The sequence below is a fragment of the Amycolatopsis sp. NPDC003731 genome, from assembly GCF_053586895.1.
Map to the genome: position 1 here is coordinate 1 of NZ_JBSFNC010000039.1, position 56,615 is coordinate 56,615.

The 56,615-nt window shown below is 71.6% G+C and carries 47 protein-coding genes (1 of these 47 running past the window's edge); 28 read left to right on the plus strand and 19 right to left on the minus strand.

Features of this window, described 5'->3' with window-relative positions; all coding sequences use genetic code 11:
• Positions 1-579, minus strand: a 579-nt coding sequence (locus ACWDN5_RS18515; RefSeq protein ID WP_449677206.1) for an amino acid ABC transporter ATP-binding protein, incomplete at its 3' end; no start/stop codon positions are given.
• Positions 580-857: 278 nt separating this feature from the next.
• Here ACWDN5_RS18515 and ACWDN5_RS18520 point away from each other — a divergent pair.
• On the plus strand, positions 858-1,532 hold the full coding sequence (locus ACWDN5_RS18520; protein WP_310976527.1) for a response regulator transcription factor: 675 nt from the start codon (positions 858-860) through the stop codon (positions 1,530-1,532).
• 6 nt (positions 1,533-1,538) lie between these two features.
• Positions 1,539-2,933 carry a sensor histidine kinase gene (locus tag ACWDN5_RS18525; protein ID WP_310976420.1) on the plus strand — a complete coding sequence of 465 codons (1,395 nt, stop codon included), beginning with the start codon at positions 1,539-1,541 and terminating at the stop codon, positions 2,931-2,933.
• Here ACWDN5_RS18525 and ACWDN5_RS18530 read toward each other — a convergent pair.
• Entirely contained in the window at positions 2,930-3,856 is a 927-nt protein-coding gene (locus tag ACWDN5_RS18530) for a TAXI family TRAP transporter solute-binding subunit (protein WP_310976419.1), read from the minus strand. The genes ACWDN5_RS18525 and ACWDN5_RS18530 overlap by 4 nt on opposite strands.
• Before the next feature lie 125 nt (positions 3,857-3,981).
• On the opposite strand from ACWDN5_RS18530, the gene ACWDN5_RS18535 reads away from it, so the two are divergent.
• Positions 3,982-4,698: a zinc ribbon domain-containing protein gene (locus ACWDN5_RS18535; RefSeq protein ID WP_449677168.1), complete on the plus strand. Its 717-nt coding sequence runs from the start codon at positions 3,982-3,984 to the stop codon at positions 4,696-4,698.
• 10 nt (positions 4,699-4,708) lie between these two features.
• Here the strand turns inward: ACWDN5_RS18535 and ACWDN5_RS18540 are convergent, their stop codons facing one another.
• Positions 4,709-5,044, minus strand: a complete 336-nt coding sequence (locus tag ACWDN5_RS18540) for a hypothetical protein (protein ID WP_449677169.1) — start codon at positions 5,042-5,044, stop codon at positions 4,709-4,711.
• 2 nt (positions 5,045-5,046) lie between these two features.
• Positions 5,047-6,801: a hypothetical protein gene (locus ACWDN5_RS18545; RefSeq protein ID WP_310976416.1), complete on the minus strand. Its 1,755-nt coding sequence runs from the start codon at positions 6,799-6,801 to the stop codon at positions 5,047-5,049.
• Between the two features lie 374 nt (positions 6,802-7,175).
• On the opposite strand from ACWDN5_RS18545, the gene ACWDN5_RS18550 reads away from it, so the two are divergent.
• Complete coding sequence (locus tag ACWDN5_RS18550) at positions 7,176-9,026, plus strand: autotransporter-associated beta strand repeat-containing protein (protein WP_449677170.1); 1,851 nt, start codon at positions 7,176-7,178, stop codon at positions 9,024-9,026.
• On the plus strand, positions 9,023-10,348 hold the full coding sequence (locus ACWDN5_RS18555) for a jacalin-like lectin (protein WP_449677171.1): 1,326 nt from the start codon (positions 9,023-9,025) through the stop codon (positions 10,346-10,348). Before ACWDN5_RS18550 ends, ACWDN5_RS18555 begins: the two co-directional genes overlap by 4 nt.
• Here ACWDN5_RS18555 and ACWDN5_RS18560 read toward each other — a convergent pair.
• Entirely contained in the window at positions 10,333-11,040 is a 708-nt protein-coding gene (locus tag ACWDN5_RS18560; protein ID WP_449677172.1) for a protein kinase domain-containing protein, read from the minus strand. The two genes, ACWDN5_RS18555 and ACWDN5_RS18560, sit on opposite strands and share 16 nt — an antisense overlap.
• Positions 11,041-11,251: 211 nt before the next feature.
• Entirely contained in the window at positions 11,252-15,307 is a 4,056-nt protein-coding gene (locus ACWDN5_RS18565; protein ID WP_449677173.1) for a family 43 glycosylhydrolase, read from the minus strand.
• 273 nt (positions 15,308-15,580) lie between these two features.
• On the opposite strand from ACWDN5_RS18565, the gene ACWDN5_RS18570 reads away from it, so the two are divergent.
• The 3 genes from ACWDN5_RS18570 (at position 15,581) to ACWDN5_RS18580 (ending at position 20,243) form a co-directional block, all read left to right on the plus strand.
• The gene (locus ACWDN5_RS18570; protein ID WP_449677174.1) at positions 15,581-16,954 is read left to right on the plus strand and encodes a glycoside hydrolase family 43 protein; all 1,374 of its coding nucleotides are present in this window, start codon (positions 15,581-15,583) and stop codon (positions 16,952-16,954) included.
• A 21-nt stretch (positions 16,955-16,975) separates the two neighbouring features.
• Entirely contained in the window at positions 16,976-18,412 is a 1,437-nt protein-coding gene (locus tag ACWDN5_RS18575; RefSeq protein ID WP_449677175.1) for an RICIN domain-containing protein, read from the plus strand.
• Between the two features lie 85 nt (positions 18,413-18,497).
• Positions 18,498-20,243, plus strand: coding sequence for a cellulase family glycosylhydrolase (locus ACWDN5_RS18580; protein ID WP_449677176.1), 1,746 nt, complete (start codon positions 18,498-18,500; stop codon positions 20,241-20,243).
• A gap of 12 nt (positions 20,244-20,255) precedes the next feature.
• Here ACWDN5_RS18580 and ACWDN5_RS18585 read toward each other — a convergent pair whose 3' ends face one another.
• On the minus strand, positions 20,256-21,353 hold the full coding sequence (locus ACWDN5_RS18585) for an FAD-dependent oxidoreductase (protein WP_449677177.1): 1,098 nt from the start codon (positions 21,351-21,353) through the stop codon (positions 20,256-20,258).
• A gap of 83 nt (positions 21,354-21,436) precedes the next feature.
• Here ACWDN5_RS18585 and ACWDN5_RS18590 point away from each other — a divergent pair, with 83 nt between their 5' ends.
• Entirely contained in the window at positions 21,437-22,096 is a 660-nt protein-coding gene (locus tag ACWDN5_RS18590) for a TetR/AcrR family transcriptional regulator (RefSeq protein ID WP_449677178.1), read from the plus strand.
• 3 nt (positions 22,097-22,099) lie between these two features.
• Here the strand turns inward: ACWDN5_RS18590 and ACWDN5_RS18595 are convergent, their stop codons facing one another.
• A complete protein-coding gene (locus tag ACWDN5_RS18595) occupies positions 22,100-22,783 on the minus strand; it encodes a TetR/AcrR family transcriptional regulator (RefSeq protein WP_449677179.1) in 684 nt (227 codons plus the stop codon).
• Positions 22,784-22,851: 68 nt separating this feature from the next.
• On the opposite strand from ACWDN5_RS18595, the gene ACWDN5_RS18600 reads away from it, so the two are divergent.
• The 3 genes from ACWDN5_RS18600 (at position 22,852) to ACWDN5_RS18610 (ending at position 26,697) form a co-directional block, all read left to right on the plus strand.
• Positions 22,852-23,964: an FAD-dependent oxidoreductase gene (locus tag ACWDN5_RS18600; RefSeq protein ID WP_449677180.1), complete on the plus strand. Its 1,113-nt coding sequence runs from the start codon at positions 22,852-22,854 to the stop codon at positions 23,962-23,964.
• A 769-nt stretch (positions 23,965-24,733) separates the two neighbouring features.
• Positions 24,734-26,227: a tRNA (N6-isopentenyl adenosine(37)-C2)-methylthiotransferase MiaB gene (gene miaB, locus ACWDN5_RS18605; RefSeq protein ID WP_449677181.1), complete on the plus strand. Its 1,494-nt coding sequence runs from the start codon at positions 24,734-24,736 to the stop codon at positions 26,225-26,227.
• A complete protein-coding gene (locus ACWDN5_RS18610; RefSeq protein WP_310976403.1) occupies positions 26,224-26,697 on the plus strand; it encodes an Rv2732c family membrane protein in 474 nt (157 codons plus the stop codon). The genes miaB and ACWDN5_RS18610 overlap by 4 nt, the downstream gene beginning before the upstream one ends.
• A gap of 19 nt (positions 26,698-26,716) precedes the next feature.
• Here the strand turns inward: ACWDN5_RS18610 and ACWDN5_RS18615 are convergent, their stop codons facing one another.
• Positions 26,717-27,148 (minus strand): hypothetical protein, encoded by a 432-nt coding sequence (locus ACWDN5_RS18615; protein ID WP_310976402.1) that lies wholly within the window; start codon positions 27,146-27,148, stop codon positions 26,717-26,719.
• A 155-nt stretch (positions 27,149-27,303) separates the two neighbouring features.
• Positions 27,304-28,617, minus strand: a complete 1,314-nt coding sequence (locus tag ACWDN5_RS18620) for a DUF349 domain-containing protein (protein WP_310976401.1) — start codon at positions 28,615-28,617, stop codon at positions 27,304-27,306.
• A gap of 217 nt (positions 28,618-28,834) precedes the next feature.
• Between ACWDN5_RS18620 and miaA the strand changes: the two genes are divergently transcribed.
• Both miaA and dapF read left to right on the plus strand, forming a co-directional pair.
• Positions 28,835-29,746 carry a tRNA (adenosine(37)-N6)-dimethylallyltransferase MiaA gene (gene miaA / locus ACWDN5_RS18625; RefSeq protein ID WP_449677182.1) on the plus strand — a complete coding sequence of 304 codons (912 nt, stop codon included), beginning with the start codon at positions 28,835-28,837 and terminating at the stop codon, positions 29,744-29,746.
• Positions 29,747-29,755: 9 nt separating this feature from the next.
• Complete coding sequence (gene dapF / locus ACWDN5_RS18630) at positions 29,756-30,583, plus strand: diaminopimelate epimerase (RefSeq protein WP_310976399.1); 828 nt, start codon at positions 29,756-29,758, stop codon at positions 30,581-30,583.
• A 4-nt stretch (positions 30,584-30,587) separates the two neighbouring features.
• On the opposite strand, the gene ACWDN5_RS18635 is transcribed toward dapF, so the two are convergent.
• The 3 genes from ACWDN5_RS18635 to ACWDN5_RS18645 are packed head-to-tail and all read right to left on the minus strand — an operon-like array spanning position 30,588 to position 35,244.
• Positions 30,588-31,475, minus strand: a complete 888-nt coding sequence (locus tag ACWDN5_RS18635) for an aminoglycoside phosphotransferase family protein (RefSeq protein ID WP_449677184.1) — start codon at positions 31,473-31,475, stop codon at positions 30,588-30,590.
• Positions 31,468-33,981, minus strand: coding sequence for a valine--tRNA ligase (gene valS, locus ACWDN5_RS18640; RefSeq protein WP_449677185.1), 2,514 nt, complete (start codon positions 33,979-33,981; stop codon positions 31,468-31,470). Before valS ends, ACWDN5_RS18635 begins: the two co-directional genes overlap by 8 nt.
• Before the next feature lie 9 nt (positions 33,982-33,990).
• Entirely contained in the window at positions 33,991-35,244 is a 1,254-nt protein-coding gene (locus ACWDN5_RS18645; RefSeq protein WP_449677186.1) for an MFS transporter, read from the minus strand.
• Positions 35,245-35,308: 64 nt separating this feature from the next.
• Here ACWDN5_RS18645 and ACWDN5_RS18650 point away from each other — a divergent pair, with 64 nt between their 5' ends.
• Genes ACWDN5_RS18650 through ACWDN5_RS18660 form a run of 3 tightly spaced genes read left to right on the plus strand, consistent with a single transcriptional unit; the run spans position 35,309 to position 38,357 of the window.
• The gene (locus ACWDN5_RS18650) at positions 35,309-35,812 is read left to right on the plus strand and encodes an ArsR/SmtB family transcription factor (RefSeq protein WP_310976395.1); all 504 of its coding nucleotides are present in this window, start codon (positions 35,309-35,311) and stop codon (positions 35,810-35,812) included.
• A 42-nt stretch (positions 35,813-35,854) separates the two neighbouring features.
• On the plus strand, positions 35,855-37,297 hold the full coding sequence (gene hflX / locus ACWDN5_RS18655; RefSeq protein WP_310976394.1) for a GTPase HflX: 1,443 nt from the start codon (positions 35,855-35,857) through the stop codon (positions 37,295-37,297).
• 52 nt (positions 37,298-37,349) lie between these two features.
• A complete protein-coding gene (locus ACWDN5_RS18660; protein WP_310976393.1) occupies positions 37,350-38,357 on the plus strand; it encodes an esterase-like activity of phytase family protein in 1,008 nt (335 codons plus the stop codon).
• Positions 38,358-38,686: 329 nt separating this feature from the next.
• On the opposite strand, the gene lexA is transcribed toward ACWDN5_RS18660, so the two are convergent.
• Positions 38,687-39,346 carry a transcriptional repressor LexA gene (gene lexA, locus ACWDN5_RS18665; RefSeq protein ID WP_167384977.1) on the minus strand — a complete coding sequence of 220 codons (660 nt, stop codon included), beginning with the start codon at positions 39,344-39,346 and terminating at the stop codon, positions 38,687-38,689.
• Between the two features lie 361 nt (positions 39,347-39,707).
• On the opposite strand from lexA, the gene ACWDN5_RS18670 reads away from it, so the two are divergent.
• The 3 genes from ACWDN5_RS18670 to ACWDN5_RS18680 all read left to right on the plus strand — a co-directional run bounded on the left by ACWDN5_RS18670 (position 39,708) and on the right by ACWDN5_RS18680 (position 44,872).
• The gene (locus ACWDN5_RS18670; RefSeq protein ID WP_310976392.1) at positions 39,708-40,181 is read left to right on the plus strand and encodes a LysM peptidoglycan-binding domain-containing protein; all 474 of its coding nucleotides are present in this window, start codon (positions 39,708-39,710) and stop codon (positions 40,179-40,181) included.
• A 278-nt stretch (positions 40,182-40,459) separates the two neighbouring features.
• On the plus strand, positions 40,460-40,954 hold the full coding sequence (nrdR, locus tag ACWDN5_RS18675; protein WP_033261941.1) for a transcriptional regulator NrdR: 495 nt from the start codon (positions 40,460-40,462) through the stop codon (positions 40,952-40,954).
• A gap of 30 nt (positions 40,955-40,984) precedes the next feature.
• Positions 40,985-44,872 carry a vitamin B12-dependent ribonucleotide reductase gene (locus ACWDN5_RS18680; protein WP_449677187.1) on the plus strand — a complete coding sequence of 1,296 codons (3,888 nt, stop codon included), beginning with the start codon at positions 40,985-40,987 and terminating at the stop codon, positions 44,870-44,872.
• A 49-nt stretch (positions 44,873-44,921) separates the two neighbouring features.
• Here ACWDN5_RS18680 and ACWDN5_RS18685 read toward each other — a convergent pair whose 3' ends face one another.
• Positions 44,922-46,460 (minus strand): FAD-dependent monooxygenase, encoded by a 1,539-nt coding sequence (locus ACWDN5_RS18685; protein WP_449677188.1) that lies wholly within the window; start codon positions 46,458-46,460, stop codon positions 44,922-44,924.
• Positions 46,461-46,554: 94 nt separating this feature from the next.
• On the opposite strand from ACWDN5_RS18685, the gene ACWDN5_RS18690 reads away from it, so the two are divergent.
• Together ACWDN5_RS18690 and ACWDN5_RS18695 are read left to right on the plus strand one after the other, a co-directional pair.
• Positions 46,555-47,250, plus strand: coding sequence for a TetR/AcrR family transcriptional regulator C-terminal domain-containing protein (locus ACWDN5_RS18690; protein WP_449677189.1), 696 nt, complete (start codon positions 46,555-46,557; stop codon positions 47,248-47,250).
• A 61-nt stretch (positions 47,251-47,311) separates the two neighbouring features.
• Positions 47,312-48,058: a ferritin-like domain-containing protein gene (locus ACWDN5_RS18695; RefSeq protein WP_449677190.1), complete on the plus strand. Its 747-nt coding sequence runs from the start codon at positions 47,312-47,314 to the stop codon at positions 48,056-48,058.
• On the opposite strand, the gene ACWDN5_RS18700 is transcribed toward ACWDN5_RS18695, so the two are convergent.
• Positions 48,055-48,600 (minus strand): TetR/AcrR family transcriptional regulator, encoded by a 546-nt coding sequence (locus tag ACWDN5_RS18700; protein ID WP_449677191.1) that lies wholly within the window; start codon positions 48,598-48,600, stop codon positions 48,055-48,057. The two genes, ACWDN5_RS18695 and ACWDN5_RS18700, sit on opposite strands and share 4 nt — an antisense overlap.
• Before the next feature lie 77 nt (positions 48,601-48,677).
• Between ACWDN5_RS18700 and ACWDN5_RS18705 the strand changes: the two genes are divergently transcribed.
• Both ACWDN5_RS18705 and ACWDN5_RS18710 read left to right on the plus strand, forming a co-directional pair.
• Positions 48,678-49,289: an FMN-dependent NADH-azoreductase gene (locus ACWDN5_RS18705; protein ID WP_449677192.1), complete on the plus strand. Its 612-nt coding sequence runs from the start codon at positions 48,678-48,680 to the stop codon at positions 49,287-49,289.
• Positions 49,289-49,603 carry a DMT family transporter gene (locus ACWDN5_RS18710; RefSeq protein ID WP_310976385.1) on the plus strand — a complete coding sequence of 105 codons (315 nt, stop codon included), beginning with the start codon at positions 49,289-49,291 and terminating at the stop codon, positions 49,601-49,603. Before ACWDN5_RS18705 ends, ACWDN5_RS18710 begins: the two co-directional genes overlap by 1 nt.
• Here ACWDN5_RS18710 and ACWDN5_RS18715 read toward each other — a convergent pair.
• Positions 49,593-51,605 carry a prolyl oligopeptidase family serine peptidase gene (locus ACWDN5_RS18715; RefSeq protein ID WP_449677193.1) on the minus strand — a complete coding sequence of 671 codons (2,013 nt, stop codon included), beginning with the start codon at positions 51,603-51,605 and terminating at the stop codon, positions 49,593-49,595. The genes ACWDN5_RS18710 and ACWDN5_RS18715 overlap by 11 nt on opposite strands.
• A gap of 112 nt (positions 51,606-51,717) precedes the next feature.
• Here ACWDN5_RS18715 and ACWDN5_RS18720 point away from each other — a divergent pair, with 112 nt between their 5' ends.
• Positions 51,718-52,695 carry a neutral zinc metallopeptidase gene (locus ACWDN5_RS18720; RefSeq protein ID WP_449677194.1) on the plus strand — a complete coding sequence of 326 codons (978 nt, stop codon included), beginning with the start codon at positions 51,718-51,720 and terminating at the stop codon, positions 52,693-52,695.
• Here ACWDN5_RS18720 and ACWDN5_RS18725 read toward each other — a convergent pair.
• Positions 52,688-53,260 (minus strand): TIGR03086 family metal-binding protein, encoded by a 573-nt coding sequence (locus ACWDN5_RS18725; protein WP_449677195.1) that lies wholly within the window; start codon positions 53,258-53,260, stop codon positions 52,688-52,690. The genes ACWDN5_RS18720 and ACWDN5_RS18725 overlap by 8 nt on opposite strands.
• An 83-nt stretch (positions 53,261-53,343) precedes the next feature.
• Between ACWDN5_RS18725 and pdxR the strand changes: the two genes are divergently transcribed.
• The 3 genes from pdxR to ACWDN5_RS18740 all read left to right on the plus strand — a co-directional run bounded on the left by pdxR (position 53,344) and on the right by ACWDN5_RS18740 (position 55,727).
• Positions 53,344-54,750, plus strand: coding sequence for a MocR-like pyridoxine biosynthesis transcription factor PdxR (gene pdxR / locus ACWDN5_RS18730; RefSeq protein ID WP_449677196.1), 1,407 nt, complete (start codon positions 53,344-53,346; stop codon positions 54,748-54,750).
• A complete protein-coding gene (locus ACWDN5_RS18735) occupies positions 54,747-55,193 on the plus strand; it encodes a hypothetical protein (RefSeq protein ID WP_310976380.1) in 447 nt (148 codons plus the stop codon). The genes pdxR and ACWDN5_RS18735 overlap by 4 nt, the downstream gene beginning before the upstream one ends.
• 102 nt (positions 55,194-55,295) lie before the next feature.
• Complete coding sequence (locus tag ACWDN5_RS18740; RefSeq protein ID WP_310976379.1) at positions 55,296-55,727, plus strand: CBS domain-containing protein; 432 nt, start codon at positions 55,296-55,298, stop codon at positions 55,725-55,727.
• A 144-nt stretch (positions 55,728-55,871) separates the two neighbouring features.
• On the opposite strand, the gene ACWDN5_RS18745 is transcribed toward ACWDN5_RS18740, so the two are convergent.
• A protein-coding gene (locus ACWDN5_RS18745) for a hypothetical protein (RefSeq protein ID WP_449677197.1) crosses the window boundary here: on the minus strand, positions 55,872-56,615 show its 3' portion. It continues 339 nt past the right edge of the window; the window shows 744 of its 1,083 coding nt (coding positions 340-1,083); the start codon falls outside the window, past its right edge — the gene reads right to left on this strand; its stop codon occupies positions 55,872-55,874.

Here is a 56,615-nt window from a genome sequence, read left to right on the forward strand (position 1 = left end):
ATCGCCATCGTCGGCATCGGCTGCCGGTTCCCGGGCGGAGTCCGTTCGCCCGAGGACCTCTGGCGCCATTTCCGGGTCCAGCGCCGAGGTCGGCTCGTCGAACAGCATGACCTTGGGCCGCATGGCCAGCGCCCGCGCGATGGCGACGCGCTGCTGCTGGCCACCCGAAAGCTGCGCCGGGTACTTGTCGGCCTGGTTGGCGATGCCGACGCGCTCCAGCAGCTCCATCGCCGTCTTGCGCGCTTCGGCCTGCGAGGTCTTGCGGACCTTCACCGGCGCGAGCATGACGTTTTCGACGATGGTCTTGTGCGCGAACAGGTTGAACGACTGGAACACCATGCCGACGTCGGCCCGCAGCGCGGCCAGCGCCTTGCCCTCGGCGGGCAGCGGGACGCCGTCGACGGCGATCTCGCCCGAGTTGATCGGCTCGAGCCGGTTGATCGCCCGGCACAGAGTCGACTTGCCCGAGCCCGACGGGCCGAGCACCACGACGACCTGGCCGCGAGGCACCTCGAGCGTGATCTCCCTGAGCACGTGCAGGTCGCCGAAGTACTTGTTCACGGCGGACGCCTTGATCATCGGCGCCGCCACCTCCGCGGTCATCTGGCCTCCCGGGTCGTTCGTGCAAATCGGGCATGGGTCACCACGCGATGGCGAGAACCTACCGTTGCTTCACCGGCTGGCAAGGCCGCTTGAGCAATACTTAGGGTTTCAACTGAGTATCGATGTCCTTTTTGGGGGGTGTCCACCCGGGGTCACGGAGTGTGACCGTCCGGGTGGCCGGTGCGGGAGCCGCCCGGACGTCCTAGAGTTCGCCGTACCGGCCGGTGAAGCAGGTCACCATGGGAGGCGGACGGGTGCGGGTGCTGCTGGTGGAGGACGACGACCGGGTCGCGGGCGCGCTCATCCCGGCGCTGACCCGCCGCGGCCTGGCGATCGCCCGGCTCGCCACCGGCGCCGGCGTGCTCGACCGGGTGCACGAGGTCGACGTCATCCTGCTCGACCTCGGCCTGCCGGACATCGACGGCGTGACGCTGTGCCGCCAGATCCGCGCGGTGAGCGACGTCGCGATCATCGTCGTCTCGGCGCGCGGCGAGGTCGACGACCGGATCCAAGGCCTGCGCGCGGGCGCCGACGACTACCTGGTCAAGCCCTACGACGTCGAGGAGCTGCTCGCCCGGGTCGAGGCCGTGCGCCGCCGCCGCGGGGAGCACCCCGCCGCCGAGCCGGTGGTCATCCGGGTCGGGGACGTCACCGTCGACGTCTCCCGGCACGAGGTGCTGGTCGACGGCAAGGCGGTCGCGCTGTCCCGCAAGGAGTTCCAGGTGCTGGCGCTGGTGGCGGGCGCCCGCGGGGCGGTGTGCTCGCGCGAGCACGTGCTCACCGAGGTGTGGGGCCACCGCGGCGCGGCGGAGAGCCGGTCACTGGACGTCCACGTCGCGACGCTGCGGACGAAGCTGGGCCGCCCGGCGCTGATCGAGACCGTCCGCGGGGTCGGGTACCGGCTCGGCGGCCAGGTCGCCCGGAGCTGAGGCGGCGTGCGCGTCCGGCTGCAGGGCATCGTGCTGACGCTGGTGGCGTTGCTGGTGTTCGGCCTGGGCATCCCGCTGGCCAGGAGCATCGCCGCGGGGGCGCAGCAGGACCTGTTCCTGGACCGGCTGACCGACACGGCCCGGTTCGCGTCGCTGGCGCAGCGGCCGCTGCTGGACAACAAGCCGGGGCTGATCGAACCCGACCTGATCCGCTACACCGACGTCTACGGCGTCCAGGCGCTGGTCGTCAACCAGGACGGCAAGCTGTTCGCCTCCTCGCTCGGGCAGTCCGCGCGGATCGACCTGAAGGACGACCGGGTCAGCGGGCCGGTCCACGAGGCGCTCGCCGGCCGCCGGTCCCAGCCCACCGGGGTGCTGATGCCGTGGGATTCGACGCCGCTGGTGCTCGCCGAACCGGTGCTCGCGGACGGTGAGGTGCACGGCGCGGTGCTCACCGTGTCCGACACCGGCGCCGAGCGGGCGGACGTGCTGTGGTGGTGGCTGCTGCTCGCCGCGGGCGGGATCCTCGCGTTCACGCTCGCGCTGGCCGTGGCGATCCCGGTGGTCCGGTGGATCCTGCGGCCGGTGCACCGGCTGGACGACGCGACCGGCGCGCTGGTGGCGTCGGTGGTCAGCGGCCGGGAAGCCGAGCCGGTCGGGGAGAGCGGCGGGCCGCCGGAGCTGCGGCAGCTGGGCCGCTCGTTCGACCGGATGGCGTCCAGCGTGTCGGGTGCGCTGGCGGCGCAGCGGGCGTTCGTCGCCGACGCGTCCCACCAGCTGCGCAACCCGCTGACGGCGTTGAAGATCCGGCTCGGCAACCTCGAAGGCCACGTCGACGACGAGCCGGCGGCCGCCGACCTGGAAGCGGCGCGGGTGGACGCGGGCCGCCTGCACCAGATCCTGGACGGCCTGCTGTCGATGGCCCGTGCCGAGGCTTCGGGTGGCGAGCTGGACCCGGTGGTGCTGGACGAGGTCGTGGCGGACCGGGTCGCCGACTGGTCGGTGGTGGGCGAGGCCCGCGACGTCCGCTTGGTGGTGGAGACCTCCGGCGACGGCGCGCGCGTGTGCATGCCGCCGAGGGGCGCGGAGACGATCCTGGACGCATTGCTGGACAACGCTTTGAAGTTCACGGCGGCGGGGACGGAGATCCTGGTCGCGGTGGCGCGCTCGGGCGACCGGGTGCGGTTGTCGGTGCGGGATCACGGGCCGGGCCTGCCGCCGGAGGAGCTCGACCGGGCGCTGGACCGGTTCTGGCGGAGCCCGGCGCACCAGAACGTGCCGGGGTCCGGGCTGGGGCTGGCGATCGTGAGTGAGATCGTCGCGCATTCGGACGGGGAGCTGGCGCTGGAGCTGCCCGAGGGGGGCGGGCTCCGGATCTCGATGGTGTTCCCGGTGGCCTAGGTCTTCTGCGACCGGTAGTACCGCAGCGCGCCCGGGTGCAGCGGGATCGGCTGGGTCTCGATGCCCGGGTGGACGTCGATCGACAGGGCCGCCGAGTTGGCGTTCGCCAGCTCGCGGCGGGCGTCGAACAGGCCGCGGACCAGGGCCTCCGCCACGTCGTCCGGCATGGACTCCGGGACCACCAGGAAGTTCGGCACCACCAGCGTCGTCACCGGGAAGGCCTGGTTGTACGTGCTCGCCGGGATCGTCGCGGTGCTGTAGACCTGGCTGCTCGCCTGCACCCTCGGCATGACGTCGGCGAGGTCGAGCAGGTGCAGCTTGCCCCGGTTCTCCGGCTCCAGCAGCTTCGGCGTGGGCAGGCCGCCGGACCAGAAGAACGCGTCGACCTCGTGGTTCAGCAGCGCGGTGACGGACTGGTCGAGGCCGCGGGTGCTGGTGCTGACGGAGTCCCGCAGCCCGATCGTCTTGAGCAGCCAGTTGGCGATGAACTCGACGCCGGACTGCGGTGAGCCGATCGCGATCCGGTGGCCGCTCAGCTGCGACACCGACCGGATGTCGGAGTCGGCCCGGACGACGATGTGCAGGTAGTCGTCGTGGATCCGGGCGAGCGCGGCGAACCTCGGCTTGGCTTGGTACTGGGCCGCGGCGACGTCGGCCGCGACGAAGGCGACGTCGGCCTGGCCGGTGAGGACCTTGTCGACGTTGTCGGGCGAGCCCTGCGTCTCGAGCACCGCGGGCCGGTCGATGCCCAGGCCGCCCTGCCAGGCCGTGGCGAGGGTCTGGGCGAGTTTGTAGTAGACGCCGCTGGAGGTGCCCGCGGCGATCCGCAGCTCGAGCCCGCCGAACCCGGAGGTGCAGGCGGCGAGCACCAGCAAGAGGGCGGCCGCGATCGCGAGTCCGCGCGTGCGCCTGCTGCTGGTCACCGCCTGATCGTGCCAGACGCCGGGCACCGGAGGGAATTCCGGGACCGCCGATTCCGCGGGAATCCGGAAAGATCGGTTTCGGCCCGGTTTGTAACAGGCCGCTTCGCACGACGGACTTCAAGGCCATGAGCTCCTGCACGGTGTGCGAACGAGAACTCGAACCCCAGGCCCGATTCTGCGGAACCTGCGGGACGCCGGTCGACGCTTTTTCCCCGGCGCCGTCCGGGACCGCGGCCGGTTCGTCGTCGCGGAAACTGCTCCCGTTGCTGGCCGCGGGATCGCTGGTGGCGCTGGCCGCCGCCGGAGCGGTGATCTTCGCGGTTTCCCGTTCGCCGGGCCCCGCCGCGCCCGCGGCGCAGCCCGGAACCGGACCGGTGGAGGCGCCCACCCAGCCGTGGGCGCCCGCGACGAGCGCGGACCTGCGCACGACCTGGTCGCCGCCGTCCGTGACCACGTCGAGCACGACGGTCACCGAAACCGACCTGCGCGACCAGGTTTCCCGCGACCACGACGTCGCGGAAAGCCTGGTCGGGCGCTGGCTCCCGCAGTTGTCGTCGAAAGCCGCCGGTCTCGTGGTGAACGGCGTGACCTACGACGACGCCGCCGTGCTGGCCGATTTCCGGCGGTTGCGGGAAAAGTACCCCGACGCTTTCATGGTCGATTCCGGTGATTACCGGAACTTCAGCCGCAGCGGCTTCTGGGTCACCCTGAAAGGGCAGGCTTTCTCCAGCGCCGACGACGCCAACGCGTGGTGCGGGCAGCAGGGATTCGCCCGGCAGGACTGCCACGCGAGCCGGCTCACCCACACGGGTGGGCCGAGTGGCAACTCCAAGCCGCGGTGACGAGGCCTCGTCACCCGAAGAGCTTGAGGACGAGCTCGGTGATCTTCGTGAGCGGTGCGCTCAGGTCGCCGATCAGGGTGGTGACGGTTTCCCAGCGCTTCCGGACCACCTTGCCGCGCGGCTCCTCCTTCTTGAGTTCCTCCTCGATCTTGCCCACTTCCGCCTGCACTTCGGCGCGGTCGGCCGCGGGGGCGGCGGCGATGATGTCGGGCCGCACCCGGGCGAGTGCCTCGAGCAGGTCCTCCACCGGCGCCGCCGGTCCGGACGTGTAGTGGTTCACGCTGGCCCGGTGCCCGACGGCGCTGCCCTCGAAGTGCGCGCCGCGCATGTCGAACCGGTCGCCCATGATCACTTCTCCTTTGCGGGCTTGCCGCCCTTGTTGACGCTGCTGTGCGAGCCGACCGCCGAATCGACGAAGGTGCTGCCGCGCAGGTCGTAGGTGTTGTAGACGGGATCGGCCAGTTTCGTGAACTCGACGACGGAGTAGCCGCGCTCCTGCAGGTAGGCGCCGACCGCGCGGAACAGCGTCGAATCCATGATCCGGACGTACCGCTCCACGTCGACGTCCTGGAAGTAGCTCTGCACCAGCTCGGCCTGCGCCAGTTCGCGCAGGCTCCGGCCGGCCCCGTACTTGGCCGGCTCGATCTTGTCGGGGCGCTGCTGCAACGCCTTGAAGCCGCGGAACACGGTCTTGGCGCGCCGGAGGACCGTCGCCGGCAGCAGGCACCACTCGACGGCCGCGGCCCGCAGCGGCGCGAGCACGGGGGACCGGTGCCGGTCGATGGTCCGGTAGCGCGGATCGATCGGCAGCAGGGCCAGGAACTGCCATTCGAGGAACAGCATCCGCTGGTTCGTCCCGACGTGGAGGTAACACGACGTGGTCAGGTCGCGGTCCCACGACTCGATGCGGTAGCAGCGGTAGTACCGCGCCCACTCCACCGAAGCGTCGGCGAGGTGGCGGGCCGCTTCGGGGTCCAGCTGCGGAGCCGGCCGCCCGGCCAGGCTCGGCAGGACGCCGGGCACCGCCGCCCGGTCGGCCACCAGCCGGTCCGCCGGGATGAGCACCTGCTCGCGCAGCACCAGGTCTTCGAGGCGCCGGCCGGGGCCCAGCGAGGACGTCCCGCGCAGCCGCGCCATCGCCGCGCTGACCTGGTCCTGCAACCCGGTGACGTTGATCGTCTCCGGTTCGGCGTCGTCGTCGGCCGGTTCGAGCGGCAGGGTGATCACCTGCTGGTGCAGCGGGATCCCGGCGCCCACGAACGGGGAGAACCCCCGGTGCACGACCACGTCCACCTTGTCGGGGTGGCGCGCCAGTTCCTGCTCCACCCGGGCCAGATCGCCCAGCGGCCCGGCGAACCGGTCCAGGCCGAGCCCGCGCAGCCACCGCTCCTGCTCGTCCGCGCTCATCTCCCGGTTGGGGACGAAGGTGCCGGTGCGGAACCGGTCGAAGACCAGGAAGTGCACCGCGAACTCGTCGGCGCCGAGGACGACGGCCATCAAGACGATCAGGACGAAGGGAACGACGATGACGCCCACGCCCAGGCCGGCGCCCACGCTCGAAGCCGCCGTGCCCAGCTCGGAGCCCGGTGACTCGGACCCGAGGCCGAACACCGTCCCCAGCGCGTAGCCGATGACGCTGATCCCGGCCAGCGGCAGGACGACGGCGACCATGAGGACCGTCCCGATCGCCGCGCCCCGCTTGGTGGGCGTGAGCTTGCCGGTGACCACGGCCAGGACGGTGGCGACCACCAGCCAGGCGATGAACCACAGGGGGTTGAGGACCAGCATCACCAGCAGCAGCCCCAGCAGCACCCCGTCGCGGATGCGCCGCCGCGCGCGGGCGGCCACCGCCTCGCGCAAGACCGCGGTGGTGTCCACGCCGGGTGTCTGCGGAACGGCGCGGAACGGTTCGACGAGGAATTCCTTGATCGCCTCGTCGGCGAATTTCTCGTCGAGCTGTGCCGCGGCACAGAGGTATCGCGTGGTGATGTCCCGCCGCGCCAGGGAAGCGCCACACTGCTGGCAGTATTTGTCCCCGGCTCGGTTGACCGACCGGCAACGCCGGCATCGTCTGCTCTGTTCGGTTTCGACACCGACAGCCATGGAATTCCCTTTCCGGTCCGATCCCACCCGGGAGTCGTCCGGCCGGCCGTGCGGTGTTACAGACCGGAACCGCGTTCACCGGTTCCGGTCGTCGTGCGACCGGGCGGGTGCGCCGAGTTGCCGGTGTCGCCGGCAACCCGGCCCAGAGCGAGATCCGGGGCGCGGTCGCGGCGATCAGCCCGCTCGGGCGAGTCACCGCGCCCGTCGAAGTCCGGATCGAGTGAATTCGTCGAATTCACAGAGGCTTCGCAAAAGATCAGGTTACTGACGGGCGAATTACTCCGGACGCTGCTTGACCCGGATCTCCCCGGCGCTGATCATTCCCGCAGCGATTCCCAGCGCGCATCTCCCGCGCGCCTTCCCAGGAGAACCCATTGAGCCTCGCGCCCTTGGACCGGCGGGCCTTCCTGCGCCTGTCCGCGCTCGTCCCCACCGTCGCCGTCCTGCCCGCTGTGCTCAGCGTGCCCGCCTGGGCGGAGGCGACGACGGCGTTCGTCGACTCCTACCGCACGAACATCCCGGCCAACCACACCGCGGAGACCAACGCGGCGGTGCGGATCCTGAGCGGGATGCAGCGGGTCTGGCGCACCGGGTCCACTTGGGACAGTGGTGCTGTGCTCGACGCCGCACTGCTGCGCGCGAACGTCCGGCACTGCGTCGCCGTCACCCGCGCCCGGACCGACGCCGAAGCCAAGCGCTCCTTCGTCTACGATCGCCAGCACCAGTCCTACGCCGCCATCGGCGGTCTTGGCCCGCTCGCGGACCTCTACCGCCGTGGCGCCAAGGCGGTCACCAGCATCACGAGTGCCCCGGACGGCACGCCGCCGGCGAAGATCGACGACGCCGTCCCGGCGAACGCCCCGGCGGGCTCGGCGCTCGGCGCCGGTTCGCACGACTCGGAACTGGGCCTGGTGGCCACCCTCGTGGACACCGTCCGCGGCACCTGGGCCTCGGGCAACCCGAGCAAGGCCGCCTACCAGTACCCGCGGCCGTGGCGGATGACCGCCGACAGCCGGGTCGAGGACACCGGCCGGGTCGACGCGCTCGGCTTCCCGGTGTACCGGTCCGACGTGGTCGTCGCGCCGCAGCTGCTGCGCCAGCGCAGCACGACCCCGGCCGAGGACGGCGGCTTCCCCAGCGGTCACACCAACGCGTTCCACCTGGCCTGCCTCGCGCTGGCCTACGCGGTCCCCGAGCGGTTCCAGGAGCTGGTGGCGCGGGCCTACGACCTGGCCGACACGCGGATCGTCGCCGGGATGCACTCGCCGGTGGACGCGATCGGCGGCCGCACCCTGGCCACCGCGCTCACCGCCGCGACCCTCGCGGACCCGGAGAACGCGACGCTCAAGGCGGCGGCGCGGGAACAGGCGCTGAAGTACTTCACCGCGAAGACCGGCACGACCCCCGACACGCTCTTCGCCCGGGCACACACCGGCGCCGACGAGTACGGCGACCGCCGCGCCAACGCCGCGATGGTCACCCGCCGGGCCACCTACGGCCTGCCGGACCGCGGGGCGCGCACCGCGATGCGCGTCCCGAAGGGCGCCGAGGTCCTGCTCGAAACCCGCCTGCCGTACCTGGACGCGGCACAGCGGCGGGAAGTCCTGCGCACGACGGCGTTCCCGGGCGGCAACCCGCTGCTCGACGGCCCGGAGCTGTGGGGGCGGCTGAACCTCTTCGCCGCGGCCGACGGCTTCGGCGCGTTCGACACGAGCGTCCGCGTCACGATGGACGCCACCCGCGGCGGGTTCTCCGCGAACGACAGCTGGCGCAACGACATCGGCGGCGCCGGCGGGCTCGTCAAGGCGGGCACCGGGACGCTGACACTGGCCGGGGCCAACCGCTACCGCGGCGGCACCCGCGTCGAGGCGGGCACGCTGGTCGCGGCGACGCCGGGCGCACTCGGCACCGGCACCGTCGAACTCGCCGGCGGCGTGCTGCGCGCGTCCGGCCTCCGGATCGGCGCCTACCACCAGACCGGCGGCACGCTGTCCGCTGCCACCGGGCCGGCGCTGGTCGTGCGCGGCGAGGCCATCCTCGACCGCGGCAGCGTCCTGGAGCTGCGGATCGACGGCTCCGGCCCGGGGCACGAGCTCGACGTGCTGTGCGCGCGGCGGCTGCGTGGCCGGTTCGCCGCCATCCGAGCCGACCGCCCGGGGTACCGGGTGGTCCCGCGCTACACCTCCACCGGTTTGTCCGTCCGAATCCAGCGGGAGTTCTCGTGAGAAAACGCATCGCCGCGTTGGCACTCGCCGTCACGGTGTCCACAGTGGTCAGTCCGGCGGCCGCGCGGGCCGCCGACGGCGGCAGCTTCTCGGTCCTGGCCTACAACGTCGCCGGCCTGCCCGAGAGCATCTCGAGCGCGCCGACCCCGCGTGACCCCGCCACGACGGCGATCGGGCAGCGGCTCGGCCCCTACGACGTGGTGCACGTCGAGGAGGACTTCAACTACCACGCGAAGCTCTACGCGGCCGACCAGCACCCGTACCGGACGCCGACCAGCGGTGGCGCGGGGATCGGCAGCGGGCTGAACACGCTGTCCTCACTGCCGTACGACGCCGACGACTTCGAGCGCGTCCGCTGGACGTCCTGCCAGCTCGACTCCGGCGACTGCCTGACCCCGAAGGGCTTCACCTTCATGCGGGTGCGGCTGGCCGAAGGCGTGTACGTCGACTTCTACAACGCGCACACCAACGCCGGGACGAACGCCGGCGACGAGGCCTCGCGCGCGTCCAACCTGGCGCAGCTGACCGCGTTCATCCGGTCGCACTCGGCGGGCAACGCGGTGGTCGTCATGGGCGACACCAACACGCGCTACACCCGGGCGGCCGACACGATCGCGCAGTTCGGCGCGGACAACGGCCTCACCGACGCGTGGGTCAAGCTCGTGCGCGGCGGCGTCGCGCCGGCTCCGGGCAGCCCCGACCTCGTGTGCGACAAGCAGGCGCCCGCCAACGACTGTGAGGTCGTCGACAAGGTGCTCTACCGCAGCAGCAAGCTCGTCTCGCTCGACGCGACCTTCTACAACAACGAGCACTCGAAGTTCCTGTACACCGACGGCAACATGCTGTCCGACCACGACCCGATCACCGTGCGCTTCAGCTGGCAGCGCAACCCCGCGCTGCAGCTGTCGGACCAGTTCGGCGGCCCGCACGGCGACTACTTCACCGACGTCCCCGCGGTGCCCGCGAACGCCCGGGTGCGGACCTGGTCGCTGCGCAGCGGCAACCGCGTCGACCAGGTGGGGGTGACCCTGGAGAACGGCACCACGCTGACCCACGGCGGCACCGGCGGGACGGCGGCGTCGCTCACGCTCGGCACCGGCGAGTACGTCACGACGGCGACCCTGTGCCAGGGCAAGTACAGCAACACGACCCGGATCTTCTCGGCCCGGTTCACCACCAACCTCGGCCGCGTCCTCGCCGGCGGCTCGACGACCGGCGACTGCGTCACCCGCACGGCCCCGGACGGCTGGCAGCTCGCCGGCTTCCACGGCCGCACCGGTGCCGAGGTCGACAAGGTGGGCTTCGTCTACACGCAGCGGTAGTCGCCGGCCGGCGCCCGAGGCGCCCCGCGGTCCGGAGCAGGTTCCGGACGGCGGGGCGTCACGCTGTTCAGCAGCTCTTCGGCGACGGCCATGGTGGGCCGGGCCGCGGGGTCCGGGTGCAGCAGCCGCAGCACGGCTTCGGCGAGCGGGTGCCGGACCAGGCCGAGATCGCCGCCCAGCGCGGCGTAGAGGGTGGCGCCCAGGGAGTACACCTCCGCCGGGAAGTCGGGGAAGCCGCCGTCGAGCACCTCGGGGGCGAGGTAGCTGTGCAGGGGGTTCCCGCCGCCCACGATCGCGGCGCGGCCCTGGGCGGAGACGACGACGTGGTCCGGATCGACGGCGGCGTGCAGCACGCCTTCGTCGTGCGCGGCGGCCAGCTGGGCGGCCAGCTGGACCCCGAACCGGGCGACCAGCCCGGCGGCGAGCGGACCGTGCTCGCCGAGCAGCTCGGTCAGCGTCCGCGCCCCGGGGTACTCGAGCACGAGGTAGGTGGTGCTGTCCTCGTCGACGACGTCACAGATGGCCGCCCGCGGCGCGGGGATGGCGGGCACCGCGGGCGGCTCGTCGAACAGCGGTTTGACGGCGACGATCCGGTCGAGCCGTTCGTCCTGGGCGTGCCAGACCACGGTGCCCGCCCCGGCCGGGCCGAGCAGGCGGTACCGGTCACCGATCAGTGTTCCTTCGCTCGCCACGTCGTTGTCCCTCCGCGTCGTCCACCGTCCTACCGGGAGATACGGCCGGAACCCGAATCCGGTTCGCTTGATCGACTCGATTCCCCGTTCGTGACAAAAGAACGGCGGGTCACTGCCGCTTTTTCGACAACTTGTTCACCCCGGCGGGGGAGAACGGCCCGGGCCCGGCCCGGCGGCTTCGCGGCCACCCGGCCGGGCTCGGGCCCGGTGTTCACCTCCACTTGAGCGGCGGCACGCTCCCCAGCGTCGGCACCACCTCGGCGATCGTCCCGTCCGCGCCGAACCGCAGGCGGTCGATCGTCACCTCGCGGTGCGTTCCGTCCCCTCCCGGGATCGCGAACCGGTGGTAGGCGATGTACCACTCGTCCTTGCCCGGCACCTGCACGATGCTGTGGTGCCCGGTGCCCAGGATCCCCAGCGACGGGTCCTTCTCCAGGATCACGCCCCGGTTCACCAGCCCCGCACCCAGCGGGCCGGTCGCCGTCGCGTAGCCGACGCGGTAGTTCTCGCTGCCCGTGTCGTCGATGGACCACGTGAGGTGGTACGTGCCCGCGCGCTTGGTCATGAACAGGCCCTCGCGGAAGCCGTCGAGGCCGGTCAAGCGGGTGATCTTCGCCGGGTCGTACGACGTCAGGTCGGCGTTCAGCGGTACCACGTAGGCGGTGCCATTGCCCCAGTACAGGTACGTCTGCCCGTCGTCGTCGGTGAACACCGCCGGGTCGATCGCCTGGCCGCCCGCCGGGTTCGCCGCGATCAGGGGCTTGCCCAGCGCGTCGGTGAACGGCCCGGTCGGCGACGAAGACACCGCGACGCCGATCTTGGCGTCCGCGCAGAAGTAGAAGTAGTACTTCCCGTTCCTTTCGGTGATCGTCGGCGCCCACGCCCGGCTGTCCGCCCACGACACGTCCGGGCCGAGGTCGAGGATCTTCGGGTGCCGCGTCCAGGTGACGAGGTCCTTGCTCGACCATGCGTCGAACGTCGTCCCCGACCAGCCGGGGTAGCCGTCGGTCGTGGCGTAGACGTAGTACGTGTCGCCGAAGCGGACGATGTTCGGGTCGGCGTTGAAGCCGGGCAGGACCGGGCTGTTCATCACCACCGCGGTGACCGTCCACGTCCGCCGCTGCCGGCCGGCGCCGACGACCGAGTAGCCCACCGGGCCGGTGAAGTCCTGCCGCGAACCGTTGTGGGGGAACACCTGCGTGCCGTCGGCGACCTGCAGCACCGGCGCCAGCCGCCGCACGTCCGTGCCCGGCTTCACCGGCAGGACGATCGTGCCCTTCGCGCTGTCGACGATCGCCGGCACCCGGAGGGAGCCGAGCGTCACCGAGCCGACGGCCGTCTCGTTGCCCGGCGCACCGAGCACCTCCTTGGCCGTCAGGCCGCGGTTCCACACGGTGAACCGCCGCATCTTGCCCTGGAAGTACTTGTCGGCACCGTAAGCGGACCGACCGAGGTAGTTCGACGTCGTGATGCCCGCGCCGAGGTCGCCGGGTTTCGCCGTGACACCGTCCACATGGGCCACTTCGACGCCGTTGTCGTACAGCCGCGCGGTTCCGTTCGCCAGCGTGTACGTCAGCGTGTGCCAGGCGCCGCGGGACAGCGCCCGCTTGCTGTCGGCGTTCTGCTCGGTCGACCAGTTGCCCGCGGCGATCGCGGCCCGGTAGGTGTCCCCGGTCGCGAACAGGTAGCCATCACCTGCGTTGTCCGTGCTGTTGCCCAGGTTCCACAGGAAGTACGGCGTCTGCTGGCCGGGGTCGACCCACACCTGCGCCGACACCGTGATCCCGCTCAGGCCGCTCATCAGGTTGTTCGGCAGAACGACATAACCGTCCTTGCCCCCGAAGGCGAGCCCGTCCGCCGAGCGCGTGACGCCGCCGTGCACCGTGGCGTCCCGCCCGTTCCCGGAGACGTCGGCGACGGTGTCGCCCCGGCCCGCCGCGGTGAGGTCGTAGTCGGCGACGACACCCTTCCTGTCGGCCGTCACCGGCGGCGGCCCCTGCCGGAGCCGGGCCAGCTCGGCCTTGGTCACCGGCAGCACCGTGCCGTGGCGCGGGCTCTTCGGGAGCTGGTATTCCGCCGGGATCGTCCAGTTCGGCTTCGCCAGGGAATCGGTGACGAACGGGACATACCCGCGCCGCGGCGTCTCGTCCATGAACGCGTAGACCTTGGTGCTGTCGTTCGCCTTGAACACCGTCGGGCCTTCCACCCAGTCGGTGCCGAGCTTGGTGCGGATGCAGTCGGAGACCAGCTCCCAGTTGCGCGGCTTGGTCGTCGGCAGGTCCACCGCACGCAGGTTCTTCGACCGCTCGAGCACGATGTCCCGCTCGCAGGACCCGATGACCTTGCCGTCGGTGGTGAGGCGGTAGTAGTAGTCGCCGTCCTTGAGCACGGTGGAGTCGATGACGCCCTCACCGGGGTCGTTCCACACCTGCGGCTTGCTGAACGTCCGGAAGTCCCGCGTCGTCGCGTACATCATCCGCGGGTACGTCGAGCCGGTGTGGTCGACGTCGGTGGGGGCGTAGGGGCTGGTGGCCCAGTAGACGACGTAGGCACCGATCGCCGGGTCGTAGGTGGCCTCGGGCGCCCACGTCATGCCGGCCGTGTCGTCGGAGACCCGGACGTGCCGCTGGTTCGACCAGGTGACCAGGTCGGTCGACTCCCAGATCTCCAGGTACTGGCTGCCGTGGCGCTGCGCCTGGTCCCAGCCGCGGCCGTCGTTGATCTGCAGGTCGGTGGCGACGATGTAGAAGCGGTCGCCTTCGGGGGAGCGGACGATGAACGGGTCGCGGACACCGGTTTCGCCGTAGTTCGAGCGCAGGACGGGCTTGCCGCCGTTGAGCTCGTCCCAGTGCAGCGGGTCGTTGCCGCGGCTGGCCGCGAAGTGGATCTGTTCGGTGTCCTGCGTCGCCTCCCCGGTGAAGTAGGCGAACATGTACCCCTCGAGCGCTTCCTTCTTCGGCAGCGGCAGGACGGTGAGGGTGAAGGAGCGTTCGGCTGTCGCGTGGCCCTTTGTCGCACGGACCGTGAGACGCGTTTTGGCCGGCCGCGCACTGGCCGCGGGCCGGGTCACCTCGCCGGTGGCGGTGACGACGCGGGGGTCCTGGCTGCGCCAGGTCAGCGTGACGTCGCGGGCGCCCTTGACCGGCAGCGTGATGTTGCCGCGGATCGCGTCCTGGTCCGGGATGACGAGGTCCTCGAGCGCGTTGTCGACCTTCTGCCGGTCGGTGATGTCCTGCAGCACGGTGACGGTGAAGGAGCGGCTCGCGCTCTGGCCGGCGTAGGAGACGGCCGCGGTCAAGGTCACCTTCGCGTTGCCGGCGCCGGGCGCGGGCCGCGTCACCACGCCCGCCGGGGACAGCACAGCCGGGTTGCTCGACGTCCAGGCGATCGCCGAGCCGCCGGCGCCGGTCTTGGGCAGCGTCAGGTTGTCCGTGACGGCTGAGGTGTCGCCGAGGTCGAGGGCGGCCGCGTCGGCCGTCGCCCGCCCGGCGGCGGTGCGCTCGCCGAGGGCGCGGGCCTCGTCGGCGGTCACCGCGCGGTCGTAGACGCGGAAGTCGCGGACGTTGCCCTTGAGGTACTTGTCGCCGTCGTAGACCGACCGGCCCAGGTAGTCGGCGGTCGTGGTGCCGCCGCCGATCGAGCCGGGCGTGATCGTGATGCCGGTGTTGCGGGCGACCTCGATCCCGTCCTCGTACAGGACCGCGGTCCCGCCGCCGAGGGCGTAGGTGATCGTGCGCCAGCTGCCGCGGGAGAGGTTGCGGCCCGCGCTCGCGTTCTGCTCGGTGGACCAGTTGCCGGAGGCGATCGAGCCGCGGAAGGCGTCGCCGGTGGTGAACAGGTAGCCGTTCCCGGCGCCACCGCTCGTGTTGCCGAGGCCCCACAGGAAGTACGGCGTACCCTGGTCGGCCGCGATGTTCACCTGAACCGAAACCGTGATGTCCGTGAGACCCCGCATGAGGTTGTCGGGCAGGCGCACGTGTCCGTCGGTGCCACCCAGGCGCAGGCCTTCGTCACCCTGCCACGTGGTGTCACCGCTGACGCTCGCGTTGCGGCCGTGGCCCGAGGCATCGGGCACCGTCGTGCCGGAGCCGCCGGTGAGGTCGTAGCGGACGACCAGGCCGTCGTCCAGGGTCGCCGCGTGGCCGGAAGCGGCCCACACGGTCGTGGACGCCGCGGCGATGGCGAGGGTGGCGAGGATCGCGGTCAGCGGGCGAGGCCGCCGGGAGAACTTCGGCGACGACGGCGTCGCCGAAAGTCGAACGGGCATACCGGCTCTCCAGGAAGTGGGCGCCGACGGCGCGGGAAGAAGGACCTCGCGCGGGGAGGATCCGGAGCCACAACCTGGCTGCCGGGCGCGAAGTGAGCGCTAACATAGCTCCCGATCCACGCCGGGTCAATTGGCTGTTTTGCCTGGTGGCGTCGGATCTCCCGCCGATCGGACCCTTGACACCCGGTGGCGCGGGTCACTTACACTACGACCGCTTGTTAGCGCTAACAATCTTTTTGGTGCCCGGCACTCGACGACGAGGTGGACGAGACCATGATCAGTCGGCGTGGACTGATGGCGGGCACGGCGGGCGCCGTGGTCGCCGGCGTGCTCGGCAGCAGGGCCTCCGCCCAGGCCGCTTCCGGCGCCTACGTCATGGCGTACTTCACCGAGTCGCCGTCCATGACCGGTGCCGACTACGGGCTGCACCTGGCGGTCAGCGCGGACGGCCTCGACTGGATGCCGCTCAACCAGAACAACCCCGTCGTGACGCCGGCCGCCGGCACCGGCGGGCTGCGCGACCCCTTCGTGCTGCGCAAGCAGGACGGCCGGTTCACCGTGCTGGCGACCGACCTCAAGGGCACCGACTGGTCGCTGCAGAACCAGTACGTGCACGTCTGGGATTCCGCCGACCTGCGCGGGTTCACCGGGTACCGCCGGATCAAGCTGCACTCGATGGCCACGCACAGCTGGGCACCCGAGGCGTTCTGGGACCCCTCGCGCAACCAGTACGCGATCATCTACTCGGCGGCCTCCGGTGGCCACGACGTCATCATGGTCAACTACACCACCGACTTCGTGACGGTCGGCGCGCCGCAGGTGTTCTTCGACCCCGGGCACGCGACGATCGACGGGACGATGGCCTCGATCGGCGGCGTCAATTACCTGTACGTCAAGAACAACACGAACAGCACCCTGGTCGGCCAGCGCTCCGGTTCCCTGGCGCCCGGCGGGTTCACCACGTACCGGACCGGGATATCGCCCGGGCGGGGGGTGGAAGCGCCGCAGATCGTCCCGGCGCTGTCAGGGAACCGCTGGTACCTCTGGGGCGACACCTGGAGCCCCAACGGCCGGTTCTTCTGCTGGGAGACCGCCGATGTCGCCGCCGGGACCTGGACGCTGCTGAACGACCGCGCCTACACCCAGCCGCTGAACTCCAAGCACCCCGGCATCACGCCGATCACGGCCGCCGAGCGGTCCGCCCTCGTCGCGCAGTGGGGCGCCCCGGCCTGGCGGCGGCTCAAGTCCTACAACTTCCCCGACCGCTACGTCCGGCACGCGAACTCCGTGGGCCGCATCGACGCCTACCCGTTCGACCCGTATGCCGACCAGCTCTGGAAACTGGTGCCCGGCCTGGCCGACGCGGCCGGCGTGTCGTTCGAATCCGTCAACTACCCCGGCCGGTACCTGCGGCACTACGCCTACGAGCTGCGCCTCGCCGCCGACGACGGTTCCGCGAACTTCAGGGCGGACGCCACCTTCCACCAGACGGCCGGGCTCGCCGACGCGAGCTGGTCGTCCTTCCGCTCGCACAACTACCCGGACCGCTACCTCCGGCACCACGACTACGTGCTGCGGATCGACCCCCTGGGCAGCACGTCCTCCACTGTGGACAAGCAGGACGCGACTTTCCGCGTCGGCTACTGACCCGCTTGCGAAGGAGCCGTCATGCTACGACGACGTGGCCCGGTTTTGTCCTTGCTCGTGCTCGCCGCCCTGCTGCTCGGCGCGCCCGGTGCGCACGCCGCGCCGGTGACGGTGACCAGCGGGAGCCAGTTCACCGACACCTCCGGCGCCCTGGCGCACGCGCACGGCGGCGGGATGCTCAAGGTGGGGGCGTACTACTACTGGTTCGGGGAGAACCGCAACGCCGACGACACTTTCCGGGCCGTCTCGGCCTACCGCTCGACCGACCTGAAGACCTGGGAGTTCCGGGGCGACGTGCTGACGCAGTCGTCGGCGGCGGAGCTGGGCCGGGCCAAGGTCGAGCGGCCGAAGGTGATCTACAACAGCTCGACCGGCCAGTACGTGATGTGGATGCACAAGGAGAACGGCGACGACTACGCCGAAGCACGCGCGGCCGTGGCCACTTCGTCGTCCGTCGACGGTAATTACAGCTACCGCGGCAGCTTCCGGCCGCTCGGCGCTCACATGTCGCGGGATATCACGCTGTTCAAGGACGACGACGGCACCGCGTACATGGCGTCGGCGGCCCGCGAGAACGCCGATCTCAACGTCTACCGGCTCACTGCCGACTACACCGGTGTTTCGGCGCTGGTGCAGACGTTGTGGCCCGGCTCGTACCGCGAGGCGCCGGCGATGTTCAAGCGCAACGGCGTCTACTTCCTGCTCACTTCGGGGGCCACGGGCTGGCAGCCGAACCAGCAGAAATACGCCACGGCCACGAGCGTCACGGGCACCTGGAGCGGGTTGGCGAACGTGGGGGACTCCACCGGTTTCGGCAGCCAGACCGCGTACGTCCTGCCCGTGCAGGGCTCGCAGGCGACCTCGTACCTCTACCTGGGTGACCGCTGGGCGGGCGCCTGGCAGCGTCCGGTCAACGAGTCGCGGTATGTCTGGCTGCCGCTCGGCTTTCCCAGCAGCACGACGATGTCGCTGAGCTGGTACCCGAAGGTGAGCGTCGACGCGGCGACCGGCGTGGTCGCCGGGGCCGGCTCCGGCAGCGCGTACGAGACGATGGTGGCGCGCCACAGCGGGAAGTGCGCCGACATCCCGAGTTCGTCCCGGAACGACGGCGTGGCGCTCACGCAGTACACGTGCAACAACGGCGCGAACCAGCAGTGGAGCGTGCTCGACCTCGGTGACGGGTACGTCAACCTGATCGCCCGGCACAGCGGGAAGTGCCTCGGCATCGCGGGCGGCTCGACGGCGGACGGCGCGGCGGCGGTGCAGGGAACGTGCACCGCGGGCACGAACCAGCAGTGGCAGGCCCAAGCCGTCGGCGGCGGGTACACCCGGTGGGTGGCGCGCCACAGCGAGAAGTGCCTGGACGTCGTTTCCGCGTCCACGGCCGACGGTGCCGCGGTGAAGCAGTACCCGTGCACCGGCGTCACGAACCAGCAATGGCAGCGGAAGGCGGCCTGAACGGCTCCGTTCGGCCCTTGACGACCGGGTGGCGGCTCGCTAACTTTTGCGAAACTCCTTCATGTTTGGGGCCGCCATCATGCGCATGCTCGTGGCTTTACTCACCGCCGTGGCGCTGACCTCCGGCGTCGTCGCTTCCGCTGTCGCCGAAGACGTTCCCGCGCACCGGCTGTCCGTGCGCGGCTCGGCCTTCGTCGACGAGTACGGCCGCGAAGTCGTCTTGCGCGGCTTCAACGTCTCGGGCGAGGTGAAGCTGGCGGAAAACGGTTTCCTGCCGTTCGCCGATGGGGCCGACGCGCGTCGCTCGGCCCAGGCGATGAAAGCGCTCACCGGCGCGAACGCCGTGCGGATCCCGATCGCGTGGGCCGGGACGCAACCGGTGCGCGGGCCGGTGAACACGCAGTACCTGGCGAAGCTGACCGAGCAGGTGAAGGCGTTCCTGGACGAGGGCTTCACCGTCCTGCCCGACTTCCACCAGGACCTGTTCTCCCGCTACCTGTTCAACCGCGGCAGCTGGTACACCGGCGACGGCGCGCCGAAGTGGGTCGTCGACCTCGGCGGCTACCCGGCGGAGAGCTGCGGCATCTGCGCCCACTGGGGCCAGAACATCACCCAGAACGGCGCGGTCCAGGACGCCACGAAGGACTTCTGGCACAACGCCCGCGGCATTCAAGACGAGTTCGTCGGCATGGCCGCCCAGACGATGACCTACCTGCGGACGAACCTGAGTGCCGCGCAGTTCGCGGGCATCGCGGGCATGGACCCGTACAACGAGCCGTTCGCCGGGCGGTACGACTCCGGCCAGGACAGCAAGGCGTGGGAGCAGAACGTCCTGTGGCCGTTCTTCCAGCGGTTCCGCGACGCGATGGATTCCGCCGGCTGGCAGGACAAGCCCGCGTTCGTCGAGCCGAACATGTTCTGGAACGCCAACATCTCCTTCCAGCTCCACCCCGGCGGCTTCCAGGACACCGGCGTGCTGGGCCCGCGGTACGTGTTCAACACGCACTTCTACGACCAGCTCGCCCAGTCGGGCGTGTTCATGCCGGGCAAAGCGGGCGACGGCCAGTACAGCGGTGCCTTCGGCACGGTCCGGGACCGCGCGGCCGCGCTCGGCACGACGGCGATCGTCACCGAGTTCGGCCACCCGATGACCGGGTACACCTCGGACAAGACCCCGACCGTGGACAAGGCGATGTACCAGGCCCTGGACTCGCGGGTGTCCGGCGCGAACTGGTGGCGCAGGCCGGCGGACTCGGGCCCGGTGCTGTCGGCGACGCAGTGGCAGTGGGACATCTACAGCGGCCGCCACCACGAGCTGATGAACGACAACCCGGACAAGGTCAAGACGGACGGCGACGCCTGGAACGGCGAGGACTTCTCCTCGGCCCGCACGGCGGACGACGGAACGGTCCAGCTCCGCCAGGACGCCCGGCTCCTCGACCGCCTCTACCCGGCCGCGGTGGCGGGCCACACGCTGGCGTTCACCTACGAGGACCGCTCGCGGGACGGCAGCCAGACGCTGACGTGGAACCGGATCCCGTCGACGATGCCGGCCACGGCCGCACTGACCGGCGCGGGCCGCTACGGCGTCCTGGTGTGGCAGGGGACCGACGCGGGCGCGCCGACCGAGCTGCACGTCCCGGCGGGGATGACGCCGACGGTGGTCACCGACGTGGCCTCGCCGGTCCGGGTGGGCGACCGCCTGCGCCTGCCGGCGGCACCGGGCCTGCACTACGCCCTGATCGCGGAACCGGCGTCGCCGCCGACCGCGGCCCAGCTGGCGGCGGTGCGGGCGGAGCTGGCGGCCTGGGCGCCGACGGCGGTGCGCTAGCCGCGTCGGCGCCTACCCGGCCAGCATGGCGACCATGCCGTGCGGGGCGTCGTCGCCGAACATGATCGCGTAGACGTCCTCGTCCGCCGCTTCCGCGGCCGCGCGCGCGAACATGGCCTGCTCGTATTCGGCCAGCGCCGTCTCGACGTCGCCGTGGGTGGCGAGGGCCCGGCCGAGTTCGGCGCCGTCCAGCATGGCCAGGTTCGCGCCTTCGCCGTTCGGGGGCATCAGGTGGGCCGCGTCGCCGAGCAGCGTCACGCCCGGCACGCGGTCCCAGCGGTGCCCGGCCGGCAGGGTGTGGAGGCGGCGCAGCACCGGCGGGACATCGCTTTCGGTGATCAGGGCGGTCAGCTCGGGAGCCCAGCCGGCGAACTCCTCGGCCGTGTTTGCCGTCACGGCCTCGGCGTCGGCCCCAGCGAGCCAGTCCCGCGGCTTGAACAGCTGCGCGTAGGTGTGCAGTGTGCCGCCGCCTTCGCGGTGCGCGACGATCCCCTTGCCCGGCGCGAGCGCATAGAGCGCGCCGGCCCCGACGACCTTCGCCGCGGCGGGATGCCGGACGTCGCCGTCGAAGAGGAAGGTCTCGACGACCGACACGCCGACGTACTCCGGGACCGCATCGGAAAGCAGCGGACGGACTTTCGACCACGCGCCGTCCGCCCCGACCAGCAGGCCCGTGGTGAAAGCGCTTCCGTCGGCCAGGCGGACTTCGTGGCGGCCGTCGCCGAGGGCCCGCGCGCCGGCGACCTTGTGTCCCCAGTGGACGGTGCCGGGTGGCAGCGCATCGAGCAGCAGCTGCCGCAGTTCGCCGCGCTGGACTTCGGGCCGTTCGCCGGTGCCGTCGTCGGGCTGGTCGAGCAGCACGGTGCCGTGGCGGTCGACGACGCGGGAGGACTCGCGGCCCGGCAGGACGAGCTCCCGGAAGCCGTCGGCCAGCCCGGCGGCCTCCAGTGCGGGCTGGCCGTTCCAGGGGTGGATGTCGAGCATCCCGCCCTGGCGGCGGGCGGCCGGTGAGGCTTCGGCCTCGTAGACCTCGGCCGGGATGCCGTGCCGGTGCAGGACGCGGGCCAGGACGAGCCCGCCGAGGCCGGCGCCGATGATCGTGACAGTCATGGTCACCTCCGATTGGATTGACGTTCCAATCACTACGCTAGCACGAGTTTGGATCGGCGTTCCAATCATGCGATGATCGGCCCATGGCGAAACGGCGCGCGGACGGGCTGTCCAGGGAAGTGATCGTGCAGGCGGCGGCCGCGATCCTGGACGACGGCGGCGAGGCCGCGCTGACCTTCCGCGCGCTCACCGCCCGCCTCTCGACCGGCTACGGCGCGATCTACCACCACGTCGCCAACAAGAGCGACCTCCTGGCCGCGGCGACCGACGCCGTCATCGCGCGCGTGATGGGCGACGCCGTGGTCGAGGGCGAGCCGCGGGAAGCGCTGCGCACGGTTTCGCTGGGCCTGTTCGACGCGATCGACGCCCACCCGTGGGTCGGCGCCCAGCTGTCCCGCGAGCCGTGGCGGCCCGCGCTCCTGGAGGTCTACGAGCGCATCGGCGGGCTGCTCGTCGCGCTCGAAGTGCCCGAGCGGGCGTTGTTCGACGCCGCGGGCGCGCTCGTCAACTACGTGCTCGGCGTCGCCGGGCAGAACGCGGCCAACGCCCGGCTCCTCGCCGCCGGCCAGGGGGACCGCTCGGCGTTCCTCGCCACCGTGTCGGCGAAATGGGCCTCACTCGACCCGGGCGAGTACCCCTTCGTGCACCGGGCCGCGACCCAGCTGCGCGAGCACGACGACCGCGAGCAGTTCCTCGCGGGTGTCGACCTCTTCCTGGCCGGGATCGCGACCCTGCGCGGGTAGGGCCTACCGGCGGCCGATGCCCGCTTCGATGCCGTCGAGCAGGAAGTCCAGGCCGATCCGGAAGGTCTGGTCGGCATCGAGGTGGGCGGCGTCGCGGACGACCGTCTCCAGCGCGGGGAAGCGGCCGGTGGCGAACATCCGCACCAGGTAGGGGCCGTGGGTGCGCTGCCACTGCCGCTGGTCCAGCCCGCTGGCGCGCTCGGCCCGCCGCTCGGCGATCTCCCGGCGGACCGCGCCGATCACGTAGGCGTCGACGGCGGCGGCCATCGGCATGACGACGTCGACGTCGACCCCGCCCAGCGCGGCCAGCACGGCTTCACCCCGGGCCAGCGCGTTCGGCCCGAGCTGGGGCCGGCCGCCGATCAGGTCGGCGAACCACTCGTGCCGGTGCGCGGCCTGCCGGGTGGCCTCGGCCACCGACGTCAGCACCTCCCGCCAGCCGTCCCCGGCCGGCCGGATCTCGCCGTGGACGGCGTCGACCATCAGGTCGAGCAGCTCGTCCTTGGTGTCGATGTAGCCGTAGAGCCGCATCGGCCCGACGTCCAGCGCGCCGGCGATCTTGCGCAGCGACACGGCTTCGAGGCCGGCTTCGTCGGCCAGCTCGACCGCGGTCCGGACGATCAGGTCCCGGCTCAGCGGAGCCGGCGCCGGCCGGTTCGCCGGCTCCGGCCGTTCCCACACCAACATGGGGGTGACAGTACAGCGCCCGCCGCGATACAGTGTATCGAAGAGTACGGCGTATCAGCGGGGGAGCCATGACCATCGCGATCGTGGGAGCCGGCATGGGCGGCCTGGCGCTCGCCCGCGTGTTGCACGTGCACGGCATCGAGGCCGTCGTGTACGAACGCGACGCGGCGCGCGACGCCCGCCACCAGGGCGGCATGCTCGACATCCATTCCGGCCAGCCGGCGCTGCGCGAGGCCGGCCTGCTCGAGAAGTTCCTGTCCGTGGCCCGCAGCGAGGGCCAGGACATGCGCCTCCTGGAACCGGACGGCACGCTGCTGCTGCAGGAGGACACCCCGGACGACGCGCCACCGGCGCGGCCGGAGATCGACCGCACGGATCTGCGCAACCTCCTGCTCGACTCGCTCCCGCCGGGAGCGGTCCGCTGGGGTCGCGCGTTCGACCACGCCGAAGAGGGTGTCGTGCACTTCGCGGACGGCACCAGCGCGGGCTACGACCTGCTGGTGGGCGCGGACGGAGCGAACTCCCGGGTCCGGGCGTTGCTGACCGACGCCCGCCCGGTGCACCTCGGCCAGAACGCGGTCGAGCTGGCCATCCCGGACATCGACCGCACCCACCCGGACCTGGCGGCGATGGTCGGCCGAGGCAACTACTGGGTCTTCGGCGAGGGAAAGTCGTTGTCGGCCCAACGCAACGGCGACGGCTGCGTCCGCATCGGCGTCAGCTTCTACAACACGGGCGAAGCCTGGTTCGCGGAGAGCGGCATCCGCTTCGACGACCCACCGGCGGTCCGGGCGCGCTTGGTCGAGCTCCTGGCCGGCTGGGACCCCCGCATCACGGCCTTGATCACCGCGGCCTCCGACGACACGGTGGCCCCCCGCCCCCTCGCCACCCTCCCGGTCGGCTTGACGTGGCCATCGAACCCAACCGTGACCCTCGTCGGCGACGCGGCCCACCTGATGCCCCCGGTGGGCGAAGGGGCGAACATGGCCCTCCTGGACGGCGCGGTCCTGGGGCTGGCGCTGGCGGAGCACCGGGACGATTTCGCCACGGCGGTGGCGAAGTACGAGCGGGAGATGTTCGCCCGCACCGCCGCGGCAGCCCGCATGTCGGCGGACATGCAGGAGCTGCTGATGTCCCCGGACGCGAGCCAGAGGTTGCTCGAGTTCTTCCAGCCGGGGTGAGGGGGCGCCCATACCCGCCGAGCCGACCCCGCCCGGGGTTCGGGTTCAGCCGAGCCCAACGCGCACACTTGCCGAACGCAGCCCGGCCCCGCCCAACCGCAGTCCGTGCCGCCCGGCCCAACCGAGCCAACCCGACCTGGCCCGCCCGGTCGAGCCCAACCCGGCCTGGCCCGCCCAGCCGAGCCCAACCCGGCCTGGCCCGCCCGGTCGAGCCCAACCCGGCCTGGCCCGCCCGGTCGAGCCCAACCGGACCCCGCCTGGCCCACCCGCCCGTCCGCCAAACCGAGCCCGGTCCCGCCCAGCTCGAGTCCGCGCTGCCCGGCCCAGCCGAGCTCAAACCGACCCGGCCCGCCCAGCCGAGCCCCACCCCGACCCAACCCGGCCGGGCCTGCCCACACGAGCCGGTCCGGTTCAGCCGAGCCCAACCCAACCCGGCCTGGCCCGGCCGGTCGAGCCCAACCGGACCCGGCCCGGCCCACCCCCGCCCGTCCGCCAAACGCAGCCCGGTCCCGCCCGACCCGAGTCCGCGCCGCCCGGCCCAGCCCAGCCCGCCCAGCCGAGCCGGCCCGCCAGCCGAGCCCGACCCGCCCAACCCAAACCGAGCCCGGGCCGCCAGCCGAGCCCAACCCGGCCCGCCCGCCCCAGTTGGGCCTCGCCGCGAACGGCACGCCGCCGCCCGGTACCTCCGCACACCAGACCCGACCACCCCGTCCACGCGACCCAGGGCACCGCGGAACCGCAGGCGGCGGCCGGTCTACCCTGGAGGCCGATGACCGAGAACCAGGCACCCAGGGCGTACCAGATCCGCACCTTCGGCTGCCAGATGAACGTGCACGACTCCGAGCGCCTCGCCGGGCAGCTCGAGGATGCGGGCTACGTGCCGGCCACCGCCGGGGCCAAGCCTGACCTGATCGTGTTCAACACCTGTGCCGTCCGGGAAAACGCGGACAACAAGCTGTACGGCACCCTCGGGCACCTGCGCCCGGACAAGGTCGCCAACCCCGATCTGCAGATCGCCGTCGGCGGGTGTCTCGCCCAGAAGGACCGCGGGGAGATCGTCAAGCGGGCGCCGTGGGTCGACGTCGTGTTCGGGACGCACAACATCGGGTCGCTGCCCACGCTGCTCGAACGCGCCCGGCACAACGCCGAGGCCGAGGTCGAGATCCTCGAATCGCTCGAGACCTTCCCCTCGACGCTGCCCGCGCGGCGCGAGTCGTCCTACGCGAGCTGGGTGTCCGTTTCGGTCGGCTGCAACAACACCTGCACCTTCTGCATCGTCCCGGCCCTGCGCGGCAAGGAACGCGACCGGCGGCCCGGCGAAATCCTCGCCGAGGTCGAGGCGCTCGTCGCCGAGGGCGTGCTCGAGGTCACCCTGCTCGGCCAGAACGTCAACTCCTACGGCGTCGAATTCGGGGACAGGCTGGCGTTCGGCAAGCTGCTGCGCGCGTGCGGGACCGTCGACGGCCTCGAGCGCGTCCGGTTCACCTCGCCGCACCCGGCGGCGTTCACCTCCGACGTCATCGACGCCATGGCCGCGACCCCGAACGTCTGCCACCAGCTGCACATGCCGCTGCAGTCCGGCTCCGACCGGGTGCTGCGCGAAATGAAGCGCTCCTACCGTTCGGCGCGCTTCCTGAACATCCTCGACGAGGTCCGCGCGGCCATGCCGGACGCCGCGATCACCACCGACATCATCGTCGGCTTCCCCGGCGAGACCGAGGAGGACTTCCAGGCGACCCTGGACGTCGTGGCGCAGGCCCGCTTCTCCAGCGCGTTCACCTTCCAGTACTCGAAGCGCCCCGGCACGCCGGCCGCGACGATGGAGGGCCAGTTGCCCAAGGAGGTCGTGCAGGAGCGCTACGACCGCCTGGTCGAGCTGCAGAACGCGATCTCCTGGGAAGAGAACAAGAAGATCGTCGGCCGCGCGGTCGAGCTGCTGGTCGCCGCGGGGGAGGGCCGCAAGGACGCCGAGACGCAGCGGATGAGCGGCCGCGCCCGCGACGGGCGCCTGGTGCACTTCACGCCGACCGGCGCCCACGTCGACCGCGCGGTCCGCCCGGGTGACGTCGTCGAGACGGTCGTCACCTACGGCGCCCCGCACCACCTGGTGGCCGACGGCGACCTGCTGTCCCACCGGCGGACGCGGGCGGGCGACAACGCGGAGGCCGGCCTGCGGCCGAAGACGAGCGGCGTCACGCTGGGCCTGCCGGGCTTCGGTGCCCCGGCCGCCCGGCCCGAACCGGTGAGTGGGTGTGCGCTGTGACCGAGTCGCGAGGCAACGGCGAGCTGGCCGAGCTGGCGGCCGAGATCGACGAAGCGGGCGCGCGGGCGTCCCGTACGGTGGAGCTGGGCCGCCGCGGGTTCACCATCGCGGTGTTCACCTTCGCGCTCCTGATCTGCCAGATCCTCCCGTGGGTCGGCGACCACGCGGGCTGGCAGGTGCTGGCCGGCGAGGGCGGCGGCATCCCGCAGCTGTTCGCGGCGACGTCGACGGTGGTCGGCATCCTGGCCTCGGCACTGGCCCTGGTGACGCGCCGCTGGTGGCTGTCCTGGGTCTGCGCGGCGGGCGGCTGGTTCGCCTCGGTGGACGGGCTGCTGGCCATCTGGTCCCAGCAGTCGTCCCACGCGCCGGGCTCCGCGGGTGGCGGCCCGGGGATCGGCATGGTGATCGCCTGGATCGCGATGATCTGCCTGGCGGTCTCCTGGATGCGCACGGCGTTTTCGCGCACCTGAGCACCGGTGGGGACCAGGCTCAGCCGACGCGCAGGGTGAGCGTGCCGGCCGAGTAGGCGGCGGCGTAGAGCGTGGTCTCGGGGTGGTAGAGCCGCAGCGAGACGGTGGCGCTCAGGCTGAAGCTGAGGCTGAGCGAGAACCCGCCGTTGGGCCGGCAGGTGGTGTCGGCGATGTTCACCCAGGCCCCGGCCTGCAGCTGCTGCACGACGACGGTCTCGACGCTCCCTTCGGAGCGGGCGGCGTCGAGCACCTTCAGGTTGCCCTTGAGGTCGACCTTCTCGCCGACCTTGACGTGGTCCTTGCCCAGCTTGCCCTCGACCTTCACCTTGCCCTTGCCGGCTTCGGTCGCCGAAGCGAGGGGCGCGGCCCCGGCCGGGGCCGCGAGCGCCGGCCCGGCGAGGGCGAGGGTGACGGCCAGAGCGGTGAGGATCCTGCGCGGTGTCCTGATCATGAGCAGAGTGGAGCACCGGGAGCGGAGCGCGGCGCGCGGTGACCCCCGGTCGGGGAACCGACCGGACCTCTTCGGGTGCTTCCGCTTGCCGACAGCGCCGGGAACGCCACGAAGGCCGCATCCGAGGGACGCCCCGGATGCGGCCTTCGGCGACTTCAGCGGTCGGCGACCGCCGCCTCCGCGGCCTGCAGCCACTCACGCCACTGCGCGGCCTGCTCGTCGGCCTTCTTGGCCCGGCGCTCGTCCCCGGCCGCGCGCGCCTTCGCCGCCTGCGACTCGAACTGCTCGACCCGCTCGCGGAACTGGGCCGCGCGGGCCTGGGCCTCCGGGTCCGTCCGGCGCCACCGCGAGTCCTCCGCCGCCTTGACCGCGTCCTGGACCGCCTTCAGCCGGCCGTCCAGCTCGCGGATGCGCTCGCGGGGGACCTTGCCGATCTCGTCCCACTGCTCCTGGATCCGCCGCAGCGCGCTCTTCGCCGCCTCCAGGTTGGCCGCCGCGTCGATCTTCTCGGCCTCGACCAGCAGCTCTTCCTTGCGGGCGGCGTTCGCGCCGAACTCCGCGTCGCGCTCGGAGAACACCGCGGACCGGCGGGCGAAGAACTTGTCCTGCGCCGCGCGGAACCGCTGCCACAGCGCCTCGTCGCTGTCCTTCGGCGCCCGGCCCGCCGCCTTCCACTCGGTCATCAGGTCCTTGTAGCGGCCCGCCGTCTCGCCCCAGTCCTCGGACTCGCTGATGGCCTCGGCCTCGGCGATGAGCTCTTCCTTGCGCTGCTTGGCGGACGCGCGCTGCTTGTCCAGCTCGGCGAAGTGCGAGCCGCGGCGGCGGTTGAACGCCTCGCGGGCCTTCGAGAACCGCTTCCACAGCTCGTCGTCGGTCTTGCGGTCGACGCCCTTGACCGTCTTCCACTCGTCCAGGATCGCGCGCAGCCGGTCGCCCGCCGCCTTCCACTGGGTGGAGTCGGCCGCGATCTTCTCGGCCTCCTCGGCCAGCGCCTGCTTGCGTGCGACCGCGGCCGCCCGCGCCTCCTCGCGCTCCGCCTTCGCGCTGGCCAGCGCCTTCTCGGCGTGCCCGATGACGTACTCCAGCCGCGCGGCGAGCGCGGCCAGGTCGCCGACCAGGGCCGCCTCGGCCAGGCCGTCGCGGATCTGGGTGGCGCTCGACAGCGCGTGCTTCGGGTCGCCGGCCCCGGAGATCAGCCGGGTCTCCAGCAGCTCGACCTCGGTGCGCACGTCGTCGAACCGGCGTGCGTAGTGCACCAAGCCCTCGTCGGGGCTGCCGGCCTGCCAGACGCCGACGGCGCGCTCGCCCTCGGGGGTGACGACGTAGACGGTGCCCTCGTCGTCGATCCGGCCCCAGGTCGACGGGGTGGGTTCGGCGGGCGGCACGGGCGGGGCGGCGTGCCCGGCGTGCAGCGCGTGCGGCACCGGGTGCGGGGCCGGGGTACCGGTGGAAGTGTTCTCCTGGGCCATCGCAGGCTCCTTATCGCCTGTACGCCCGCGGGTGCGGGCGCCCCGCCGCGAAGCGGGGCCGGGTAATGCGGTCGTCACGGGCCGTGCTCGGATGCTACGGCCCCACGCGGCATTCAAGCAGCTCAGCGCGCACCGTGGTACTGGATGGGCCACCTGAAGCTCGTGATCCTACTTCCGGTGGACGCTCTCGATCGGCCCGCAGGTATCGTCAGCCGCCGTGAACAGCCCCGTCGTCCCGCTCGCGGTGGTCGGGCCGACGGCCACCGGAAAGACCGCGCTGGCCGTGGACCTGGCCCGCGAGCTCGGCGGCGAAGTCGTCAACGCCGACGCGATGCAGCTCTACCGGGGCATGGACATCGGCACCGCCAAAGCCACCGAGGCCGAGCGCCGCGGCGTCCCCCACCACCTGCTCGACGTCCTGGACGTGACCGAGACGGCGTCCGTCGCGGCCTACCAGCGGCACGCGCGGGCCGAGATCGAGCGGCTGCTGGCGGCCGGGAAGGTCCCGGTGCTGGCCGGCGGGTCCGGTCTCTACGTCCAGGCCGTGCTCGACGACCTCCGGTTCCCCGGCACCGACCCGGCCGTCCGGGCCCGGCTCGACGCGGAGGCCGAAGAACTCGGCACCCCCGCGTTGTACACCCGGCTGGGTGAGCGCGACCCGGTCGCCGCCGCCAAGATCCTGCCGACCAACACCCGCCGGATCGTGCGCGCCCTCGAGGTCATCGAGATCACCGGCGAGCCGTTCTCGGCGAACCTGCCGGCGCCGGGGCCCGCCCGCTACGGCACGGTCGTGCTCGGCGTCGACCGCCTGCCCGAGGAGCTCGACGAGCGGGTGAACGAGCGGGTGGTGCGGATGTTCGAGGCCGGGCTGGTCGACGAGGTCCGTGAGCTCGAAAAGCGGGGCCTGCGCGAGGGGAAAACGGCGTCGCGGGCGCTCGGCTACCAGCAGGTGCTCGCCGCACTGGACGGCGACGGCGACTTCGAGGCGGCCGCCGCGGCCACGGCGCAGGCCACCCGGCGCTTCGTCCGCAAGCAACGCTCCTGGTTCCGGCGCGACCAGCGGATCCACTGGTTCGACGGCGCCGATCCGGGGCTGGCCGCGCGCGTCCTGGATACCCTGGGCCGGTAACCTGGCCCCATGGGCGGAATCGAGTTCCTCAAGGGGCACGGCACGCAGAACGACTTCGTGCTGCTCCCCGATCCGGCGGGCCGCCTCGAGCTGACCGAAGCGAGGGTCGCCGCGCTCTGCGACCGCCGGCGCGGCCTCGGGGCGGACGGCGTGCTGCGCGTCGTGCGCGCCGCGGCGATCGGCGAGCCGTCCGCGGGCGAGTGGTTCATGGACTACCGCAACGCCGACGGCTCGATCGCGGAGATGTGCGGCAACGGCGTGCGCGTGTTCGCCCGCCACCTGGTCGACGCCGGCCTGGCGGCCGAAGGCGAGTTCGTCGTCGGCACCCGCGCGGGTGATCGCCCGGTCGTGGTGCACCCGGACCGCTCGGTGACCGTCCAGATGGGCCCGGCGACGATCACCGGCACGTCGGTCACGGTGGTGGCCGGCCGCCCGTTCTCCGGCGTCGCGGTCGACGTCGGCAACCCGCACCTGGTCTCGCTGCTCGACGACGACGTGGCCGCCCTCGACCTGCGCGACCAGCCGGATTTCGACCACGACGTGTTCCCGAACGGCGTGAACCTCGAATTCATCAACCACCTCGGCGAGGGCGCGCTGCGGATGCGCGTGCACGAGCGCGGCGTGGGGGAGACGCGCGCGTGCGGCACCGGCACGGTCGCCGCGGTGGCGGCCGCCTTCCACCTGGCGGGCACCGACACCGGAGCCTCCACAGTGGACGTCCCGGGCGGCCGCGTCGAGGTCACGGTGTCCCGCGGCGCATCGACGCTGTCGGGCCCGGCGGAGATCGTGGCCCGCGGCGAAATCGACGAAGCCTGGTGGGCCGCCGCCGGTTCGTGACGCCCTAGCCGGCCAGGATCTCGCCGAGGACGCGACGTCCTTCCGCGGCCTCCTCGCCGTCCCGGGTGCAGGCGACGAGCGTCTTCCACAGCGCCCAGCCGCGGCCGCGGGTCCAGGTGGCGTCGTCGACCGACAGGAGTTCGCGGAACACCCGCCTGCCGTCGGCCGTCAGCAGTGTCCAGGCGATCGCCAGGTCGCACGCCGGGTCGCCGACCCCGCAGGTCCCAAAGTCGATGACGGCCGCCAGTCCGCCGTCGCGCAGCAGGAGGTTGCCCGGGGCCAGGTCGCCGTGGAACCAGCGGTCCACGCCGTCCCAGGGCGCCGCCAGCGCCGCCTCCCAGAGCTCCCCGGCGGGGCCGGTGCCGTGCAGCTTCGCCAGCGCGCGCCGGGCCTGCCCGTCGTAGGTGCGCAGGGTGGCGCCCCGGAACCAGTTGTGCTTCCCCGGCTGCGGGCCGTCCGTCGCGTCGACGCCCTGAAGCGCCGCCACGAACCCGGCCAGGTCCCGCGCGAAGCGGACGGGGTCGGCCACCCCGTCCGCCGTCGCGGGTTCGCCGTCGAGCCACCGGTACACCGACCAGGCGAACGGGTAGCCCTCCCCGGGACGCCCCGCCGCCAGCGGGACCGGGACCGGCAGCGGCAGCCGCGGCGCGAGCGCCGGCAGCCACCGCTGCTCCTTCTCGACGGCCAGCGCGTACTCGGCGGCGCTGGGCAGCCGCACCACCATCGTGTCGCCGAGGTGGAAGGTGAAGTTGTCCCACCCGCTCGTCCGCACCGGCCGGACCGGGAGCCCGGCCCACCGCGGGAACTGGCCGTCGATCAGCCGCCGCACCTGATCGGTGCCGACGCTGACCCGCCGCGGCAGCGGGCCGAGGTCCCGGGGCGCGTCAGACACTGGCTTCGACCGCGAATTCGCCCTCTCGCGTGGTGATGTCCGCGACGGCGCCGGCGACCCGGATGTCCGACTGGACGTCCGCGAACCGCGCCAGCAGCTCGGCCGGGCCGGTCACGGTCAGCGTCTCGACGGCCGCCCGCATCGACACCTTCGCGTCCGTCTTCGCCCGGCGCACCGCGGCGATCACCTGGCTCGCCAGCGCGAGCAGCTGCGGATCGCCGTCCGACGACGTCACGACCGGCCAGGCGGCCCGGTGCACCGAACCCTCCTGCCACCACGACCAGACCTCCTCGGTCGCGAACGGCAGGAACGGCGCGAACAGCCGCAGCACCGCCGACAACGCCGTCACCAGCGCGACCTGCGCGGACTCCGCTCCCGCAGGACCGCTGTCGCCGTACGCGCGGCCCTTCACCAGCTCGACGTAGTCGTCGCAGAACGTCCAGAAGAACGTCTCGGTCACCTGCAGCGCCCGCGCGTAGTCCAGCGCCTCCAAAGCCGCGGTCGCCTGCTCGACGACGACGGCCAGCGACGCCAGCAGCGCCCGGTCCAGCGGCTCGGTGACCACTGCGGACGCCGAAGGCACGCCGAGGCCGAGGACGAACCGGCTCGCGTTGAGCAGCTTCGTCGCCAGCCGCCGCCCGACCTTCATCTGGCCTTCGTCCACGGCGGTGTCGACGCCGGGCCGCGCACTCGCCGCCCAGTAGCGGACCGCGTCCGAGCCGAAGCGCTCCAGCAGGTCCACCGGCGTCGTCACGTTGCCCTTGGACTTCGACATCTTCTTGCGGTCCGGGTCGAGCACCCAGCCCGCGATCGAGGCCGCCCGCCACGGCAGCACGCCGTGCTCCAGCTCCGCGCGCACCGCCGTCGAGAACAGCCAGGTGCGGATGATCTCGTGCGCCTGCGGCCGCAGGTCCATCGGGAACACCCGCGCGAACAGGTCGTCGTCGAGGCTCCACCGGCCGACGATCTGCGGCGTCAGCGACGATGTAGCCCAGGTGTCCATCACGTCGGGGTCGGCGGCGAACCCGCCCGGGACACCGCGCTGCTCCTCGGTGAACCCCGGTGGCACGTCGCTGCTCGGGTCCACCGGCAGCGTGTCCGGCAGCAGGCGCGCGTCGTAGTCGGGCTCGCCGTGGTCGTCGAGCCGGTACCACAGCGGGATCGGCACGCCGAAGAACCGCTGCCGGCTGATCAGCCAGTCCCCGGCGAGGTTCTCCACCCACGACGAGTACCGGACGCGCATGTGCTTCGGCACCCAGTTCAGCTCTTCGCCGCGGGCGAGCATCTTCTCCCGGAAGGCCGCGTCGTTCCCGCCGTTGCGCAGGTACCACTGCCGGCTGGCAACGATCTCCAGCGGCTTGTCACCCTTCTCGTAGAACTTCACCGAGTGCGTGATCGGCCGCGGTTCCCCGTGCAGGGCCCCGGCTTCGCGCAGCAGGCGGACCAGGATCTCACGTCCCGTGTGGACGGTCTTGCCCACCAGCGGCGCGTACGCCTCCGCGGGCACCCCGGACGGCGCGTCCGGCAGGAACCGGCCGTCGCGGCCGAGCACCACCCGCGTCGCCAGCCGCAGCTCCCGCCACCAGGTGACGTCGGTGGTGTCGCCGAAGGTGCACACCATCGCGATCCCGCGGCCCTTCTCCGGATCCGCGAGGTGGTGCGCCACGACGGGCACCTCGACGCCGAACACCGGCGTCCGCACGGCTCTCCCGAACAGCGGCTTGAAGCGTTCGTCGTCCGGGTGGGCCACCAGCGCGACACAGGCGGGCAGCAGCTCGGGCCGGGTCGTCGCGATCACGACGTCTTCGCCGTCCGGGCCGGTGAACGCGAGGTCGTGGAACGCACCCCGGCGTTCGCGGTCCTCCAGTTCGGCCTGGGCGACGGCGGTGCGGAAGCTGACGTCCCACAGCGTCGGCGCTTCGGCCTGGTAGGCCTCGCCGCGGTCGAGGTTGCGCAGGAACGCGCGCTGCGAGATCAGCCGCGAGTCGTGCCCGATCGTCTGGTAGGTCATCGTCCAGTCGACCGACAGCCCGAGCTGCCGCCACAGCTGCTCGAAGACCTGCTCGTCGGTCTCGGTCAGCGACTCGCACAGCTCGACGAAGTTGCGCCGCGAAATCGAGACCACGTCCTTGCCCGGCTTCTCCGGGGCGCGGAAGCCCGGGTCGTAGGGCAGCGACGGGTCACAGCGCACGCCGAAGTGGTTCTGCACCCGGCGTTCGGTCGGCAGGCCGTTGTCGTCCCACCCCATCGGGTAGAACACCTCGAGCCCGCGCATCCGCTGGAACCGCGCGAGGATGTCGGTTTGGGTGAAGGAGAAGACGTGCCCGATGTGCAGCGACCCGCTGACCGTCGGCGGGGGAGTGTCGATCGAGTAGATCTCGTCCCGGGTCTTGGTGCGGTCGAAGCGGTAGGCGCCGGTGGACTCCCATACGGGTACCCACTTGGCCTCCAGACCGTCGACACCGACCTTGTCCGGGACTCGCGGGCGTTCGTATGGGGTACTCATGAAGCAACTCTAGGGTGCGGCGGAACCGGTTTTCGCCTCGGTCGGCAGGTCGCGCATGTGCCGCAGGGGTGAGCACACCACCCACAGCACCGACGCAGCCTCGCCGGCCACGGCCACCCACAGCGCGCCGCGCAACCCGAGTCCTTCGCCGAGCGCGCCGCCCAGCAGCCCGCCGAGCGGGATCGTGCCCCAGACGATGAACCGCACGCTCGCGTTCATCCGGCCGAGCAGCCGGTCGGGGCAGATCACCTGCCGGTAGGAGACCGAGGCCACGTTGTAGACGATGATCCCGAACCAGCCGAGCGCCGACCCGAACCCGGCGAGGACGAGCCGCCAGCCCGGCGCGGCCAGCGGGAGCAGCAGGTGGCCGGGGAGGGTGCACAGGGGAACCAGCCAGATCGACCGCGCCTGGCCGATCCGCCGGGTGAGCGCGCTCGAGCAGACCGCGCCGAGGATCCCGCCGGCGCCCCCGACCGCCAGCAGCGCGCCGACCGCGGCCGGGGCCAGCCCGACGGTCCGGGTCAGGAACAGCACGTACACCGCGGTGAACGCGCCGCCGAAGAAGTTCGCCGTCGCCGTCGTGCCCACCGTCGCCCGCAGCGGCTTGTCGGAGAACACGAACCGCAGCCCTTCGGCGATCTGCGGCAGCAGCCGGGCCCGGCCGTCGCGCTCCGGCGCCGGTTCGACCGCGCGGATGCGCAGCAGGAACAGGGCCGACGTCAGGTAGCCGAGGCTGGTGACCAGCACGGTGTTCGCCGCGTTGAGGACCTGGACCAGCACGCCGGCCGCGCCCGGTCCGGCGATCTGCGCGGTCGACTGGACGGCCTGCAGCTTCGCGTTGCCCTCCAGCAGGTGCTCCCGCCCCACGAGCGACGGCAGGTAGGACTGGTAGGCGACGTCGAAGAACACCGTCGCGATGCCCACGAACAGCATCACCACCACGAGCTGGACGAGCGTCAGCACTCCGGCCCACCACGCGAGCGGCACGGTGAGCAGCAGCGCGAAGCGGGTGAAGTCGGCGGTGAGCATCACCCGGCGGCGGCTCAGCCGGTCCACCCACACGCCGGCGGGCAGCCCGATCAGCAGGAAAGCGAGCGTTTCGGCCGCGGTCAGCAGCCCCATCTCGAACGGCGTCGCGGCCAGCGTCACGGCCGCGAGCAGCGGAATCGCGGTGTACCCGACGGCGGTGCCGAACTGGCTGGCCGTGTCGCCGGCCCAGAGCCGCCGGAAGTCCGCGTGGCGGAAGAGTGACCCCCTGTGCATGGCTCCCGAGTCTGGCGGGACTGATTGGAAAGTGTCAATCACTGTTCGCTCTAAGCTGTGCGCCGTGCCACCCGAGAAACGACGTCCCGCGACCGAAGCCGAGGCCGCCGCGCTGGCCTCCGGAATACGGCTGCGCATCATCCGGTTGACCTTCTCGGAGGCGCTGACGAACAAGGAGCTGGCGAGGCGGCTGGGCCGGGACCCCGCGACCACGCTGCACCACGTGCGCAGACTCGTCGAGACCGGCTTCCTCGCCGCGCAGCCGCCGCGCCGCGGGGCCCGGGGCGCCCGGGAAATTCCGTATCTTTCGACGGGGCTTTCGTGGACACTCGACTCATGCGGTGACAAGGGCGTGGAACAGGCGGTTCTCGAGGCTTATCTGGCCGAGATCGCCGAAACCGGATTCGAGGGCGTGCACCAGTCGCGCCTGGTCGTCCAGGTGGCCCCCGAGGAGCGGGCAGAGCTGGAAACGCGGCTCAACGCCCTGCTCGAGGAGTTCCGCGCGCGCCCGCGCCGCCCCGGCGCCGAGCGCACCGCGGTCTACCTCGCCACCTATCCCAGCACGTAAAAGTTCGGTTCCCGCGGCGAATCGTGGGAACATGGAGGCACGATGACAGAACTGACACACACCGAAGACCACGACGACGACCTGTACGACCCGTCGACCGGCGAGATGGAGCTCGAAGACCGCGCGTCGCTGCGCCGGGTCGCGGGGCTGTCCACGGAGCTGGACGACGTCACCGAGGTCGAATACCGGCAACTGCGGCTCGAACGCGTCGTGCTGGTCGGCGTGTGGACCGAGGGCACGGCCCTGCAGTCCGAGGCGTCGCTGGCCGAGCTGGCGCGCCTGGCCGAGACGGCGGGCTCGGAGGTCCTCGAAGGCCTCATCCAGCGGCGGACCAAGCCGGACCCGGCCACCTACATCGGCTCGGGCAAGGTGCGGGAGCTGCGGGACATCGTCGGCTCCACCGGCGCCGACACGGTGATCTGCGACGGCGAGCTCTCGCCGGGCCAGCTGCGGCAGCTCGAGGAGAAGGTCAAGGTCAAGGTGATCGACCGGACCGCCCTGATCCTCGACATCTTCGCCCAGCACGCCCGGTCCAAGGAGGGCAAGGCGCAGGTCGAGCTGGCCCAGCTGCAGTACCTGATCCCGCGGCTGCGCGGGTGGGGTGCGTCGCTGTCCCGGCAGGCCGGTGGCCGCGCCGGTGGCGCGAACGGCGGTGTCGGCCTGCGCGGTCCCGGTGAGACCAAGCTCGAGACCGACCGGCGGCGGATCAACAAGCGCGTGGCGAAGCTGCGCCGGGAGATCGCGGCCATGGACACCATCCGCGAGACCAAGCGCGGGCGGCGGCTGGCCAACGAGGTGCCCAGCGTGGCGATCGTCGGCTACACCAACGCCGGCAAGTCGAGCCTGCTCAACGCGCTGACCGGGGCCGGGGTGCTGGTGGAGGACGCGCTGTTCGCCACCCTCGACCCGACCACCCGGCGCGCGCAGACGCCGGACGGCCGCGGCTACACGCTGACCGACACCGTCGGCTTCGTGCGGCACCTGCCGCACCAGCTGGTGGACGCGTTCCGCTCGACGCTGGAGGAGGCCGCGGACGCGGACCTGCTCGTGCACGTGGTGGACGGGTCCGACCCGGCGCCCGAGGAGCAGGTCAGCGCGGTGCGCGAGGTGCTCGGCGAGATCACGCGCAAGCGCAAGGAGCCGCTCCCGCCGGAGCTGCTGGTGATCAACAAGACCGACGCGTCCGACGAGGTCAGCCTGGCCCGCCTGCGGCACGCGCTGGCCGGCTCGGTCCAGGTCTCGGCCCGGACCGGGGCGGGCATCCCGGAGCTCGTCGAGGTGATCGCCGACCGCCTGCCGCGGCCGGAGGTCACGGTCGAGGTCCTCGTGCCGTACTCGCGCGGCGAGCTGGTCGCGCGGGCGCACGCGGACGGCGAGGTCCTCGAAGAGGAGCACGCCGAGGAGGGCACGCGCCTGCTGGTGCGGGTCCGCCCGGACCTCGCGGCGGCTTTGCGCGAGTACGAGACCAACTCGACCAGGGCCTGACACGTCTCCGTAGTGTGCGACCGGAGTGGTCGCACACTACGGAGGTGGCTGGGTGCGCTGGGCTGTCGTTCTGGTCTTCACGGTCGTGCTGGGCGGGGCGGCCCCCGCTTGGGCGGCTCCTGCGCCGGAGCCGTTGTGCACGATGAAGGACTCCCGGATCGGCGAGCTGTCCGGCCTGGTCTCCGACGGGTCCAAGCTGTACGCGATCAACGACGGCGGCAGCAAGGTCCAGGTGTTCGTGCTGGGCCGGGACTGCAAGGTGCAGAAGGTCCTCACGGACAAGACCGACCCGTTCGACGTCGAGGACCTGGCCCGCACGCCGGACGGGACGCTGTGGCTGTCCGACACCGGCGACAACAAGAAGGGCCGGCTGACGGTCGCCCTGCTGGAGATGAACCCGCAGGGCAAGGTGACGCTGCACCGGCTCACCTACCCGGACGGCCAGCACGACACCGAAGCGCTGATCATGGACAAGGCGGGAACGCCGTACCTGATCACCAAGGACATCCTCGGCGAGGCCCGGGTCTACCGGCCATCGGGGCCACTGGCGAGCCCGGGCCCGACCACGCTGGAAAAGGTCGGAACGGTGAAGATCGCCACGACGGACACCCAGGGCGGCCCGGTCGGTTCGATCGGCTCGGTCCTGGTGACGGGCGGTGCCTCGATGGCCGACGGCAGCGCGGTGGCCTTGAGGACGTACACGGACGCGTACGTGTACGCGGCCCCGGACGGCGACGTCCTGGCGGCCCTGCAGCGCAACCCGGTGCGGATCCCGTTGCCGGGGGAGAAGCAGGGCGAGGCGATCGCGTTCGACCCGGACGGGACGCTGATTTCGGGAAGCGAAGGCGTGGGCCAGCCGCTGCGCACGGTGAAGGGGGCGGCGGCGTTGGCGGCTTCGGCAGCGCCGGCGTCGGACGGCACACCGGCATCGAGCACGGGCGGTGGGGGTGGCTCGTCGGACGGCGGCGGAGTGCCGATCCTGCCGGCGGCGGGGATCGCGGTGGCGGTGGCGGGCTTGGGGTGGTTCGGGTTCTCCAGGTTGCGTCGCCGCCGAGGCTGAGCGCGCCGACCGCTGGCCCACCCTGGCCGCCACCGAGGCTTGGTGCGCGAAGCACCGCCGCAGCGGACGGCGTGCCTCGGGTGGCCCCTCCGCGCGGTGCGGGGCGCGGCGGCACTGGCCGCGCAGTCCGTCGCACCGGCGGAGGGAACGACCTTGACCGGCACGAGCGCGTCGTCCGGCTCGGCGGAGGACGGGGCCGGGCTCCCCGTCCTGCCTGCCGCCGGGATCACGGTCGCCATGGTCGGTCTCGGCTGGTTCGGCTCCCCACGGCCGAAGATCATCCGATCCGGTGAATCTCCCGGGCCGTGCGAAAGCCCGGAAGCCAATCCCTAGAGGCGGCGGAGCACCGCCACCACCTTGCCGAGCACCGTGGCGTCGTCGCCGGGGATCGGCTCGTACGCCTCGTTGTGCGGCATCAGCCAGATGTGGCCGCCCTTGCGCTTGAACGTCTTGACCGTGGCCTCGCCGTCGATCATCGCCGCGACGATCTCGCCGTTGTCCGCGTCCGGCTGCTGGCGGACCACGACCCAGTCGCCGTCGGTGATGGCCGCGTCGACCATCGAGTCACCGGTGACCTTCAGCAGGAACAGCTCGCCCTCGCCGACGATCTCCCGCGGCAGCGGGAACACGTCCTCGATGGCCTGCTCGGCCAGCACCGGGCCACCGGCGGCGATCCGGCCGACCAGCGGCACGTACGCCGCCTTCGGCATGACCGGCTGCTGGTCCATCTCGATGCCCATGGGGTTGTCGTCGGTCGCCGCGAGCACACCGACCGCGCGCGGGCGGTTCGCGTCCCGGCGCAGGTAGCCCTTGCGCTGCAGCGCGCGCAGCTGGTGCGAGACCGACGACGTCGACGTCAGCCCGACCGCCTCGCCGATCTCGCGGACGCTCGGCGGGTAGCCGAACCGGCTCACCCAGGTGCGGATCACGTCGAGCACCTGCTGCTGGCGGACGGTGAGGGTCTCGTCCACGTCGTACACCTCGGGCATGGCGTGCACCTTGCCCGAGCCGCCGGGGGACCCGCTGGTCCTGCCCGCCTTGTTCTCCTTCGCCACTGCGTCGCCTCCCAGACGTTCGCTGCACGTATCTGCGCGCCGGCCGCCGCCCGCGGGGTTGCGGGCAGGCTCGCCGGCGGCATCTGCCCGGCAGATGCCCTGGTCACCGACGTTAGCCCCCGGGCACGACGATTTCAAACATCTGTTCGATCGACACGCCGTGTCCGCTCGATTTTGTCGGTGGCAGGTGGTAGACCTTCGCACGGGCGTTCGATAGAACGCCTGTTCGACCTTGATCCACGGGCCGCTCCCGGCCCCGGAAACGGGCGGACACCAGGGTTTCGAGGAGGTTCGGATGTCCATTCTGGCCGAACGCGGACACGTTCGCCCGGCGACCCCGGTCCCGGCGCCCCTCCGTCCCGTGCGCATCCTGCGCGGGCGCCGCGGCGAGGTGCACCGCCCGCCGACGCGCGCGCGGGTCGTGGCGGGCCGGCGCCCGGCCGGGGCACCGTGCGCGGCGCCGCGGCGGGTGCCGGTGCGGTGGCCCTGGCTGGCCGCCCTCGCCGTCGCGAGCTGCCTCATGATCACCGGATTGGGTCTTCTGGGGAGCGGGGCGTCCGGCGCCCCGGTGCCGGAGCGGACGGCGACGGTGTCCGTCGGCCAGGGTGACACGCTCGCTTCGCTGGCCGCCCGATTCGCGCCAGACAGTGAGCCTGGCGCGGTTGTCGCCCGGATCAAGGAACTGAATCGCCTGGACCAGGCCGTTCTGGTGCCCGGGCTGCCGCTCACGGTCCCGGTGGCGGACGCCGCCGCCGTCCCCGCACCCTGATCCGCCGGCACCGTCAACCGCACTCACCCGGGCGTGGATCGGGTCCGGCGCGCCGCTTGCGCGCGCCCCTCTCGAGTTCTACCCTTCGCCGCTATATGTAGTAGTTACACCGCTGTAGTTGGTCCACAGGTTGGGGTAGACTGGGCAGCAGTTGTCCACAGCTGGTCGGCCTTTACCCACCGGATGTCCACAAAACGATCACCAGGTGCAGGGGTTGCGTGGTGGCCGCGGGGACGTCGACCGCGGGCGGCCGGCGCGGAGGGGAAGGTGATCGGCGGATGAGGTGCCCGTTCTGCCGGCATGCGGACTCTCGGGTCGTCGACTCCCGAGAGGTGGATGAAGGCCAGGCGATCCGCAGGCGGCGCTCGTGCGCGTCGTGCGGACGGCGGTTCACGACGTCGGAGACGATGGTGCTCGCCGTCGTCAAGCGGTCCGGGGTCACCGAACAGTTCAGCCGGGACAAGGTGGTGAGCGGCGTCCGCCGCGCCTGCCAGGGCAGGCCGGTCGACGACGACGCGCTGCAGCAGCTCGCGCAGCGCGTGGAGGAGTCGATCCGCTCCGCCGGGCTGGCGGAGATCCCGAGTCACGAAGTCGGCCTGGCCATCCTGGGTCCGCTGCGTGAGCTCGACGGGGTCGCCTACCTCCGGTTCGCCAGTGTCTACCGCTCCTTCTCCTCGGTCGAAGACTTCGAGAAGGAGATCGCTGACCTGCGTGAGGCCATGGCGGGTGCTGCTGCCGAGAAGGACAGCGATCAGCGCGAAGACGGCGACTGAGCCGTCCCGCTGCGGGAGAGGGTTCAACCGATGACGGAAACCGTGGGAACGGGGGCCCGCGCGGCCGCCGGCAAGAAGAGCAAGGCCGCCGGCGGGCTGAGCGTGCGGCGCGTCTTCACGACCGAAGGCCAGCACCCGTACGACCAGGTGACCTGGGAGCAGCGGGACGTCGTCATGACGAACTGGCGCGACGGCTCGGTCAACTTCGAGCAGCGCGGCGTGGAGTTCCCCGAGTTCTGGTCGGTCAACGCCACCAACATCGTCACCAGCAAGTACTTCCGCGGCGCCGTCGGCAGCCCGCAGCGCGAGCGCAGCCTCAAGCAGCTCATCGACCGCGTCGTGCACACCTACGTCAAGGCCGCCCGCGACCACGGCTACTTCGCCACGCCGCAGGACCTCGAAATCTTCGAGCACGAACTCACCTGGATGCTGCTGCACCAGGTCTTCAGCTTCAACTCCCCGGTCTGGTTCAACGTCGGCACGCCGTCGAAGCAGCAGGTCAGCGCGTGCCAGCCGTACGACGCCCTCGTGAGTACCCCCGGCGGCGCCGTGCCGATCGGCCGCTTCGTCGAGCTGAACGCCGTGGGTGCCAAGGTGTACGACGCGCACGGCCTTACCAAGGTCGTCGCCACCAAGGCGAACGGGATCAAGGAAGTCCTGCGGGTCACGACGAAGTCGGGCCACGTTCTCGACGTGACAGCGGACCACCTCGTGTGGCGAGCGAGTGCGGGTGGCGGGAAGTTCGTGCCCGCCGGCGACCTGCGGGTCGGCGACCAGCTCGAATGGCACCGCCGGGCCGCTTTCGGTGAAGAGGAGATCAGGGAAACCGACATCGCCGAAGCCGCGCTGGCCGGCTGGCTGCAGTCGGACGGCTTCGTCGGTCAGCACGACGGGACGAACCGCTCGCTCACCATCGAAGCCATGACCGTGAACGACGCCGAGCTGGCTTGGGTGCGTACGGCGCTCGACCGCGTCTTCCCGGACGTGCACCGCCACGAACGTGCCGTCGAAACCCAGGACAAGACCCTCGACTGCCGCCGAACCCGGCTCTACGGCAACGTCCTCGAGAACTTCGTCGAAACCTGGGGCCTGCGTGCTCGCGGAGTCGACATGGAGGTGCCGTCGTTCCTGTACACGGCGCCGCTGCCGGTCGTCGCCGCTTACCTGCGGAGCATTTTCCAAGCCGAGGGCTATGTCTCCGCGCGGGAGCGGTCCACTTTGGTCGCGCTGGACATGATCGGCGAAGACCTGGTCCGCGGTCTCCAGCAGTTGCTGGCCCGGTTCGGCATCTTCGCCCGGGTGGGCCGCAAGAAGGAGAGCCGGCCGGATCGGCACGACCTCTGGGGCATCCGCATCCAGAACGCCGGTGACCGGCGGATCTTCGCGGACGAGATCGGCTTCGTCGATCCGGTGAAGACGGCGAAGCTCGAGGCGTCCTTCGAAAAGCCCGGCCTGCCTGCCCACGAGCGGAAGCGGCTGGAGATCGCCGCGATCGAAAGCCGCGGCGAGCTGCCGGTTTACGACATCCAGACGGAATCCGGCGAGTACCTGTCCGGGAACCTCCGCGTCCACAACTGTTTCATCCTCGCCGTCGACGACACGATGGAGTCGATCCTCAACTGGTACCGCGAGGAGGGCCTGATCTTCAAGGGCGGCTCCGGCGCCGGCCTCAACCTCTCCCGCATCCGCTCCTCGAAGGAGCTGCTGACCTCCGGCGGCACCGCGTCCGGCCCGGTCTCGTTCATGCGCGGCGCCGACGCGTCCGCGGGCACCATCAAGTCCGGCGGCGCCACCCGGCGCGCGGCGAAGATGGTCGTCCTCGACGTCGACCACCCGGACATCGAAGAGTTCATCCAGACCAAGGCGCGCGAAGAGGAGAAGATCAAGGTCCTCCGCGACGCCGGGTTCGACATGGACCTCTCCGGCGCGGACATCTCCTCGGTGCAGTACCAGAACGCGAACAACTCGGTCCGCGTGTCCGACGAGTTCATGCAGGCGGTCGAGAACGGCACCGACTTCGGCCTGCGCGCGCGGCTCACCGGCGAGGTCATCGACCGCACCGACGCGAAGAAGCTGTTCCGCACCATGGCGCAGGCCGCGTGGGAGTGCGCCGATCCCGGCATCCAGTACGACGGCACGATCAACGACTGGCACACCTGCCCCGAGTCGGGCCGGATCACCGCGTCGAACCCGTGCAGCGAGTACATGCACCTCGACAACTCCAGCTGCAACCTGGCGTCGCTGAACCTGCTGAAGTTCGTCACCCCCGAGGGCACGTTCGACGCGCCGCTGTTCGCCCGCGCCGTCGAGTTCGTCATCACCGCAATGGACGTCTCGATCTGCTTCGCGGACTTCCCGACCGAGCCGATCGCCGACACCACGCGCAAGTTCCGCCAGCTCGGCATCGGCTACGCGAACCTCGGCGCGCTGCTGATGGCGCTGGGCCACGCGTACGACTCCGACGGCGGCCGCGCGCTCGCGGCGGCGATCACGTCGCTGATGACGGGTGTGTCGTACCGGCGTTCGGCCGAGATGGCGCAGGTCGTCGGTGCGTACGAGGGTTACGCGCGCAACGCCGAAGCGCACCAGCGCGTGATGCGCAAGCACGCGGCGGCGAACGAGCTCGTCCGCACGTACCACTCGAACGACGCCGCGGTCCGCGCGCTGGCGACGGAGGAGTGGCAGAAGGGCATCGAGATCGGCGCGAAGCACGGCTGGCGCAACGCGCAGGCGTCGGTGCTCGCCCCCACCGGCACCATCGGCTTCATGATGGACTGCGACACCACCGGGATCGAGCCGGACTTCTCGCTGGTGAAGTTCAAGAAGCTCGTCGGCGGCGGTTCGATGCAGATCGTCAACCAGACGGTGCCGCGCGCGCTGGAGGCACTGGGTTACCCGGGCGAGCAGGTCGAGGCGATCGTCGAGTACGTGGCGCAGAACGGCCACGTCGTCGACGCGCCGGGGCTGCGTCCCGAGCACTACGAGGTGTTCGACTGCGCGGTCGGCGAGCGCTCGATCGCGCCGATGGGGCACGTCCGGATGATGGCCGCGGTGCAGCCGTTCCTCTCGGGCGCGATCTCCAAGACGGTCAACATGCCGGAGTCGGCGACGGTCGAAGAGGTCGAGGAGATCTACTTCCAAGGCTGGAAGCTCGGCCTCAAGGCCCTCGCGATCTACCGCGACAACTGCAAGGTCGGCCAGCCGCTGTCGACGGCGAAGAAGACATCGGAGACCGCCGCCGCCGAGCCGGAGAAGGTCGTCGAGTACCGCCCGGTCCGCAAGCGCCTGCCGAAGAAGCGCCCGAGCCAGACGGTGTCGTTCACCGTCGGCGGCGCGGAGGGCTACCTGACGGCGGGCTCGTACCCGGACGACGGCCTCGGCGAGATCTTCGTCAAGCTGGGCAAGCAGGGCTCGACGCTGGCGGGCGTGATGGACGCGTTCTCGATGTCCATCTCGGTCGGCCTCCAGCACGGCATCCCGCTCGAGTTCTACGTCTCGAAGTTCTCCAACCTCCGCTTCGAGCCGGCGGGCATGACGGACGACCCGGACATCCGCATCGCGACGAGCGTGATGGACTACCTGTTCCGCAGGCTGGCCCTGGACTACCTGCCGTACGAGAAGCGCTCCCAGCTGGGCATCCTCTCGGCGGACGAGCGCTCGGCCGAAGTCGAGGCGTCCTACGGCGCCCCGAAGGTCGACCTCGAAGCCCTTCAGTCCACTGTGGACGCATCGCCGGAGCCGCATGTGGCGGAGCCGGAGCACCCGCACCGCGAAGCCCAGACGACGACGGAGCTGATGGAGCTCCGCCTCGGCAAGGCGGCGGACGCCCCGCTCTGCATGACGTGCGGAACGAAGATGCGCCCGGCAGGTTCGTGCTACGCCTGCGAAGGCTGCGGCGCGACCTCGGGTTGTAGCTGACGGATCCGCGGCCGGGCCGGGCATCGCCTGCCCGGCTCGGCCGCGGTGCTCAGCGGGCCAGGATCTGCGCCACGACACCGCCGAGGTCGCCGGCCGGCTCGGTGCTCCGCCAAGCGACGAAGTGGTCCGGCCGCACCAAGACGGCGCCGCCCTCCGCGATCCCGGTGGCGCTGAGCCAGGTTTCGTCCTCGACGACGTGTGCGTCGACGTCGAGCCTCTGCGCCGCCTCGAGCCACCCCCGGCCGGACGGGCCGGCCAGCAGCGTGAGCCGCCGGCCGACCAGGTCCAAAGTAGACACGCCGTCGCCCAGCCAGGTGTGCGGCACGCGGGAGCCGGGTGTCCCGTCCAGGATGACGTCCTCCGTGGACGGCAGCGCGGTCCGCGCACCGAGCACCGCCGCCGAGGCGTAGCGGAAGCCGAGGTGGACGATCGGGGCGTTGACCACGCCCGCCGCGGCGCGAGCGGCGGCCGCCGCCGGCCCCTGTTCCCAGTGCAACCGGGGATCTTCGAGCCGCAGCAACGCCTGTTCGAGCGCGAGTGCCGCCACCGGACGGCGTTCGGCTTCGTAGGTGTCCAGCAGCGCCGGGCCGGCCGAGCCGTCGAGGACCGCGGCCAGCTTCCACGCCAGGTTGTGCGCGTCGGCGATGCCGGTGTTCGCGCCGAACGCGCCGAGCGGCGGCACCGCGTGCGCCGCGTCCCCGGCCAGGAACACGCGGCCGGCGCGGAACCGGTCGGCCAGCAGGCCCCGCACCCGCCACGGCAGCGCGCTCAGCACCTCCACCGCAAGGTCCGGGTCGCCGACGGCGGCGCGGATCAGCGCGCGGCAGCGGTCCGGGGGGAACGCCTCCGCCGGCTCGTCGCCGAGTCCGGTGTGGAAGATCCAGTCCTTTTCGCCGTCGACGGTCACCAGCATCCCGGGTGACTCGGGCGTGGTGATCGTGCAGTTCGCGAAGTGGTGGCCTTTCGTGTACGGCGTGAGGTCGGCGCGGAAGAGGATGTTGAGCAGGGGCTTTCCGAGTGCGCCCGGCCCGGTCGTGCCGATGCCGAGTGTGGCGCGCACCTCGCTGCGGCTGCCGTCGGCCGCGACCAGGTAGCTCGCGCGCACGGTTTGCCGGCCGTCCGGCCCGTCGAGCACCGCGGTGACGCCGGAGTCGTCCTGCTGTGCCGAGACGAGCGTGGTCGAGTACGCGACCGTGGCTCCGCGCTCCCGCGCCGCGCTCAGCAGCACCGCGTCGAGCCGGTCCTGCGGACAGGTGCCGCGCAGCACGCCCGGGCTGAGCTCGCTCGCCGTGAGGTTCGGGGTGTTCGGCACGGCGGGCGGGGTGTCCGGCAGGTCCGCCGTCGCCAGGGTCGGCGCGGAGATCTTGCCGAGCGTGGCGGACGCCCGGACGGCGACGGCCTCGACGTCGCCGTGGATGCCGGCCTGGCGGAAGAACTCCATGGTGCGGAAGCCGAGACCGGTGGCGCGCGGGTGCGGGGACGGGCCGGCCGCGCGTTCCACGACGAGGGCCGGGACGCCGTGGCCGGCGAGGAAGAGGGCGGTGGACAGGCCGACGGTGCCCCCGCCGGCGATGAGAACCGGAATCATGCTGGAACCCCCAGTTGTGGCTACGGTGTACTCGCTACGGATACACCGTAGCCACTCGGGTACGATGTTCGCAACGGACGATGGGAGAACGACGATGGCCGACGAGCCGGCGCTGGTGTGGGCCAAGGAACGGCGCAGCCCGCGGCGCCAGGCCCCGGGGGTCGAGCAGATCGTGCGCACGGCGATCGCGATCGCCGACGCCGAAGGCCTCCCCGCGGTCTCGATGCGCCGGGTGGCGACGGACCTCGGCTCGGGCACGGCGTCGCTCTACCGCTACGTGGCGAGTCGCGACGAGCTGCTGGACCTGATGATCGACGAGGTGAAGGCCGCCGAGCACACCGAAATCACCGGCGACTGGCGAGCGGACCTGGCGAGCGTCGCCCACCAGGTCCGGCTGACGCTGCTGCGGCACCCCTGGCTGAGCGGCGAGCTGCCGGGCCGTCCGGCGCTGGGAACGAACTCGTTGCGTCGCCACGAAGCCGCGCTGGCCGCAGCGGCCGGGCTGACCGCCGACATCACCTTGGCGGCGGGAGTGGTGGACACGGTGCTGGCGTACGTCTTCGGCACGGTCGCGCAGGAACTGGCGGAGCTGCAGGCCCAGCGCCGCTCCGGCCTGACGAAGGAGCAGTGGCAGACGAGCGTGGGCCCGTACATCCGCGACGTCATCGAGAGCGGGCGGTACCCGCAGTTCACCCGCCGGGTGGTCGAGGGCGAAGAGTGGAGCGCGGAGCGGGTGTTCGAGTTCGGCCTGAACTGCGTCCTGGACGGCGTCGCGGCCCGGGCCGGCTGACTCACCGAATCTCCACGAAAGCCCCGCACCCCGACCACAAGCACGCGGCATCATCGACCCGATGACGTACGCACGCTGGCTCCAGGATTTCGAAACCGAGGCCGAACGCCGCGGGCAGCGCGAAGACCCACCGTGGGAACGGGGCGCGCGCCTCCACCCCGACGTCGCCAAGAGTGTCCAGCGGTTCCAGGTCGGCGAAGCCGGCGACGGGGCCAACCTCATCGCGAAAGCCGCCGGGGACGACACCTACCTCGCCGCCGTGAAGCTCTTCGTCGCCGAGGAACAGAACCACGCGCGGATGCTCGGCCTGCTGCTCGGCGCCGGTGGGGTGCCGACCCTGGCGAGCCACTGGTCGGACACCGTGTTCGTCAAGCTGCGGCGGGCGCTGGGGCTGCGGCTGGAACTCATGGTGCTGCTCATCGCCGAGGTCGTCGCCCTGCGGTACTACCGCGCCCTGCGCGACGGCACGGCAGACCCCTTGGTGACGCAGGTCGCGGCCCGCATCCTCGCCGACGAGGAGCGCCACGTCCCCTTCCACTGCCACCGGCTCCGCGCCGGCTTCGGCGGCCTGTCCAAGGCAGCGCGCGCCACGGTGTTCGGGGGCTGGCGGGTGCTGCTGCTCGGCGTCGCGGTCACCGTTGCCGCGGACCACGGGCGGGCACTGCACCACCTCGGCGTCGGGCGGCTCGTCTTCGTCGCCGACGTGCTCACCGAGTTCGAGGCCGCCCTCGCGCGGATCCGCGGTGAGGAGCCGAGGCCGGAGCCGCGGCACCTCCCGAAGCGCGCCCGGCCGCGCGGGCTCTTCTAAAGGAGCCCGGCCAGCTGCCGCAGCGCCGCGGTGATCCGCTCCGAAGACACGCCCCGCGACGTCTGGTGCAGGAACAGCTCGGGCGCCAACGGTGCCAGCAGCACATCCGCCAGGACGTCCGGGTCCGCAGCCCCCGCCGCCTCGGCCAGCACCCGCACGTGCGTCCGCCAAAAGCCGTACGCCCCCGTGGTGAACCGCGAATGGCCCACCTCCGCGCCCAGCACCAAGGGTGCGTGCCGCTCCAGCAGCCCCACCATCGCCTCGTAGAACGCCGCCAGCCGCTCGGCCGGTGGTGCGCCCGGGCCCAGGGGTGGGTCTCCGCGCAGCAACGACTCCTGCAACCGCCGCTCGTGCTCGTCCAGGAGGGCCACCGCGATCGACGACCGGTCCGGATAACGCCGGTACAGCGTTCCCCGGCCGACGCCCGCCGCGCGGGCGATGTCCTCCATCGTCACCTCGGCCGCGCCGCGGGTGGTGAACAGCTGCTCGGCCGCCGCGAGGATCTTGGCGCGGTTGCGGGCCGCGTCGGCTCGTTCGGGCATGGCGCCAGCCTAGGGAATATCCGGACGGGGCGTCCAGTTAGCCTCAATTGGACACCGCGTCCACTTGAGGAGGAATCGTGCCCCACCTGCTGCACCTCGACTCCAGCGCCCGCCGCTCGTCGTTCTCGCGCGAGCTGTCCGCCCGGTACGCCGCCGGCTGGACCGGCACCCGGACCTACCGCGACCTCGCCGCCGATCCGGTCCCGGTGATCGGTGAGGCCTGGACGGCAATCTGCGACGCCCTGCTCGCAACCGGGATCACCGATCCCGCGCACTACGCCGACGTCGTCGGGACGCCGGAGCAGAAGCGGGCCTGGGCGATCGTCGAGCCGCTCCTGGCCGAGCTGCTCGAAGCCGACGTCGTCCTGATCGGCGCGCCGATGTACAACTTCTCGATCCCGGCCGCCCTGAAGTCGTGGATCGATCAGGTGACGTTCCCGAAGATGGACCTGAGCGGCAAGAAGTTCGTCATCGCCGGCGCCCGAGGGGGCACGTACGCGGAAGGGACGCCGCGAGCCCCCTTCGACCACCACGAGCGCTACCTGCGGGACTTCATCGCCGGGCACTACGGCGTCGACGACGTCCGGTTCGTGCACGCCGAGCTGACCAACGCCCTGGTCGACCCGCACCTCGCCGCGCGCGACGGCGAGCGGAGGAAGTCGCTCGAAGCGGCCCGGACGGCGTTCTGATGGGCTGGGTGACGCTCGTCTGCGCCGGGCTCGTCGAAGTCGCCTGGTCGCAGAGCATCAAACCGACGGAGAACTTCACCCGGCCGTGGCCGACGCTCCTGTGCTTCGTGCTCGGCGCCGCCGCCGTCTACCTGCTGTCGCGCGCGATGGACACCGTCCCGGTGGGCACCGCCTACGCGGTGTTCACCGGGATCGGTGCCGTCGGCGCGATCGTGCTCGGCGTCGTCGTCACCAAGGACCCGCTCAGCGTCGGCCGGGTGGCCGCGCTGGCCCTGATCGTCGGCGGCGTCGTGCTCGCGCGGGTCACTTCGTGAGCTGCTCCCACAGGAATTCGAACACCAGCGCCCACTTGAACGCCAGCTGCTCGTTGTCGGCCGCGGCACCGTGGCCGCCTTCGATGTTCTCGTGATACCGGACGTCGTGCCCCTGCTCACGCATCCGCGCCACCATCTTGCGGGCGTGGGCGGGGTGCACGCGGTCGTCGCGCGTCGACGTCACGAACAACGACGGCGGATACGTGCGTCCACTGTGGACGTTCTGGTACGGGGAGTACCGGGAGATGTACTCCCATTCCGCGGCCTCGTCGGGGTCGCCGTACTCGGCCATCCACGACGCGCCGGCCAGCAGCAGGTGGTAGCGGCGCATGTCCAGCAGCGGCACCTGGCTGACGATCGCGCCGAACCGGTCCGGGTAGCGCGTCAGCATCACGCCCATCAGCAGGCCGCCGTTGCTGCCGCCCTGGATGCCGAGCCGCGACGGCGTCGTGATGCCCCGCGAGACCAGGTCCGCGGCCACCGCGGCGAAGTCCTCGTACACGCGGTGGCGCTCGGCCTTGATCGCCTGGGTGTGCCAGCCGGGCCCGTACTCGCCGCCGCCGCGGATGTTCGCGACCACGTACGTGCCGCCGCGGGCCAGCCAGCCGCGGCCGATCATGCCGCTGTAGGACGGCGTCAGCGAGATTTCGAAGCCGCCGTAGCCGGTCAGCAGCGTCGGGCCACCCTCGGCGCCGGACGGCCGGACGACGAAGTACGGGATCTTCGTGCCGTCCTCCGACGTCGCGAAGTACTGCGCCACGCTCATGCCCGAAGCGTCGAAGAACGCCGGGGCCTGCTTCAGCACTTCGACCTCTTCGCCGACGTGGCCGTAGCTCAACGTCGACGGCTGCAGGAAGCCACTGGAGTCGATCAGGTACTCGTCGCTGACGTCGGGGTCGGTGTCGAAGATGTCCGCGCTGCCGAACTCGGGCCCGCCGGCGAGGGGCGCCTCGGTCCAGGCGCCGGGCCCGGGCGTCAGGGTGCGCAGCTCGCTGCGGACGTCGCGCAGCGTGCCGAGCAGCAGGTGGTGGCGCGTCCAGGCCCAGTACTCGAGCGAGGTGTGCTCGTCGGGGGTGAACAGCGTCGTGAAGTTCCGCTCGCCGGCCATGAAGGCGTCGAAGAGGATGGCGATCAGCGAGCCCGCCGGGTGCTCGGTGCCGCCGACGGTCCACGCCGTCCGCGGCCGCACGAGCAGCCATTCGCGGTGCACGGACGTGCTCGCGTCGTCCGGGACGTCGATCTTGACCAGCCCGGACGGCGTCTTCAGGTGCAGTTCCGAACGGTAGAAGTCGATCGCGCGGCTGACGAAGTCGCGCTCGAAGCCCTCGGTCGGGTCGTGGGACGCGCCGATCGAGACGTCGTCGGGCTTGCCCTCGAAGACCGTGACGGCTTCGGAGAGCGGCGTGCCGCGGCGCCACTCCTTGGCCAGCCGCGGGTACCCGGAGCTGGTCAGCGAGCCCGGGCCGAAGTCCGTTCCGATGTAGACGCGGTCTTCGTCGATCCAGCCGATCCGCGTCTTGGCCTCCGGGGCGGTGAACCCGTCCGCGACGAACTCGTGCGCGTCCAGGTCGAATTCGCGGACCACCGTGGCGTCCGCGCCGCCGCGGGACAGCTCGACCAGGCCGCGCCGGTAACCCGGCCGCAGCACGGTCGCGCCCTGCCAGACCCAGTTCTCGCCCTCGGCCTCGGCCAGCGCGTCGACGTCGAGCAGCAGCTCCCACTCGGGCTCGGCCTGCCGGTAGGACTCCAGCGTCGTCCGCCGCCACAGGCCGCGCGGGTGGCTCGCGTCCTGCCAGAAGTTGTAGAGGAACTCGCCGCGGCGGCGGACGTACGGGATCCGGTCGTCGGCGTCGAGCACCTCGCGCAGCTCGTCACGCAGTTCGGCGAACCGCGCGCCGGTGGTCAGCTCGGCCAGCGTCTCGTCGTTGCGGGTGCGCACCCAGTCCAGCGCTTCGTCGCCGGTCACGTCTTCCAGCCACAGGTAAGGATCCTCCACACTCATGCCGACAGTCTCGCCCGGCTGACGGCCTCGAGGCCACCCGGTGGCGTGTTCGTTTCGTGATCCCTGCCTCCCGGGGTGTCCGTATGCTGGTGCCACACAGCAGGGGGAGACCGTGAACGACGCCGAACCGCCATGGCCGGGGACGGCCCGGCCACCGGAACCCGCGTGGGTGCCGGAGCCGAACCCGTGGGCACCCAACTGGGCGGCGGCTCCGCCCGTCCCCATCGCGCCGCCGCGCAATCGGCTCTGGGGTGCCGTCACCGGAGTGCTGATCGTCGTCGTGTCCGTCTCGCTGATCGCGGCCACCATCCCGCGCCGGGTGGACGGCCGCGCGTTCGCCGCGCAGGGCGCCGATACCGGCCGGGCGTACGGCGACACCGGGAAGCCCCCGAAGGCCGTGCCCGAGCTGGCGCGCAACCCCCTGCTCGGCGACGGCATCAGCCCCGGCCCTGCCACCTGCACGCTGCCCGATCTCGGCCGGGCGGCCGAACAGCTCAAGGCCTACTACACCGCGCTCGTCACCTGCCTGGAGCAGTCGTGGCGCCCGGCGCTGGAGAAGGCGAACGAGCCGACGCTCACCGCCACCGTGTCGGTGACGCTGCCGGAACACAGCTCGTGCGGTGAGGCGCCGACGGAGAACGAAGCCGTCGCCTACTACTGCGGCGGCGACACGACGATCTACGCCCCGACCGACTGGATGCTGTCGGACGCCGGGCTCAACAAGGCCCGGCACATCGCGACGATCGCCCACGAATACGGCCACCACGTGCAGCGCGAGAGCGGCATCCTGTCCGCGGCGGCGGACAAGATGACCTCGCCGGACGAGAACAGCACGGCCGACAAGGAGGTCGTGCGCCGGATCGAACTGCAGGCGAACTGCTTCGGCGCGCTGTTCCTGACCGCCGTCGCGGGCTCGGGCTCGATCAGCCGGTCGCTGGCGAACGCCGCGGTCGCCGACTACGGCCGGGCCAACGACAGCGACACCCACGGCTCGCGCGAGCACCAGCTGTCCTGGGCGAAGGCCGGTTACGACGGCAAGGCGACGAAGGCCTGCAACACGTGGAGCGCCCCGGCCGACCAGGTCAGCTGACGGCCCAGGCGGGGTCGCGGCCGAGCAGGGCGAGGAACCGGTCGAGGGGGCTCGCGTCCGCGGGGACGTCGACGCTGGGGGCGAACGAGCCGTTCTTCTCGCGGCCTTCGTCCGGGATCCGCTCGGCCAGCTTCGTGGCGATGTACACGGCTTCGGCGTCCGGCTCGTAGGGCAGGCCGAGCGTGCGGGCCAGGTCCCAGCCGTGCGCGACCGTGTCGACCAGGTGCATGTGCGCGGCGATCGAGCCGGGGAACGTGCCGAAGTGGTTGATGGTGAGCTGTCGCTCGAGCACGGCGTCGCCCGCGAAGGCGTCGAGGAAGTCCTCGACGGACGCCCGGTACGCGGCGTGGGCGTCGTCGCCGAGGGAGCCGGCGTCCCAGTCCGGTGCCGAGCCTTCGCGGGCCGCCGTCGCGAAGGCGTGGTTCTCGCTGACCTGGTGGCGGAGCAGATCGGCGAGCGTCCAGCCGGCGCACGGGGTGGGGCGGGCGAGGTCGGCGGGGGTGACGCCGGCGACCAGCTTGTCGAGGAGGAGCAGGGTGCGGCGGTCGAGTTCGCGGAGATCCATACCGGGCACGTTAGGCGGGCCAGCGGACCACGAACAGTGCCAAATCCGCCGCAACCTTCGTGGGCCAATCTAGACTGGCGCCGGTGGAGATCCACATCGACCTGACCGGGACGCGCGGCCACCGCGACGCGATCTACCGGCAGCTGCGCGCGGCGATCCTGGCCGGCCGGATCCGGCCCGGCGAGGCGCTGCCGCCCACCCGTGAGCTCGCGCAGCGGCTGGCGGTCTCCCGGACGACGGTCAGCGCGGCCTACGACCGGCTCACCGCCGAAGGGTTCCTCGCCGGGCGCGTCGGCGCGGGCACGTTCGTCACGGCTTCGCCGGTTTCCGCCGAGCCGGTGCCGGACGTCGCGGGCGTGCGGCCGCTGCCGGAGTGGGACGCCGTCCCGTCGCCGCCCGCGCCGTTCGCCCCGGCGCCGGAGTTCGACTTCCGGCCGGGCGTCCCCGACCTCTCGCTGTTCCCGTTCGACACCTGGCGGCGGCTGATCACGCAGCGGCTGCGGGCCGGCCAGGCCGACCTGATGACCTACGGCGACCCGCAGGGGCACGCCGGGTTGCGCGCCGAAATCGCCCGCCACGTCGGCATCTCGCGGGACGTCCGAACGAGTGCGGCGCAGGTCGTCGTCACCGCCGGCGCCCAGCAGACGACCGACCTCGTCGCGCGGGTGCTGCTGCGAGCCGGCGACCTCGCCGCCGTCGAGGACCCCGGCTACCCGCCGCCACGGCTGGTGCTCGGCGCGCGCGGTGTCCGGGTCGCCCCGGTGCCGGTGGACGCCTTCGGCATCGTCGTCGACGCCATCCCGGCGGGGACGCGGCTGGTGTACGTGACGCCGTCGCACCAGTACCCGCTCGGCCTGTCGATGTCGCTGGACCGCCGGCTCGAGCTGCTCGACTGGGCCGAGCGCAACGACGCGGTGCTCGTCGAGGACGACTACGACACCGAGTTCCGCTACACCGGACGGCCGCTGGAACCGTTGCACAGCTTGGATTCCCGCGGCCGGGTCGTGTACGTCGGCTCGTTCTCGAAGGTGCTCTCGCCGGCGTTGCGGCTGGGGTTTCTCATCGCGCCGCCGTCGCTGGTGCCCGCGCTCGTGAAGGCCCGTTACCTCACCGACTGGCACGCGCCGAACGTCGAACAGGCGGCGCTGGCGGCGTTCATGGCCGAGGGCGGCTTCGCCCGGCACGTCCGGCGGATGCGGAAGGTCTACCGCGCCCGGCACGAACTGCTGGGCCGGGCGCTGGGTGCGTTCGACTTCCTGACGCCGTTGCCGTCTTCGGCGGGCCTGCACCTCAGCGCGGTCGCGGCGGCCGACTGCGGCCCGCTGGTGCGGGCCGCCCGCCGTCACGGCGTCCGGCTGTATTCGCTGGGGGACTTCGGGGTGGGGGAGCGGCGGCACGGGCTGGTGTTCGGTTACGGTGCGGTCGCGGCCGAGCGGATCGAGCCCGGGCTGGCCCGGCTGCGGGCACTGGCGGACGAAGGAGCGGCATGACCGACGACGTGATGGTGGCGATCGACGCCGGTCTGCGGCAGCACATCGGCGGCGACCGCGCCGGCGCGTACGCGACCTTCGCGGGGCTGTGGGCTTCGATCGGCGAAGACGGCGACCCGCTGCACCGCGTCGCACTGGCCCACCACATGGCCGACGTCTGCGACGACCCGGCCGAGGAACTCGAGTGGGACCTGCGGGCCCTGGCCGCGGCCGATTCGCTGACCGACTCGCGAGCCCAGGAGTACCACTCGTCCCTGGCCGTGCGCGGCTTCTACCCGTCGCTGCACCTCAACCTGGGCGAGGACTACCGCAAGCTCGGCGACCTGCCCGCGGCCCGCGAACAGCTGGCGCTGGCCCGCGCACGCCTCGACGCCCTCGGCGACGACGACTACGCGGCCGGGATCCGGCTGGCCCTCGACGGCCTGGCCGAACGGCTCGGCTGAATCGGTACGAATACCACGAAGACGCCCCGTTTGCCGGACTTTCGCGGGACGCCAGGGGGCCCTAACCTGTGGTGATCCAGCTCACCGACGGGAAGGATCGCCATGCGGATTGCGGATCTGCTGCGCAAGAAGGGGTCGGCGGTCGCGACGGTCACCCCCGAGACGACGGTGACCACGCTGCTGGCCGGACTGGCCGAACACAACGTCGGCGCGATGGTGGTCGTCGCCCCGGACGGCGCCATCGCGGGCATCGTCTCCGAACGCGACGTCGTGCGGCGCCTGAACGACCACGGCCCGGGCCTGCTCGACGGCCCGGTCTCGGAGATCATGACGAAACTGGTGGCGAGCTGCACCCCGGACGATTCGGTGGACCAGCTGTCGGTCCTGATGACGGAGCGGCGCATCCGCCACGTCCCGGTCCTCGCCGACGGCCGGCTGGCCGGCATCGTGTCCATCGGGGACGTCGTGAAGAACCGGATGGAACAGCTGGAGCAGAGCCAGGAACAGCTCCAGGCCTACATCTCGCAGGGTTAGTGCGCGGGCCAGAGCTTTAGGGCCGTGTGGCGGCCTCGTCCAGACCTCTGGGCGAAGCCGCCACGGGTGGCGTGACGGTGCGATGTCACGGCCGATACCTACGTATCGATAGCCACCAACGAGACAATGTGACACCCTGAGATGTCATGTGGCCTTGGCAGGGTTTGCACGACGAATTCGCGCGTCCTCGTGAAAGTTGACCGGGCAGTTGTCGAGGACCCGGTTTATCATGATCGAGAAAAACCTCTCCGGAGACAGTGACGGTGGAACGAGATCCTTTCGCAGCCCGACGGGCGGTAGCTGGCCGAGTTTGCTGTCGGCCTCTGTTTCGTCCAGATCCACCGGTACATCTTGGTCTTCTTCGTCAGGGTCGTTTTCGATCCCCGCGGAGACTAACCGCTTCTCGTCGTCGAGTTCGTCGCCGACAGCCTCATCTTCGTTGCTTGACCAGTCGGGTACAACTAGTGCCACGGCGTCGTAGGCATCGTCTTCGCGACCGAGTTTGCTCAGAAGGTCGAGTATCCAGGCGGCGGTTTTTTGGTGCTTCGGCTCAAAGGCTGTCTGGTTGAGGCTGTAGATGAAACCTAGTGCTGCTTGCGGGTGTCGGCCGCGAAGGTTCTTCGCGTCGCCGTAGCTCTCCTCGACCCGGTTTGCTGCATTGTTGCCGAACGATGAATCCATCCTTTTGGTGGAGATCATCAGTTCTGGGCCTGTATTCCAGGCGGAGATGACTACGTCCACTTGCTTGACGTAATTCTTCCCTAAGATGTTTGCGCTCGCAGACATCTCGCCGCCGTAGGTCTTCTTGTTCGTCATCATTTTGATGAGACTGGCTTCTTGGACTTTGGTAGCTTCCTTGAGTAGGGCGGTGAAGGTTGTGGGCAAGAT

What these genes read in the sequence shown, in the direction of transcription:
- ACWDN5_RS18570 (WP_449677174.1), top strand. Translation starts at nt 15,581, where the DNA reads ATGATCAGTCGGCGTGGACTGATGGCGGGCACGGCGGGCGCCGTGGTC.
- hflX (WP_310976394.1), top strand. Translation starts at nt 35,855, where the DNA reads ATGACAGAACTGACACACACCGAAGACCACGACGACGACCTGTACGAC.
- ACWDN5_RS18690 (WP_449677189.1), top strand. Translation starts at nt 46,555, where the DNA reads ATGGCCGACGAGCCGGCGCTGGTGTGGGCCAAGGAACGGCGCAGCCCG.
- lexA (WP_167384977.1), bottom strand. Translation starts at nt 39,346, where the DNA reads ATGCCCGAGGTGTACGACGTGGACGAGACCCTCACCGTCCGCCAGCAG.
- dapF (WP_310976399.1), top strand. Translation starts at nt 29,756, where the DNA reads ATGGGCGGAATCGAGTTCCTCAAGGGGCACGGCACGCAGAACGACTTC.
- ACWDN5_RS18590 (WP_449677178.1), top strand. Translation starts at nt 21,437, where the DNA reads ATGGCGAAACGGCGCGCGGACGGGCTGTCCAGGGAAGTGATCGTGCAG.
- ACWDN5_RS18710 (WP_310976385.1), top strand. Translation starts at nt 49,289, where the DNA reads ATGGGCTGGGTGACGCTCGTCTGCGCCGGGCTCGTCGAAGTCGCCTGG.
- ACWDN5_RS18735 (WP_310976380.1), top strand. Translation starts at nt 54,747, where the DNA reads ATGACCGACGACGTGATGGTGGCGATCGACGCCGGTCTGCGGCAGCAC.
- ACWDN5_RS18540 (WP_449677169.1), bottom strand. Translation starts at nt 5,044, where the DNA reads ATGGGCGACCGGTTCGACATGCGCGGCGCGCACTTCGAGGGCAGCGCC.
- ACWDN5_RS18600 (WP_449677180.1), top strand. Translation starts at nt 22,852, where the DNA reads ATGACCATCGCGATCGTGGGAGCCGGCATGGGCGGCCTGGCGCTCGCC.
- miaB (WP_449677181.1), top strand. Translation starts at nt 24,734, where the DNA reads ATGACCGAGAACCAGGCACCCAGGGCGTACCAGATCCGCACCTTCGGC.
- ACWDN5_RS18565 (WP_449677173.1), bottom strand. Translation starts at nt 15,307, where the DNA reads ATGCCCGTTCGACTTTCGGCGACGCCGTCGTCGCCGAAGTTCTCCCGG.
- ACWDN5_RS18645 (WP_449677186.1), bottom strand. Translation starts at nt 35,244, where the DNA reads ATGCACAGGGGGTCACTCTTCCGCCACGCGGACTTCCGGCGGCTCTGG.
- ACWDN5_RS18585 (WP_449677177.1), bottom strand. Translation starts at nt 21,353, where the DNA reads ATGACTGTCACGATCATCGGCGCCGGCCTCGGCGGGCTCGTCCTGGCC.
- nrdR (WP_033261941.1), top strand. Translation starts at nt 40,460, where the DNA reads ATGAGGTGCCCGTTCTGCCGGCATGCGGACTCTCGGGTCGTCGACTCC.
- ACWDN5_RS18575 (WP_449677175.1), top strand. Translation starts at nt 16,976, where the DNA reads ATGCTACGACGACGTGGCCCGGTTTTGTCCTTGCTCGTGCTCGCCGCC.
- ACWDN5_RS18725 (WP_449677195.1), bottom strand. Translation starts at nt 53,260, where the DNA reads ATGGATCTCCGCGAACTCGACCGCCGCACCCTGCTCCTCCTCGACAAG.
- ACWDN5_RS18670 (WP_310976392.1), top strand. Translation starts at nt 39,708, where the DNA reads ATGTCCATTCTGGCCGAACGCGGACACGTTCGCCCGGCGACCCCGGTC.
- ACWDN5_RS18595 (WP_449677179.1), bottom strand. Translation starts at nt 22,783, where the DNA reads ATGTTGGTGTGGGAACGGCCGGAGCCGGCGAACCGGCCGGCGCCGGCT.
- ACWDN5_RS18715 (WP_449677193.1), bottom strand. Translation starts at nt 51,605, where the DNA reads ATGAGTGTGGAGGATCCTTACCTGTGGCTGGAAGACGTGACCGGCGAC.
- valS (WP_449677185.1), bottom strand. Translation starts at nt 33,981, where the DNA reads ATGAGTACCCCATACGAACGCCCGCGAGTCCCGGACAAGGTCGGTGTC.
- ACWDN5_RS18545 (WP_310976416.1), bottom strand. Translation starts at nt 6,801, where the DNA reads ATGGCTGTCGGTGTCGAAACCGAACAGAGCAGACGATGCCGGCGTTGC.
- ACWDN5_RS18535 (WP_449677168.1), top strand. Translation starts at nt 3,982, where the DNA reads ATGAGCTCCTGCACGGTGTGCGAACGAGAACTCGAACCCCAGGCCCGA.
- ACWDN5_RS18740 (WP_310976379.1), top strand. Translation starts at nt 55,296, where the DNA reads ATGCGGATTGCGGATCTGCTGCGCAAGAAGGGGTCGGCGGTCGCGACG.
- ACWDN5_RS18620 (WP_310976401.1), bottom strand. Translation starts at nt 28,617, where the DNA reads ATGGCCCAGGAGAACACTTCCACCGGTACCCCGGCCCCGCACCCGGTG.
- ACWDN5_RS18615 (WP_310976402.1), bottom strand. Translation starts at nt 27,148, where the DNA reads ATGATCAGGACACCGCGCAGGATCCTCACCGCTCTGGCCGTCACCCTC.
- ACWDN5_RS18695 (WP_449677190.1), top strand. Translation starts at nt 47,312, where the DNA reads ATGACGTACGCACGCTGGCTCCAGGATTTCGAAACCGAGGCCGAACGC.
- ACWDN5_RS18700 (WP_449677191.1), bottom strand. Translation starts at nt 48,600, where the DNA reads ATGCCCGAACGAGCCGACGCGGCCCGCAACCGCGCCAAGATCCTCGCG.
- ACWDN5_RS18685 (WP_449677188.1), bottom strand. Translation starts at nt 46,460, where the DNA reads ATGATTCCGGTTCTCATCGCCGGCGGGGGCACCGTCGGCCTGTCCACC.
- ACWDN5_RS18680 (WP_449677187.1), top strand. Translation starts at nt 40,985, where the DNA reads ATGACGGAAACCGTGGGAACGGGGGCCCGCGCGGCCGCCGGCAAGAAG.
- ACWDN5_RS18580 (WP_449677176.1), top strand. Translation starts at nt 18,498, where the DNA reads ATGCTCGTGGCTTTACTCACCGCCGTGGCGCTGACCTCCGGCGTCGTC.